Genomic DNA, 52,713 nt, shown 5'->3' with positions numbered 1-52,713 from the left:
GTCAGGTCGCCGAAGAGGTGCTCGACCTCCGTCGGCCGGTCCGCCACCAGGTCCCGGTAGAGGGACGGCACCATCGGGGAGCCGGGGGCCGACACGACGGCGAGGGTCGCCGCGCGCTCCCCCTCCGGCAGCGGGTGCCCGGCCGCCGCGGCCACCGCCGCGCCCTCGGCGAGGACCGCGGGGCCGAGTTCGGGGCCGCCGGGCGCGTCGTACACCTCGCCGACGGTGCCGCGCACCAGGCTCGTCACCGCGCCGATCGTGGTGATGAAGACCCACTTGTGCCACATCGCGGTGACGATCGACGCGGGTACGGGCGCGTCGATGCCGGCGTCCTCCAGGACCGTACGGATCTCCTTGACGCGCGGCGAGACCGCGCCGTCGCGCTCGCCGAGGGCGAGGTGCGCCAGCGGCGCGAGCCGCCGGATGGTCCCCGAGTCGTCGAGCGTCGTGACCACCTTCGCGACGCCGCCGAGGACCGCGCCGGCGCCGAAGCGGGCGTCCAGCGCGTCGAGGTGGGCCATGCCGTTGAGCAGCGGCAGCACCGCCGTGCCCGGGGAGACGAAGGGGGCCAGGTCCGTCAGGGCCGCGTCGAGGGCGGTCGACTTCACGCCGAGCAGGACGAGGTCGTACGGACCTCCCGCCGGCGTCTCGCCGGCCGTGACGAGCCGGGGCGAGTCCAGGACCCACTCCTCGTCCCGTCCCGCCACCCGCAGCCCGCCCGCCCGGAGCGCCGCCGCGCGGCCGGGCCTGACCAGGAAGGTGACGTCCTGCCCGGAGCGGGCCAGCATCGTGCCGAAGTAACCACCGGTGGCACCGGCGCCGACGACCAGGATCTTCATGGGGTTCCTCTCGTGGGGAGCAGCGGGGTGGGGAGCAGGGGGGTGGGGAGCGACGGAGTGAGCAGCGGGGTGAGCAGGCGGTGCGGGCGGGCCAGGGCCGCGGTGACCGGGTCGGCGTCGTCGCCGGGCGGGGCGAGCCCGGGGCCGGGGGCGACCAGGAGGTCCCCGGGCGGGACGGTGGCCCCGCAGCCGGAGCAGCGGCCGTCGGGGCCGGTCGGCGCCCCGTCGGCGTGGTGCAGGAAGACCCGGCGGGGCCCGTCGCCGTGTGCCGGGTAGTGGGCCTCGCCCCAGTCGGTGAGGGCACGGACGGCCGGCCAGAGCCCGAGGCCCTTCTCCGTGAGGACGTACACCTCGCGCCGGCCGCCGCCCGGCTCCCGGCGGCGGTCGAGGACGCCGGCCTCGGTCAGCCCGGCGAGCCGCTCGGTGAGCACCGACCGGGGTACGGCGAGGTGTGCGGCGAACTCGCCGAACCTGCGCACCCCGTAGAAGGCGTCCCGCAGGATCAGCAGCGTCCAGCGCTCGCCGACGATCTCCATCGCGCGGGCGAGGGAGCAGCTCTGGCCGCGGTAGTGGCGGGGAAGGCTCATGGGCGGCAGCGTAGCCCCAAAACAGTTCGGTCACCGAACTGTTTTGGGGGGAGCGGTGTGCGCCGGATCGCCGTCCGGGGCATTTCTGTTCGAGTGAAAGGGGCGACTAGGCTCTCGCTCACCATGAACCAGCCCACGGAACCCAAGGCCGACAAGTCGGGCGTGCGCCGGCACAACCTGAGCCTCGTCCTCAGGACCGTCCACGACGCCGGCGAGACCACGCGGGCCGCCGTCGCCGCCCGCGTCGGGCTCACCCGGCCCGCCGTCTCCTCGCTCGTGGAGCAGCTGCTCGACCTCGGGTTCCTGGTCGAGTCGGGGAAGACCTTCAGCGGCCAGGCGGGCCGGCCCGGCACCGTCCTCAAGCCGGCCGGGACCGGGCCGGCGGGGCTCGGCGTCGAGATCAACGTCGCGTACGTCTCCGTCTGCCTCGTGGACCTCACCGGCACCGACCGGATCCGCCGCACCGTGCGGCTCGACAACCGCGCCGACGCGCCCGCCGTCCTCGCCCGCGCCGCCGGCGTCGCCGCCGAGGCGCTCGCCGAGGCCGACGCCCTCGGCCTCGCCCCGGCGGGCGCCGCGCTCGCCCTGCCCGGCCTGGTCTCCGACGGCACCGTCCGCCAGGCCCCCAACCTCGGCTGGCACGACACCCCCGCCGAGCGGCTCTTCGGCGAGGCGCTCGCCGCGCTGCGGCCCGCCGCCGGCCGGCTCGCCGTCGCCTCCGACAACGAGGCCAACATGGCGGCGCTCGCCGAGCTCCGCTTCGGCACCGCCGGCGCGCCCCGCACCTTCCTCCACCTCACCGGCGAGACGGGCGTCGGCGGCGCGGTCGTCGTGCACGGCGAACTCCTGCGCGGAGCCCACGGCTTCGCCGGCGAGATCGGTCACCTCGTCGTGGACGCCGAGGGCCCCCGCTGCCGCTGCGGCTCGCGCGGCTGCCTGGAGCAGTACGCCGGTCAGGCCGCGCTGCTGCGCGCCGCGGGCGCCCCTGACGTCGACGAGCTCGCCGCCCGCGCCGAGCGCGGAGACCCGCGCGCGCTCGCGGCCCTCGCCGAGGCCGGCCGGATGCTCGGCCGGGCCCTCTCGGGCGCGGTCAACCTCCTCGACCCCGAGGCCGTCGTCCTCGGCGGCATCTACCCGCGCCTGATGCCCTGGCTGGCCCCCGCCGTCACCGCCGAACTCGCCGAGCGGGTCGTCTCCGGCCTCTGGCCCGCCGACGCGGGCCGCCTGCGGGCCGCCTCCCCGGCCACCGACGCGGCGCGCGGCGCCGCGGCCCTCGTCCTCCACGACATCCTCGCCGACCCCCTCGCCCACACCCCCTGAGCCCACCCCCGAGCGGCCCACACCGCCTGAGCCCACCCCTGATCGGCCCACATCCCCTGAGCCCACCCCCGAGCGGCCCACGCCGCTCGGCCCACGCGCGCGTGCCCCGCTCGGCCCACGCGCGCGTGCCGGCGGAAATGGCCGGGCGGGTCCGGGCGGGGCACGGCTAGGGTGCGGGGATGTCGCAGATCGTCATCCCGCCCAAGCCGCGTCCCGGGGACCGGATCGCCGTGCTGTCGCCCGCCGCCGGGCTGCCCGAAGTGCTGCCGCTCCCCTTCGACCTCGGCGTGCGGCGGCTGTCCGAGGAGTACGGGCTCGTGCCCGTCGAGTACCCGACCACGCGCAAGCTCGGCGCGTCACCCCAGGACCGGGCCGCGGATCTGCACGCGGCCTTCGCCGACCCGGCGGTCGCGGCGATCGTCGCCAGCATCGGCGGCGACGACCAGATCACCGTCCTGCCGTACCTCGACGACGAGTTGATCCGCGCGCACCCCAAGCCGTTCTTCGGCTTCAGCGACAACACCAACCTCCTGATGCGGCTGTGGAACCTCGGGGTGGTCGGCTACCACGGGGCTTCGGTGATGACCCAGTTCGGCCGGCCCGGCGCCGTCCACCCCGTCACCGACGCCTCCGTCCGGGCCGCGCTCTTCGGCTCCGGACCGTACGAACTCCCCGCCCCGACCGACACCAACGACGTCGAACGGCCCTGGGAGGATCCGGGTACCTTCGACTCCGCGCCCGTCATGGAGCCGGCCGGCCCCTGGCACTGGCACCGCGCCCAGCGGGTCGTCGAGGGCCGCTCCTGGGGCGGCTGCCTGGAGATCGTCTCGCAGCTCCTCATGGCCGGCGGGGAGATCGCGGAGCCGGCGGCGTACGAGGGCGGGGTGCTGTTCCTGGAGACCTCCGAGCAGCTGCCCTCCGCCGACGAGGTCTTCCGGATCCTGCGGGCCATGGGGGAGCGCGGCCTGCTCGCCCGCTTCTCCGCCCTCCTCATGGGCCGGGCCCGCGCCTGGTCCTTCGAGTCGCCGAACGACGCCGCCGCCCGGGCCGCCTACCGGGAGGCCCAGCGCGCCGCCGTGCTGCGCGCGCTCGACGCGTACGCCCCCGACACCATGGCCGTCCTCGACGTGGACCTCGGGCACACCGACCCGCAGGTGGTGATCCCGTACGGCGGCACGGTCCGCGTCGACGGCCCCGCCCGGCGGATCACCGTCACCTACTGACCACGCCACCCGCCACCCGCCGCCGCCCCCGCCTATCCACCGGCCGCCTGTCCGCCCCCCTGCCTATCCGTCACCCGCCTATCCGCCGGCCGCCTGTCCGCCGGGCGCCCGCTCGTGCCGGATCAGATGGTCCCGGACCAGGGCCACGTGCGGGTGGGCCGGCGGGCCCGGCCGGTGCACCAGGAATCCGGTGTTGATCGGCGGGTCCTCCGGCAGGTGGAGCGGTACGAGGGCGCCCGAGGCCAGCTCCGCCGCGCACAGGTAGCGGGGCAGCACGCTCACCCCGGCGCCGCCCGCCACCGCCGCCCGCACCGCCCGCAGGTCCGGGACGGTGACCGCGGGCACGGCGGTCAGGCGCCGGCCGAAGACGTGGCGCCAGTAGCGGCGCAGGATCGGCAGGTCCTCGGCGTACGCGACGAGCGGGACGCCGTGCAGCGCGGCGGGCCCCTCCGCGGCGATCCGGTCGCCGAGCCGCTCCGCCCACACCGGCGCGCCGACGAGGACGAACTCCTCGTCGGAGAGCGGCAGCCAGGCGAGGCTGCGGCCCCGGGGCCGTACCGTCGCCACCACCAGGTCGTGCCGTCCGGCCCGCAGCTCGTCGAGCAGCCCGTCGGTGAGGCCGAAGGAGACGCGCAGCCGCACCCCGCGCTCCACCAGCGGCGCGAGCGTCGGCAGCACGCTCTGCGCGAGGAACTCCGCGGGGCCCGCCAGGTGGACCGGCTCGGCCGGCCCCTCCTCGCCGGGCGAGCCGAGCGCCGCGCCGGCGGCGGCGCCCAGCGCGTCCAGCGGGCCCGTGATCCGGGCCGCGAGGTCGTCCGCGAACGGCGTCGCCGTCACCCCGCGCGGCCCCCGCTCGAACAGCTCCCGCCCGAGCCGCCCCTCCAGCGCCCTGATCTGCGTGGTCACCGTCGGCTGCGACAGCCCCAGGACCCGCGCCCCCGCGGTGAAGGCCCCCGCCCGGTACACGGCGAGGAAGGTCCGCAGCTGATGCAGATCGGGCAACCCGCCGCTCCCCGCGCCGGGCCCCGCGCCACTCCCTGCGCCGGGCCCCATCCAGGGCCCCGTCCCGGGCCCGGGTCCGCCGTCCGGCCCCGGGGCGCCCGCCGACGCTCCCCGCGAGCCATCGGAATTCCTATCGTCCACATGTCCGAGCCTATTGGATTCCCATGGGTCGTGGCGCCTACGGTCGAACCATCGCCGGCCCGGCGGCCCCCGGAAGGGCACGGGCCGGTCCGCTCCCACGATCGAGAGGCCCGCAGACCCATGTCGAAGATCCTTTTCGTGCTGACCGGTGCCGACCACTGGACCCTCGCCGACGGTACGAAGCACCCGACCGGCTTCTGGGCCGAGGAGGCCGCCGCGCCGTACGAGGCGTTCACCGCGGCCGGGCACGAGGTCGTCGTCGCCACCCCCGGCGGCGTCGTCCCCACCGTCGACCGGGGCAGCCTCGCCCCCGAGGCCAACGGCGGCCCCGAGGGCGCCGACCGCGTCGCCGCGGCCCTCGACGCCTTCGCGGCGCTGCGGAAGCCGCTCCGCCTGGAGGACGTCGACCTCGCCGAGTACGACGCCGTCCTCTACCCCGGCGGCCACGGCCCCATGGAGGACCTCGCCGTGGACGCCGACTCCGGCCGGCTGCTGATCGACGTCCTCGACTCCGGCAAGCCGCTCGCCGTCGTCTGCCACGGCGCGGCCGCGCTCCTCGCCGCCGTGGGCGAGGACGGCGCCAACGCCTTCGCCGGCCGCCGCGTCGCCGCGTTCACCGACGCCGAGGAGATCCAGGCCGGTCTCGCCGAGCGGGCGGAGTGGCTCCTGGAGACCCGGCTGCGCGAGGCCGGCGTCGACGTCGACGCCGGTGAGCCGTGGGCCCCGCACGTCGTCGTCGACGGCAACCTCGTCACCGGTCAGAACCCCGCCTCCTCCACCGCCCTCGCGGCCGAGGTCCTGAAGAAGCTGGCCTGACGCCCGCCCGTCCGCTCAGGCCTCCGCCGCCGCCCCTCCGCTCAGGCCTCCGCCGCCTCCCGGGCGATCCGGTCGAACTGCGCGCCCATCGCGGCGGCGAGGGCCTGGGCGGCGGAGAGCGGGCGGACCATGACGGTGAAGTCGTCGATCAGCCCGTCCTCGTCGAAGTGCAGGAAGTCGCAGCCCTGGATCCGCTTGCCGTCGACGGTCGCGGTGAAGACGAAGGCGTGGTCGCGCCCGTCCGGATTCGCGATCTCGCGGACATAGGCGAAGTCCTCGAAGACGCGCAGGACCCCGCGGAGGATCGCCGCGGTGATCGCCTTCCCGGCGTACGGCTTGAAGGCGACCGGGCTGGTGAAGACGACGTCCTCGGCGAGCAGCGCCTCGACGGCGGCCTCGTCGCGGTTCTCGACGGCGGTACGGAAGGGGTGCACGGGGCCTCCACGGCATCCACGAATACTCAACGAATTGAATAGGTGTACTGGAGGGTAAGTTTCGGGGCGGGGCTTGTCCAGAGGTCTCATCCCGCTCTCACGCGGGCCTTATCCCGGCCTCACGCGGCGCTCCTACCTTCGCGCCCATGTTCTTCACCTACCTCCGGCGCGAACTGCGCCGCCGCAGAAAGGCGGCGCTCGTCGTCGCCTCCGGGCTCGCGCTCGGCATCGCGCTGGTGATCGTCGTCACCTCGGTCTCCGCCGGCATGAAGCAGGCCCAGGGCAAGGTCCTCGAATCCCTCTACGGGCTCGGCACGGACCTGACGGTGACGAAGGCTCAGGAGCGGCCCGCCGAGGGTGCGCAGCCCGCCCGGCCCCGGTTCGAGTTCCAGGGCGGCGAGGACGGCGAGGAGCAGAGCAGCGACCGGCTCATGGTCCAGGGCTTCCAGACCCTCGCCGACTCCACCGTCGCCACCGTCGCGAAGCAGGCGGGAGTCGACCGCGCGGTCGGCGGCCTCAGCCTCGTCAACCTGAAGATCGACGGCGAGTTCCGGCGCGGCCGGATCCAGCGCGGCGAGGGGCAGGGCCAGGGCCAGGGGCAGGGGCAGCCCCAGGGCCAGGGCGGGACCGGCGGCGGTCCCGGCGACACCGTCACCGGTGGCGGCGCCGCCTTCGACGTCGACTCCTTCACCCTCTACGGCACCGACGTCACCACCCCCGACCTCGGCCCCCTCACCACCTCCACCGTCACCGAGGGCCGCACGTTCGAGACCACCGAGACCGACGCCGCCGTCGTCGTGGTCGACAGCGCCTACGCCCAGCAGCAGGACCTCGCCGTCGGCGGCGAACTCACCGTCAAGGGCGTGAAGTTCGCGATCATCGGCATCGCCACCGCCGACAGCGGCCAGTCCGCCGCCCAGGTCTACCTCCCGCTCAAGCGGGCGCAGACCCTCTCCGGTTCGGCCGGCAAGGTCACCACGGTCTACGTCAAGGCCACCGACTCGACGAAGATCGACGCCGTCAAGGCCGCGATCCAGAAGAACGTCTCCGGCACCACGGTCACCACCTCCGCCGACCTCGCCCAGACCGTGTCCGGCTCCCTCGACACCGCCGCCGGTCTCGCCTCCGACGTCGGCCGGTGGCTCTCGTACGCCGTCCTCCTCGCCGCCGTCCTCGTCGCGGGCCTCCTCACCTCCTCCGCCGTCAGCCGCCGCGTCCGCGAGTTCGGCACGCTCAAGGCGCTCGGCTGGAAGAGCGGCCGGGTCACCCGCCAGGTGGTCGGCGAGGCCCTCGTCCACGGCGTCATCGGCGGCGCCCTCGGCATCGCCGTCGGTCTCGCCGGCGCGTACGCGGTCACCGCCGTCAGCCCCACGCTCACCGCCGAACTCGGCGCGAGCGCGGGCGGGTTCGCCGGTCGCGGCGGTGGCGGTGGCATGGTCTTCGGAGGCGGCGGCGCCGGCGGCCCCGGCATGACCCGCACCGCCGCGGGCCGCAGCGTCGACATCGCGCTCACCGCCCCCGTCAGCCTCACCACCGTCGGCCTCGCCGTGCTCCTCGCCCTCGTCGGCGGCCTCGTCGCCGGAGCCTTCGGCGCCTGGCGCGCCTCCCGGCTGCGCCCCGCCGACGCGCTGCGCCGCGTCGAGTAGCCACCCCGACCGTTTCCGAACCCCAGGAGTCCCCTCCATGTACGAACTCACCGGCGTCACCAAGCAGTACCGGCGCGGCCAGACGAGAGTCGACGCCCTCGCCGGCGTCGACCTGACCATCGCCCAGGGAGACCGCCTGGTCGTCCAGGGCCCCACCGGCGGCGGCAAGTCCACCCTCCTCCAGATGCTCGGCGGACTCGACCGCCCCACCGCCGGCAGCGTCCTCCTCGACGGCACCGATCTCGGCAAGCTCTCCGAGAGCCGGCTCACGGCCGTGCGCAGCCGGTACATCGGCTTCGTCTTCCAGAGCTTCAACCTCATCCCCACGCTCACCGCCCAGGAGAACGTGGAGACCGCCCTGGTCCCGCTCGGGGTCAAGACCGCCGAGCGCCGCCGCCGGGCCGCCGAGGCGCTGGAGTCGGTCGGCCTCTGCGAGCGCCTCGCCCATCTGCCGTCCGAACTGTCCGGCGGCCAGCAGCAGCGCGTCGCCATCGCCCGCGCGCTGGTCAAGCGGCCCCGGGTGCTGCTCGCCGACGAACCCACCGGCAATCTCGACGAGTCCACCCGCGACGAGATCGCCGATCTCCTCGAAGGGCTCTGGGAGGAACACGGGCTGACGTTCGTCATGGTCACCCACGACAGCACCCTCGCCCGCCGCGCCCCTCGCCTCGCGACCCTCCGCAAGGGCCGCGTCACGGTCACGGAGAACCCCAGGTCGGCGGCCCCGGCGCGGGCTTGAGGCGCGCGGGCCTCAGATCCGGACGCCGTGCCCGCGCAGGTACGCCAGCGGGTTCACGTCCGAGCCGAAGGAGGGGCCGGTCCGCACCTCGAAGTGCAGGTGCGGACCGGTCACCCGGCCCGTCGCCCCCGAGCGCGCGATCCGCTGCCCGCCCGACACGCTCTGCCCGGCGGAGACGTCGGCACGGGAGAGGTGGGCGTACTGCGTGTAGCGGCCGTCCGGGTGACGGATCACCACCTCGTAGCCGTACGCGCCCGCGTACCCGGCCCGCACCACCCGCCCCGGCCCGACCGCCCGCACCGGCGTCCCGCCCGGCACCGCGAAGTCCTGGCCCGTGTGGTAGCCGCGCGACCAGGTGCCGCGCTCCCCGTAGACGCCGGTGAAGACGTACGACTCCACCGGCGTCGTCCAGCCGCGCGCCGCCGTCCCGCCGCCCGGCGCGGGTCGCGAGGGCGGGGCGGGCGGCGCCGGGCGCGCGGGGACCCGGCCGGTGCGCTGCTCGTACTTCCAGCGGTGGGAGGTCCAGTACCAGTGCCCGTCCGAGCGGAACCAGTACACCCGGTCCCGGGCGTCCCAGCCCTGCCGGCCCCGGAAGACCGGCTCCCGCGCCGGGCGGGCGGCGGCGGGGGCGGCGGCCGCGCCCGCGCGCTGCCGGTAGACCTCCTGGTGGCTCGTCCAGCGCCACTCGCCGGCCGCGTTGCGGAACCAGTAGCGCGAGCCGTCCCAGCCGGCGTGCGCCGGCGCCGGTTCGGCGGCTGCCGTGGCCGTGCCGGAGGCCGTCAGCGCGACCAGCCCGGCCGCCGTCACCACGGCGCGGCGCACCCCGTGCAGGGACGTCACGGAGTGCGCCGCCCTCGCGGCCCCGAGCCGGGCCGCGAGCTCCCCCGCCGCGCAGCCGGCGCAGGCGCAGTCCTCGGGCGTCTCCTCGGCGAACGAGGGCGCCCGCAGGGCGTCGGGGACACCCACGGCGTCGGGGACACCCACGGCGTCGGGGGTGCGTTCCGTCTTCATGCCCTCACTCCTCGTGCTGCTGCCGGGGCAGGTCTCCGCGCCGGGTGTAGAAGGCGACGGTCAGGTCCTTGACCAGCGCCTGGCGTTCGAAGTCGTCGAGTTCGACCAGGCCGCGCGAGGTCAGCCGGGTCACCGTGTCGTCGACGGCGTCGATCACGCCCGTCAGCACGGACTCCCGGTGGCGGGCGTCCAGGACCGCCAGTCGCCGGCGGTGCATCGCGGCGGCCACCTCGGGGGCGTACTCGATCCGGGTCGGCTGCGCCGAGAAGACGGTGACGCCGACCGCGCGGCACTCGGCGGCGAGCAGCCGGGTCAGCGCGTCGCCGACCGCCTCCGCGTTCCGCAGCGTCGGCGCCCCGCCCTGGAAGGCGTCGGCGGGCAGCTGGGAGAGCACGCGCGCGGTGGCCGCCTCCACCTGCTCCCGCAGATAGCCGAGGTGGTCGTCGACGGCGTACAGCGCCCGAGCCGTGTCCCGCACCGACCACACCACGAGCACCACCACCCGCAGCGCCGAACCCTCCGCGTCCACGGCCGCGATGGGCTCGCTGCGCCAGTGCCGCAGCCGCACGTCGACCCGGCGGCGCAGCACGAAGGGGCTGATCCAGGTGAGTCCGGTGCGGCGCACGCTGCCCCGGTAGCGGCCGAACAGGGAGAGGACCCAGGCGGATCCGGTGCGGCCGCGGGCGAGGCCGCCGAAGCAGACGACGGCGAGGCCGCCGAGCCCGGCCAGCGCCGCCCACTGCCAGGGGAGCGGGTGCGCGGGGGGCAGCGGCCGGGCGCGCCACAGCAGGGCGGCGGCGCTGCCCAGGGCGGCCGTCCCGGTGAGGACGGCGAGCCAGCCGGGGGCGGCGGGGCCGGGGCGTTCGACCAGGCCGGCGTCGGCGGGCGGGTGGCGGCGCGGGAGAGCGTCGGCGTCGGCGAGGGGGTGGCCGGAGGCGGGTTCCGACCGGAAGAGGTCGTCCATGGCGATGCCGGCGATGCCGTTCGAGTGTCGCCGCACGCGGACGGGCAGGGCCCGTGGGGGTTGCTCGGTCATGAGGCCCTTCCGGCCGCACGGGAGGTGACGGCACGTCGGATGATCTTCGTCCTCCATCGTCACAGCGGCGTATGTCCGAATTGCCGCGACAAAGGTCCCGAATGCCTGGGACGAAGGTCCCTCGGCCAGAGCTTCACGGACGGACGGGGAGCCGTTGTCAGTGGCAGCCCCTACCGTTCGGATCATGACGACGACGACCTATCTGGAGCTGTCGCAGGACGGCGGCGGTGCCCACAAGTTCTACGAAGTGACCGTCGACGGCCTGGAGGTGTCGGTCCGCTACGGCCGGATCGGCGCGTCCGGCCAGACCCAGCGCTCCACCTTCGCCACCGCCGACAAGGCCCGGGCCGCCGCGGCCAAGAAGATCGGCGAGAAGGTCCGCAAGGGATACGCCCCCGCCGTCCCCGGTCAGCGCGCCGCCCGTGCCGTCACCCGCCGGGAGGTCGGCTCGGCGCCCTCCACGGCCCGCGCCGTCGCGCCCGTCCTCTGGCGCTTCCGGACCGGATCCGCCGCCTTCGGCATCCACGTCGACGAGGAGCGGATCTGGGTCGGCAATCAGGCGGGGGACGTCTTCACGCTGGACCACGGCGGTGAGGTGCTGGCCCGCTTCGGCCTGCCCGACGGCGTGAAGTGCCTGGTCGCCGACGACTTCTGGATCTACGCGGGCTGCGACGACGGCAAGGTCTACGACCTCTCCTCCAAGCTGCCCTTCGCCGCCTACGAGATCGGCGCCGACGTCGACATCTTCTGGCTCGACATCCACGAGGGCGTCCTCGACGTCGCCGACCGCTCGGGCCGGCTCACCGTCATCGACCACGAGGACGAGCACCAGTGGTCCCGCTCCGGCCGCGGCGAGTTCGCCTGGATGGTCCGGGCGGACAGCCGTGCCGTCTACTACGGCGACACCAGCGGCGTCACCGCCTACGCGGCGGACGGCACCGGTGAGCTGTGGCGGACCGCCACCGACGGCGCGGTCCTCTTCGGCTGGCAGGAGACCGGCTCCGTCTACGCGGGCACCGGCCACCGCAAGGTGCAGCGGCTCGCCAAGGCCGACGGCCGCGTCGAGGCCGTCTACGCCTGCGACGCGAGCGTGTACTCCTGCGCCACCTCGCCCGGCGGCCGGTTCGTCTTCGCCGGCGACTCGGCCTCCTCCGTCTACTGCTTCGCCGAGGACGGCACCCGGCTGTGGAAGCTCTCCACCGGCGGCGGCTCCGCGCTCTCCATGCAGTACCGCGACGAGCGGCTCTACCTGGTGACCACCGACGGCTCGCTCGTCTGCGTGGACGCGAGCGAGGCGGCGATCGCCGCCGCCCAGCAGGGCAGCGTCCCCGTCGTACGGGACGTCAAGCTGGCGGCCGCGCTGCCCACCTACACCCCGGCGACCACCGCCTCCGCCGTCGCCACCGTCGTCTCCGTGAGCGAGGCGCCGAGCGGCTCGATCGTCGTCGAGTGCGTCCGCGAGGGCGGCCGGAGCCGCGTCCGGGTGGTCAGCCACGGCTACGAGCCGTCGTGGAACGTGCAGTTCCCGCGCGCCATCCGCGAGCCCGGCGCCCGGTACGTCGTCGAGGCGCTGCATCCGGCGGCCGGCGGCTTCTACCGGGTGCGCGGCGAGATCCGGCGGCTGCTGTGAGCCCGGACCCGGGCGGGAAGGGCGCCTTCGAGGCGGCGACGGGCGACGGGCCGCCGTTCGCCGGCGACCCCGAGCAGCGCTCCCGCGAGGTCAGGTCCGCGCTCGACGGACTCCGTCAGATCCGGCGCCTGACCGCGGGCCGGGACGGCGCCGGGGGAGCCGTCCCCGCCGAGTGGGAGCGGCGGCAGCCGGTACGGGCCGTGGCGCTGGCCCTGGAGGCCGGCGGGCTCGTGCCGTCGGCGGTGGACGGCGGCGGGGCCAGGACGGCGGCCGGCTACCGGGTGAGGGCGGGGGAGCGGCCGGCCACCGCCGTCGTCGAGTGGCTGGGGCCGCCGGGCTCCGGCGCCGCGGGGCAGGAGGCCGGCGCCCTGACGGAGTGCGCCGAGGCCCTCGCCCGGCTCGGCTGGGAGGCCCTCCTCTACAAGGGCCCGCGCGGCCGCCGCTTCCTGGAGGTGGAACCGGCCGCGACGGCCCCCGGCCCGGCCCCGTCCTGAGCGGACGGGCACCGGGCCGGGAAGGGGGACGCGCTCGGGGGCGCGGCGCGTCAGGCGATCGAGGCGGAGACGATCGCGGAGACGGCGATGTTGCAGGACGCGGTCACCCAGACCGCCGGGTGCGGCTCCGGGTCCACCAGCGTGGCGCCCAGCTTGCCGGGCGTCACCAGGTCCACCACGAGGAAGGCGATCGCCATCATCACCAGGCCGAGGAGGCCGAAGGCGGCGGTGGAGACCAGGCCCTTGCCGAAGTTGTCGTAGGTGGTCCAGATGGAGGTGAAGACGATCCCGCCGATGCCGAGCAGGGCGGAGCTGAGCAGGATGGCCGCGTTGCGGTTGCGGTCCTCCCATATCTGCCGGCCCAGCTTGCCGGGGGTCAGGATGTCCACCAGGACGATGCCGAGGATCAGCAGGACCACGCCGAGGGCGCCGTAGGCGGTGGCGCGGCCGAGGCCGTTGACGATGTCGGTCATGGGAAGCCGGCTCCGGAGAGTGGTGATCGCGAGCGATCGACGGTCGAGGACCGGCAAAATCTAGCGCACGGAACACGCCGGTCCGCCGCCCGCCCGGAGATCGGGCCGGCGGCGGACCGGAAGGGCCGGCGGAGAACGGACCGGACGAGCCGGACCAGCCGGGACGGATCAGGCGCCCGGCGGCAGTCGTTTGGCCCGCGAACGGATCTGGAACGCGGTGACGATCTCCGCCGCGCCGACCGCGATCAGCCAGATCCCGCCGAGCAGGGTCAGCACCGCGACCGACTCCAGCGGCGACACGATCAGCACCACCCCGGCGACGGCGCTCACGATCCCGAGGAAGACCTGCCAGCCGCGGGCCGGCATCGCCGGGTCGGACGCCGCCGCCACCGTCTGCGTGATGCCGCGGAAGAGCCAGCCGATGCCGATCCACAGCGCGAGCAGCAGGATCGACTGCGTCGCGCCCCGGAAGCAGAACAGGCCGAGCAGGATCGACAGGGCGCCGCTGATGAAGGCCAGCACGCGCAGCGAGGTCGTGGCGTGCGTGCCGAAGGCGGCGATCAGCTGCATCACACCGCTGAAGAGCAGGTACAGGCCGAAGAGCACCCCGGCCGCCACCAGCGAGGCGCCCGGCCACACCAGCACGAGCACCCCGAGGACGAGCGCCACCACACCGGCGAGCAGCAGGGCCTGCCAGGCCGCGCCGGCGAGCATCGCCAGCGGCCCCTGCGGCAGATCGTTCCCGCTGCGGCCGCCGTGCGGCCGTTCATGCGTCTGCGTCATGGCAACCCCTTTCTCACGCGCCGGCCGAGCGCGCGAACGCCTCGGCGTAGGAGCGGAGGAAGAGCGCCTCCGCCAGCGCCATCCGCTCGATCTCCGTCGGGTCGACGCTCTCGTTCGGGGCGTGGATGAGGCAGCCCGGCTCCTCCACGCCGATCAGCGCGATCTCCGCCGACGGGAAGCGGTCCGCCAGCACGTTGCACAGCGGGATCGAACCGCCCTGCCCCGACTGCACCATGGCCTTCCCGTACGCCTCGCGCAGCGCCGTGCCGAGCGCCGTGTAGGCGGGTCCGTCGGTGCGGGCCCGGAACGGCTGTCCGGTGCCCTCCGCCTCGACCTCGACCCGCGCGCCCCAGGGCGCCGCCGCCACCAGGTGGTCCGTGAGCGCCTTGCGGGCCTCCTCGGCGTCGGCCCCCGGCGGGACCCGCAGGCTGACCCGGGCCCGCACCTTCGCCTGCACGGCGGCGGAGGAGCCGACCACCGGCGGGCAGTCGATGCCGAGGACGGTGACCGCGGGCCGTGCCCACAGCTCGTCGGCGACCGCCCCGGTGCCCACCAGCTGCACCCCGTCCAGGACCCCGGCGTCGGCGCGGAACTGCTCGGCCGGATAGGACACGCCGTCCCACAGCCCGTCGCCCGCCAGCCCGTGGATCGCCGTGTTGCCGTGCTCGTCGCGCAGGCTGTCGAGCATCCGCACGAGCGCGGCCAGCGCGTCCGGCGCGGGTCCGCCGAACATGCCCGAGTGCATCTCGCCCTTGAGCGTGGAGACCGTCACCACCACGTTGGCCAGCCCGCGCAGCGAGGTCGTCGTGGTGGGAAGCCCGAGCGCGAAGTTGCCGGTGTCGCAGATCAACAGGGCGTCCGCGTCGAAGAGTTCGGGCTGCAAAGGCACCAGCTGCTCCAGGCCGGCGGTGCCCTGCTCCTCCGAACCCTCCGCCACGAACTTGAGGTTGACCGGGAAGCCCGCGCCGTCCGGGCCGCCGAGCGCCCGCAGCGCGGTGAGGTGCATGGCGATGTTGCCCTTGCAGTCGGCGGCGCCGCGCCCGTACCAGCGGCCGTCGCGGGCCGTCAGTTCGAACGGCGGGGTCTCCCAGGCGGCCTCGTCGAGGGGCGGCTGCACGTCGTAGTGGCAGTAGAGGAGGACGGTCGGCGCGCCCTCCGGGCCCCGCCCGTGCCCCACCACCGCGTCCGTGCCGTCCGGCGTGGTGACCCGCCGCATGTCGCTCAACCCCGCCTCGGTGAAGGCCCGCACCAGGAAGTCCGCGGCCTCGGCGCACTCCTCGGGCGGGAACTGCCGGGGGTCGGCCACGGAGCGCATCGCGACCAGGGCGGTCAGATCCTCCTCGGCGCGCGGCATCAGGGCCCGCACGCGCTCCCGCAGCGCGGCGGTGTCGGTGGACTCGGCGGTCATGCGTACCCACTTCCCTCGGGCCGCTCCCGGACGGCCGGGACGGCGACGGCCACCCCAGTCAAGCAACACGGGGCAAACGCCGCAAAACATGACTCATGTGGAGTATCAGACGTCGTTCCGGGCGGCGGTGGACGGGGGGCGCGCCGACAGTGGAGGCGTACGCGACCCCTCCCGCACCTGGAGAACCCCATGAACCGACGCGACCTCGGGCTGCTCGTGCTGAGGGTCGGCACCGGCGCCGTGCTCGCCGCGCACGGCACCCAGAAGCTCTTCGGCTGGTTCGGCGGCGGGGGGATCGAGGGCACCGCCCAGGGGATGGCCGCCATGGGCTTCCATCCGGCCCGCGAGTCCGCCATCGCCGCCGGTCTCGGCGAGGCCGGCGGCGGCGCCCTGCTCGCCCTCGGCCTGGCCACCCCCGCCGCCGGGGCGGCCGCCGCCGGGGCGATGGCGGGCGCCGTCGCCGTGCACGCCCCGGCCGGCTTCTTCGCCCAGGCGGGCGGCTACGAGTACCCCGCCTTCCTCGGCTTCACCGCCGCCGCCATCGGCATCACCGGCGCCGGCCGCTACTCCCTGGACCACGCCACCTGCCACGTCCTCGACCGCCCCTGGGTGGTGGCCACCGCGTTCCTCGGCTCCGCGGTCGCCGCCGCGGCCGTCGTCGGCCGCCGCGCCCAGGCCAGGGCGGCCGCCGAAGCCGCCGAAGCCGGCGGCGGCGAGGGGCCGGGCGACGACCACTGAACCCCGCGCGGGGCGTTAGGCTCGCCGCAGAGGAAGGGACGGACCCCGGGCAATGAAGATCGATCTCACGGACACCAACTCCAGCGCGATCAACAAGGCGATCCTGGAAGGCCGGAGAGCCGTCGGCACCCCGGCCGTCGGCGTCGTCCTCACCCTGGTGATCGTCACCGACGAGGAGCACGCCTACGACGCGGTGAAGGCGGCCAACGACGCGTCGAAGGAGCACCCTTCGCGCACCCTCGTCGTCATCCGCCGCCGGGCGCTCTCCCCCCGCGAGCGGAACGTGACCCGGCTCGACGCCGAGGTCCGGCTCGGCACCGACGCCGGTTCGGGCGAGACGGTGCTGCTCCGCCTCCACGGCGAACTCGGCGCCCGCGCCGACTCGGTGGTGCTGCCGCTGCTGCTGCCCGACGCGCCCGTCGTCGTCTGGTGGCCGGTCGACGCCCCGGCGGTCCCCTCCAAGGACCCGCTCGGCGCCCTCGCCCAGCGGCGGATCACCGACGCGTACGCGGTCGAGGACCCGCTGGGCGCGCTGGCTGCGCGGGCCGCCTCCTACGCCCCCGGCGACACCGACCTGGCCTGGACCCGGCTCACCCCCTGGCGCTCCATGCTGGCCGCCGCCCTCGACCAGGCCGGTACGGACGTCGTCTCGGCGGCGGTGGAGGCCGAGGAGGCCAACCCCAGCGCGGAGCTGCTGGCCCGCTGGTTCGAGGTCCGGCTCGGCGTCCCGGTCGACCGGATCGTCTCCGAGGGCCCGGTCGTCACCGCCGTCCGCATGGGCACCCCGAACGGCGAGGTCCGGATCGACCGCCCCGAGGGCCCGGTCGCCCGGCTCGCCATCCCCGGCCAGCCCAGCCGCGTCATGGCGCTCAAGGTCCGCTCGACCGCCGAGCTGATCGCCGAGGAGCTGCGCCACCTCGACCCCGACGACGCCTACGCGGCGGCCCTGGAGGGCCGTTCCTCCTGAGCCGCCGCGCCCGGCCGCGGCCCGCCGGATGCCGGAGCGCCACCCGCCCGGCGGGGGCGGGTGGCGCCGTCGTGGAGGGCGGTCGGGGTCAGACCCGCTGCCAGAGCGCCGGGACGTTCGGCGGCTCCCAGCCGGCCTGCGCCTGGTGGCCCTGGAGGCAGCGGTAGGTGGAACCGCCGTAGGTGACCGTGGCGCCGGCCGCGTACACCGTGCCCGCCTTCCACGTGCCGCCCGGCTCCGGCTCGCCGGGGCCGGGGCCCGGGTCGGTGCCGGTGGTCTTCAGGGTCAGGCCGTAGTTCGACAGGATCGGGTTCAGCGGCTGGAAGTACGTGGTGCCGCCACTGGAGCAGTTGCCGGAACCGCCCGAGGTGACGCCCTGCGCCTGGCTGCCGGAGATGTACGAGCCGCCCGAGTCGCCGGGCTCGGCGCACACCGTCGTCCGGGTCACGCCGGAGATCGTGCCCTCCGGGTACGTCACGCTCGTGTTGTGCTGCTGGATGGTGCCGCAGTGCCAGCCGGTGGTCGAGCCCGAGCGGCAGACGGAGGCGCCCACGGGCTGCAGCACGGAGCCGGTCACCTGGACGTTCGCGCCGCCCGCGCCCTTCACGTACGGGGTCGCGGTCCAGCTGCTGTTGGCCGCGACCCACGCCATGTCGTTGCCGGGGAAGACCGAGGCCTGGAAGCTGCCCTGGGCGACCTGGTTGTAGCCGCTGGTGGTCTGGCCGGCCCGGCCGCAGTGCCCGGCCGTCGCGAAGCCCTGGGTGGTGCCCCGGGTCACCGGGAAGCCGACCGAGCAGCGCCCGCCGCCGCCCATGTAGTACGCGTCGCCGCCCCGGAGGTCGTACAGCGGGCGCGGTGCCTCGGCGCTCCGCTCCACCCGCACCAGCTCCCGCGACACCCCGGTGGCCGCCGCGAGGCGCGCCCCGGCGCCGGGCCGGACCTCCTCGACGACCAGCGCGTTGGCGCGCACGTCCACGTACCGCACCGGCGCGTCGGCGTCCGCGGCCCGGTCGAGGGCGGCCTTCGCCCGCTCCAGCGACGACAGGTCGTGCCGGACGAGCCGGGCCGTCGCCCCGGCCGCCCGGATCGCGTCGAGGTCGGCGGCGCGCGTGGTGGCCACGGTCAGGGAGCCGGACTCGGCCCCCTCGACCCACGCCCCGGCGAAGGAGTCGCCGATCCGGTCGCGGAGCCGTGCGGCCGCGGCGCCCGCCTCGGCCTCGTTGACGAGCCGGCGCTCGGCCTGGGCCCGGGTCAGGCCCAGGTCGCGGCCCATCGCGGCGAGCAGCTCGGGCGGCGCCTCGGCGGCGCCGAGCGCCCGCGCGGCGCTCTGCGCGCCGGGCGCGGTCCCGGGGGAGGGCTGCGCGGCGGTGGCGGACCCGGCCTGAAGCCCGGCCAGCACCATTCCGGCGGCGGCCAGCGCGGTACACGCCGCACGGGCGTGTCGTCGGAGCATGGGGAGTCTCCTCGGTTCTCGGTGGGGGATCTGCCGAGAACCGTAGGAACCACCCCGGCGCCCCGGGCACCCTCCGCTCCGCCCCCTCCCCGGTGTTATGGCCCGGGGGACCGCAGGCGCCGGCCCGTCGGCGTCAGGTCCCCGCCGCCTCCGTGCGGCTCGCGCTGCGGGTCAGGGCCTCCGCGTGGGCCTCGCGGGTGTGGGCGAGGACGGCGGCGGCGCGGGCGGCGGCGCGGCCCTCGGGGTGCCAGCCGAGGAGGTGGCGCCAGACGAGGGGGGCGCCGGTGAGGGGGCGGGTGACGATGCCGGGGGTGGCGGGGAAGGTCGCCCGGCAGAGACCCACGGCGCGGCCCACCTGGACCAGGTGGACGCAGGAGGCGGTGTCCGTCTCGTACACCCGGGCCGGGGTGAAGCCGGCCCGCACGCACGCGGCGGCGAAGCAGTCGCCGAAGCAGCCGTCGCCGGGCACGTCCGTCCAGTCCGCGGCGGCCAGTTCGGCGAGGGCGACCTGCGGGCGGGCGGCGAAGGGATGACCGGTGGCCAGCATGACGTACACGGGGTCGCGGGCCACTTCCGTCCAGGCCAGCCGTCCCGCCTCCGGCGGGGAGCTCTCCCCGCAGACCCCGACGAGCGCGAAGTCGAGCCGCCCGGCGGCCACCGCGCGCGCGACCTCCCGCTCCGACCAGGAGGTGTACGTGGTCACCTGCGCGTCCGGCTCCGCCCGCGCGAGCCGGTCCACCAGGCCGCCGAGCAGCGGGCCGTGGGTGCCGCCGAGCCGGTGCCCGGCGGCGCCGTCGCGGGCGAACCGCACGGCCTCCTCCTGGAGTTCGCAGACGGCGGGCAGCACCACCCGCGCCCGGTCGAGGACCAGATCGCCGAGTGCGGTGGCCCGCACGCCGTCCCGGCCGCGCACGAACAGGGCGCCGCCCAGGGCCCGTTCGATCCGTTTGAGCTGGGCGCTCAGCGCGGGCTGCGCCAGTCCGAGGGCGGTCGCCGCGCGCGTGAGGCTGCCGGCCTCGGCGATCGCCCGGACCGTCTTCAGATGCCGCAACTCCAAGTCCATGCGGTCAGCTTGACGCCCCTCGCATGACAGGTCCAGACCAAGGGGGAGGGTATTCGCCTATCGGGCGCCGAGGCGCTCCGGCAGCCAGGCCAGCTGCGCCGCCTGCTGGAACGCGCCGCCGCCCTCGTGGTCGTTGAAGTCGTAGACCTCGATCGCCTTGTCCTCGTGCCCGTACGCGTTGAACGCCGCGAACACCGTCGACGGCGGGCACGTCAGGTCCTCCAGAGCGGTGGAGAACAGCGCCGGAGCCGTCGCGCGGGCCGCGAAGTGTACCCCGTCGAAGTAGGCGAGGGTCTCCCGCACCCGCTCCGTCCGACCCCGGTGCGTCTTCAGGTAGTTGCCGATCTCCCGGTACGGCGTCCGGTCCGTGACCGTCGTCGCGCGCGGGAAGTCGCACAGGAACGGCACGTCGGGCGCCACCGCCGCCAGGTCCGGCACGAGCCCCGACACGGCGACGGTGATGCCGCCGCCCTGGCTGACCCCGGTCACCGCGGTGCGCGCCGCGTCCACCAGCGGATGCGACCTGGCCGCCTCCACCGCGCGCACCGCGTCCGTGTACACCCGCCGGTAGTAGTACGTCTCCGGGTCCTCGACGCCCCGCGTCATGAACCCGGGGAAGGCGGGCGCGCTGCCCACCGGGTCCGCGGTGTCGCCCGGCGCCCACCCGCTGCCCTGGCCACGGGTGTCCATCACGAAGTGCGCGAACCCGGCCGAGGCCCACAGCAGATGGCTGTGCGCGAGCCCGCGCCCACCGCCGTACCCGATGAACTCCACGACGGCCGGCAGCGGTCCGGTCGTCCCCGCGGGGATCACGAACCAGCCCTTGACCGGCTGCCCGTCGAAGCCGGAGTACGTCACGTCGTATGTCTCCACCGTCGCGAGACCCGTCGCCACCCGCTCGAACCGGGCGTCGAGCCCGTGCTTCCGCGCCTCGCCGAGCGTCTCGGCCCAGAAGGCGTCGAAGTCCGCCGGCTCGACGGACGCGCTGCGGTACTCGCGGAGCTGATCGAGGGGCAGGTCGAAGAGGGTCATGAACACCACCTGGTCGGTCGTCACGTTCGAAATGTCGACCGGTCGGACCCGGCCCGACCCACCCTAACGTGCACATACGTCAGACCGATCCTCGATCTTCTGTCCAGACCCGAGCGAGCCTTGTTTCCCCCAGGCGCCTCCTGGAGTCAAGGTGGGGGCCGACAGCGACGAACGGAGGGGTGTGGTGATTGTCGGAGTCCTCAAGGAGGCCCGGGACGGCGAGCGGCGGGTGGCCGCGACGCCCGTCACCGTCGAGAAGATCCGCGGGTTGGGATACGAGGTCGTCGTCGACCCGGGCGCGGGCGCCGCGGCGGGATTCGCCGACGCCGCGTACGAGGAGGCCGGCGCGAGCGTCGGCAAGGCGATCGAGGCGGACATCGTCCTGGGGGTGAACGCCCCGCCGCCCGAACGGCTCGACCGGGCGCGCCCCGGGACCACCGTCATCGCCCTGTTCGCCCCCGCGGTCGACCCGACGACGGTCGAGGACCTGGCCCGGCGCCCCCTCACCGTCCTGTCCATGGACGCGGTGCCCCGCATCAGCCGGGCCCAGTCCCTGGACGTCCTGTCGTCAATGGCCAACATCGCCGGCTACCGCGCCGTCGTCGAGGCGGCCCACGAGTTCGGCCGCTTCTTCACCGGCCAGGTGACCGCCGCGGGCAAGGTGCCGCCGGCCCGGGTCCTCGTCGCCGGCGCGGGTGTCGCCGGTCTGGCCGCCATCGGCACCGCGGGCTCGCTCGGCGCGATCGTCCGCGCCACCGACCCGCGCCCCGAAGTCGCCGACCAGGTCCGCTCGATGGGCGGCGAGTACCTGTCCATCGAGTCGGCCGAGGCGGAGGTCTCGGCGACCGGCTACGCCAAGGAGATGGGCGACGACTACAAGGCCCGCGAGGCCGCCCTGTACGCCGCCCAGGCCCGCGAGGCCGACATCGTCATCACCACCGCGCTGATCCCGGGCCGCCCCGCGCCCCGGCTCATCACCGCGGAGATGGTCGCCACGATGAAGCCCGGCTCGGTCATCGTCGACATGGCCGCCTCCAACGGCGGCAACGTCGAGGGCTCCGTCGCCGGCAAGCGCGTCGTCACCGACAACGGCGTCACCATCCTCGGCTACACCGACCTCGCCGGCCGTCTGCCCGCCCAGGCCTCCCAGCTCTACGGCACCAACCTGCTCAACCTCCTGAAGCTGATGACGCCCGGCAAGGACGGCGAGCTCGTCCTCGACTGGGACGACCAGGTGCAGCGCTCCGTCACCATCGTGCGCGACGGCGAGACCACCTGGCCGCCACCGCCGGTCCAGGTCTCGGCAGCCCCCGCGGCAGCCGCCGCCGCCGCGCCGGCCCCCGTCTCGCCGGTGAAGACCCCGATGAGCCCCGGACGCCGCTTCACGGCCGTCGCCGTCTCGGCCCTCGCGCTCTTCCTCGTGGTCGGCTTCGCCCCCGCCGCTCTGCTGTCGCACGTGACCGTCTTCGTGCTGGCGATCGTGATCGGCTACTACGTGATCGGGCACGTCCACCACGCCCTGCACACCCCGCTGATGTCCGTCACGAACGCGATCTCCGGGATCATCGTCGTCGGCGCGCTGCTCCAGATCGGACACGGCGGCACCGTCGTCACCGTGCTTTCCGCCGCAGCCATCCTGCTGGCGAGCATCAACGTCTTCGGCGGCTTCGCGGTGACGCGTCGCATGCTCGGAATGTTCAACAGGAGCTGACCATGTCCGCCACACACGCCGCGCAGGCGGCCTACCTCATCGCCGCCGTCCTCTTCATCCTGGCCCTCGCCGGACTCTCCAAGCACGAGTCCGCGCGGCTCGGCAACGCCTTCGGCATGCTCGGCATGGGCGTCGCCCTCGTCGCCACCGTCGTGCTCGCCGCCGACCGGGGCATCGCCGCCGGCGCCGCCGGGCTCCTCGCCGTCGCCATGGCCGCCGGCGCGCTGATCGGCATCTGGCGCGCCCGCGGCGTCGAGATGACCGGCATGCCCGAACTCATCGCCCTGCTGCACTCCTTCGTCGGCCTCGCCGCCGTCCTCGTCGGCTGGAACGGCTACCTGGAGGTGGAGCACCACCCGGGCGGCTCCGAGGCCGCCGCCCTCGACGCGCTCGGCACCCTCGGCATCCACCACGCCGAGGTCCTCATCGGCGTCTTCATCGGTGCCGTCACCTTCACCGGCTCCGTCGTCGCCTACCTCAAGCTCGCGGCCCGCATCAACTCCAAGCCGCTCGTGCTCCCCGGCAAGAACGCACTCAACCTCGGCGCGCTCGCCGTCTTCCTCGTCCTCACCATCCTCTTCACCATCGAGCCCAACCTCTGGCTGCTCGTCGCCGCCACCGCCGTGGCCCTGGCCCTCGGCTGGCACCTCGTCGCCTCCATCGGCGGCGGCGACATGCCGGTCGTCGTCTCGATGCTCAACAGCTACTCCGGCTGGGCCGCCGCCGCCTCCGGCTTCCTGCTCGGCAACGACCTGCTGATCGTCACCGGCGCCCTCGTCGGCTCCTCCGGTGCCTACCTCAGCTACATCATGTGCAAGGCGATGAACCGGTCGTTCCTCTCCGTGATCGCCGGCGGCTTCGGCATCGAGGCCCCGTCGAGCTCGGACGTCGACTACGGCGAGCACCAGGAGATCACCGCCCAGGGCGCCGCCGAGGCCCTCGCCGCCGCCCGCTCCGTCGTCATCACCCCCGGCTACGGCATGGCCGTCGCCCAGGCCCAGTACCCGGTCGCGGAGCTCGCGTCCAAGCTGCGCGCCCGGGGCGTCGAGGTCCGCTTCGGCATCCACCCCGTCGCCGGCCGGCTCCCCGGCCACATGAACGTCCTGCTGGCCGAGGCCAAGGTCCCGTACGACGTCGTCCTGGAGATGGACGAGATCAACGACGACTTCTCCGACACCGACGTCGTCCTCGTCATCGGCGCCAACGACACGGTCAACCCGGCGGGCGCGGAGGACCCCTCCAGCCCCATCGCCGGCATGCCCGTCCTCACCGTCTGGGAGGCCGGCCAGGTCATCGTCTTCAAGCGCTCGATGGCCTCCGGCTACGCGGGCGTCCAGAACCCGCTGTTCTTCCGCGAGAACACCGCCATGCTCTTCGGCGACGCCAAGGACCGGGTGGAGGCCATCGTCAGCGCGCTCTGACCACGGCCGTACCCCCCGCCGCCGCCCGCTCGTCAGCGGGCGGCGGTATCGTCGTCGGCGGCCGAGGGGACGGCGAGGGGGAGGGCGACCGGATGGGTGGCGGAGCGGGCGACGGAACGCGCGTGCGGACGGACGTGCGGACGGTGGGCCCCGCGTGGGCCGAGGAAGGACTCGGATACGGAAGCCCCAAGTTCCCGCTGTCCGTCGAAGGACCCGTCTGGCGGCTGGTGGACCGGCTCGTGCCCGGAGTCTCCAGCGTCACCAAGTACGCCCGCTACTACACCCTCTACGCCGCCGTCGCCGCCGAGTCCGAGCGGCGCGGACTCGGCGCCGACGAGTGCCGCACCCTGCTGCGCCGCGCGGAGGCGCTCCTCGCCGCCGCCCAGATCGTTCGCACGCCCGGAGCCATCCCCGCCGGACTCTTCCCCCACGGCCACGACCGCGTCCAGCCGGCCCTCGCCGACGGCGGCCTCGACCTGGACCGGGCGGCGCGGGACTACTCGCCCCGCGCCTGGGGCTTCTGGTCCCAGTACACCGCACCGGCCCAGATCCTCGGCGTCGTCACGGCCGGCCGGGACGGGCTCCGGCCCGGGCGGCACGCCTGCCCCGCCGAGGTCCGCGCGCTCTTCGAGCCCCTGCTCGCCGTCGCCGGCGCGGGGCGGGCCGAGGCACGCCCCGCCGAACTCGCCGAGGCCGGGGCCGCCGCGCTCGGCGCACCCTGCGAGGCCGAACGGGACTGGCTCGCAGGCCTGCTGACCGCCACCGCCGGAGGGACGCACCGGCCGGACGCCTGGCGGGCCACCGACCGGACCCGGCGGGCCACGCTGCGGGTGCTCGCCCGGTCCCTCGCCCTGCACGGCGGGGACTCGTACACCGGCGCCCTGCGCGAGACCGTCGCCTTCGGCCCGCTCCTCGCCGAGGACCCCGTCCTCTCCGCGATACCCGAGGCCGCCCGCTGGCGGGGACTGCTGCTGCGCCACTACTCCGTCTCCGCCTGGCGCCGCCTCTGGGCCGACCTCGTGGCCGAAGTCGGCGCCGAGGACGAGCCGGACGGCGGACGGGACCGCTCGGCCGCCGACCTGCGCGCCTGGCTCTGCGACCACCTGCCCGACGGCACCGTCGACAGGGAACTCGCCGCCCTCGGCCCCGTCCACGACGGCTCCGGACACCCCCTCCCCGTCGAGCGGCGGCTCATGGCCGACCGGGACCGGCCGGCGCCGTGGCGGGACGTCCTCGTCCTCCTCACCGGCGGCCTCCGCGCCCACCGGGCCGAGGACGGCACGCACCCCGCCGACCCGCTCGCCGCCCACGCCCGGCGCGCCTTCCTCGGCGACCGCCAGGAGTTCCTCGACCCCCGGTGGATGGCCGGCCTGCTGCGCGAGTACGGCCACCGGCCCGTGCGCGACCTGGGCGCCCGCCTCGTCGACGACATGCTGGCCCAGTCCCGGCGGGTCGCGCTCCGCAAACTCCGCCACGACCCCCGGACCGGCCGCCACCGGGTCTTCTCCCGCCTGCACCTGCGCAACGACCGCTACGTCAGGCTCGGCGAGGAGTCGAGCGCGGAGATCGGCATCCGCGTCCACCAGCTCGCCTCGGTCGCCCGGCAGCTCGGCCTCTTCGCCGCCGACCCCGCCCGGGGCGGCGCCCCGACCCTGACGGACCACGCACGCACGAGCCTGGACGTGACGCCATGACCACAGCGGTACACACCGGATTCGCCTCGCCCGTCTCCCTCCTGTGGGACTGGGAGCAACAGGGCAAGGGGCCCCTGCGGGAGTTCCTCGTCCTCGGCTACACCACCGACCTCCCCTTCCTCGAAGCCGTCGCCGTGCCGAGGGCCCGCGCCCTCGGCGCCCGCGTCGCGGTCCTCGGCGACGCCGGACACGCCCTGCACGAGGCCGTCGACGTCCGCCTCGCCGGACGCGGCTACCTCCACGGCGTCGCCACCTGCGACGGCGCCTTCCACCCCAAACTCGCCCTGCTCCTCGGCGACGACGCCTGCCGCGTCGCCATCGGCTCCGGCAACCCCACCCAGTCCGGCTGGGGCACCAACGACGAACTGTGGACCGTCGTCAGCACCGACGACGGCGCCAGCCACCCGCTCCTCGCCGACCTCGCCGACTGGCTGCAGGAGTTGCCGGACGCGGTCGCCATGACCCCGTGGTGGGCGGACCACCTGCGCCACCTCGCCGAGCTCCTGACCGTCCTGCACTGCGAGGCCCCGCCCGCCGACACCGAAGGGCCCCAGGTAGAGCTGGCGCACAACCTCCACACGCCCCTGCTCGGCCGGCTCCCCGAAGGACCGGTGGACGAACTCCGGCTGTACGCACCCTTCGTGGACCCCTCGGGCGAGCTGCTGCGCCTCCTGCGCGAGCGGCTGACCCCCGGCGAGATCACCCTCGGCATCCAGCCCCGCTGGACCAGCTACGACTCCGCCGGCGTGCGCAAGGCCTTCGACGGGCACCCCGCCGCCCGGGTGCGCGAGCTCGCCGAGACCCGGACGCGCCACGGCAAGCTCGTCGAATGGCGCGTCGGCGACACCTGGCACGCCCTCACCGGCAGCCCCAACCTGACCCGGGCGGCCCTCGCCCGCGCGGTGGTCGTCGCCCTCGGCGATCCGGCGGAGACCCGCCCCCGCAACTGCGAACTCGCCGTCATCGCCCACGACACCGCCCCGCTGCTCCCCGACGAGGGCACCGTCCGGCCCGTCCCGGAACTCACCGGATCCACCGTGGCGCCCCGGGACGCGACCGACGCGCCCCCGGCGCTCGTCCTCCTCGGCGTCCGCGAGCACGGCCTCCTCCTGGAGGCCGTCCTCGGCCGCCGCCCCGCCGGCGTCGAGGTCACCGTCGAGATCTCCACGGACGGCGGCGCGCCCGGCTCGTGGCAGCCGGTCGGCCCGATCCCGGCCGACCGGAACACCGGCACCTTCCCGTGGACCGCCGCCCCCGGAGCGGCCGTACGGGCGAGCTGCCGACTGGCCGACGGGACGTACGCCGAATCCGCCGCGGCCTTCCTCTACGACGCCGAAGGCTGCGCACCGCGCGGCGCGGCCGACGCCGTGCCCCGCCTCTCCGGCGGCTACGCGGTCGACGACCTGTTCCAGGACCCGGCCGCCGCGCGCCGCTTCGAGCAGGACATCGCCCGGCTGCGCGAACTCGTCGTCACGGACGCGGCGACGGGCCCCGGGACACCGGGCACGCCGGGGTCCGGCACGGCCGCCCCGACGGTGGCCGAGTGCGTCCGGACGCTGGGACCGGAGCTCACCGAGGTGGCCTACGGCCCGCTCGCGGCGGACCTCCCCGAACTGCCGCGGATTCCCGCACCGCGCCGCTGGCAGCTCTCGGAGTACGTCACGACGGACGAGGACGAGGAGTTCGAGGGGGAGGGAGACGCGGGGGAGTACGGGGCCGAGGAGACCGCCCCCGAGGCCGGGCAGGGGCCGCTGCCCGACAGCGCCCGCGAGCAGGCCCGCGCCTGGATGGCCCGACTGGCCCGGCGACTCGCGTCCGAGGCGTCCGAGGCGTCCGAGGCGTCCGAGGCATCGGAGGAACCGGATCGTCCTTGGTCACCGCCGACGACCCTGCTGGTCACCGCCCTGCACCTCCAGCTGCTCGCCGCCGGCGCCTGGGACGAGGACGACTACGCCTGGCGCACCGTCACCGCGGACCTCCTCCATGCCCTGGGCGCGGCGGACGAGGACCCGCCCGGGCCGCAGCGGCAGCGGCTCGACGCGCTGATCGCCGTCTGCGTGTCCCTCCTCGGGCTGCACGGAGAGTTCGAGGGCCCGGAGGCCGAGCCGGTCGCGGCGGAGGCCTGGCGCACCGGCCGGGGCGCGGTCGCCCGCGCCGAGCCGGAGCACGCGGCGGACCTCTACCTCCCGGCGGGCCGCCGGGGCGCCCCGGTGGCGACCGGGACCGACGTGGAGGCCCTCGGCAAGCGGGCCCGCGCCGTGCCGGACCCGATGACCGAGGCGCTGCGCGAGCTCGCCGCCGCCCACCTGGGCGCGCGCCGCGAGTCCGGAGTCTGGGAGCTCACGGGCGAGTTCAGCAACCCGCAGGCGGCGTGCGCGAAGGCGGTCACGGTCCTGGCCGGCCTGCCCGGTGACCTGTGGCCGGGGCCCGTACTGGTCCGCGCGCACGGCCGGGGCACCGGCGTCCCCTGCTTCATGGCCTGGAGCCGGCCGCTCCTCGTCCGACGCCGGGGCAGGGTGTGGAGCAGTTTCCGGATCCTCGCTCCGGCGACGCCGCACGCCACCTTCCAGAACGGCGCGCCCCGCCCCACGGCGCAGGGCGCCCAGGCCGAGCGCGACCTCGGCGACCTCCTGGCGGCGGCCGGCCTGGACCCCGTCGCCGTCTTCGTCCACCTCCAGAGCTGACCGGGCGACCTCAGGACGCGCCGTCGGCGGTCCCCTCCGCTTCGTGGAGGGTGATGGCCCCGGAGGGGCAGACGCCGACGGCCATGCGGGCGGCCGCCTGGTGTGCGGTGGGCGGCTCGTCGTGCAGGAGGAGGACGAGGCCTTCCTCGGGGTCCTGGTCGAAGACCTCGGGGGCGGTCATGGCGCACATGCCGGCGCCGATGCAGCGTTCCCGGTCGGCGGTCAGCCGGGGCGCGGGCGCGGTCACTTCGCGTCCCAGGCGACCGGGAGGCTCTTCACCCCGAAGATGTCCGCGCTCTCCGGGCGCAGCACGACCTCCTCGGCCGGCACGGCGAGGCGCAGGGTGGGGAAGCGGTCGATGAGCGCGCGGAACGCCACCCGCATCTCGACGCGGGCGAGTTGCTGGCCGAGGCACTGGTGGATGCCGTGGCTGAAGGCCAGGTGTCCGGCGGCCTGCCGGCCCAGGTCGAGGGCGTGGGGGTCGGCGAAGCGCTCGGGGTCGCGGTTGGCGGTGTGGAACGACAGGACGATCGTGGTGCCGGCCTCGATGGTCTGCCCGGCCAGCTCGACGTCCTCGAGGGCCGTCCGGTGGAAGGTCTTCGCGACGCTCAGGTACCGCAGCAGCTCCTCCACGGCCCCGTCGGTGAGCGCGGGGTCGTCGCGCAGCGCCGCGAGCTGGTCCGGGTTGCGCAGCAGGGCGTAGGTGCCGAGGGACAGCATGTTCGCGGTGGTGTCGAAGCCGGCCGCCAGGAGGATCAGGCTGATGCCCTTGAGCTCCTCGTCGGTCAGGTCGCTCCCGGTGAGTTCGCTGAGGACGTCGTCGGTGGGGTGCGCGCGCTTGGCGGCCACCAGCCGGGCGAGGTACTCCTGCGTCGCGGTGTACGCGGCGATCAGCTCCTCGTCGCTCACCTCGCCGCCCATGAACGCGTCGATCTGCTCCTGGAACGACGCGCGGTCCTCGTACGGGACGCCCAGGATCTCGCAGATGACGATGGTGGGGATGGGCTTGGCGAACGCGGTCACCAGGTCCGCCGACGTGCCGCCCGCCTCCATGGCGTCCAGGCACTCGGCGGTGATCTGCTCGATCCGCTCGGTGAGCAGCCGCATCCGCCGCACGGTGAACTTGCCCACCAGGGGCTTGCGGTAGCGGCTGTGCTCGGGGTCGTCCATGAGGAGGAACTCGCCGGGCGGCGCGGGCGGGAGCTCGAAGTCGACCACGTTCATGAGGTCCTTGCGCGAGCTGAACCGGGGGTCGGCCAGGACCGAACGCGCCAGGTCGTATCCGGTGACCAGCCAGCCGGGCTTTCCGCCGGGGTGGGTGTAGCGGCTGAGGGGTCCGTGCCGGCGGGCGTCGAGCAGCTCGGCGGGCGGGTCGAAGGGGCAGCCGGTCCGGCGCTCCGAGGGCAGTGCCGTGACGGTGTGGACGGACTCGCTCATGATCACTCCGCATCTCGCGCTGGGGCACGTTTGACGATGATCGAACGCTACGTTGCGTTCATGAAATCGTCAATCATGGATGCGGATATATGCAGGTGAGAGCCTGGAAATTGATGCAATGATGCGAGTTCGAACGCAACGAAGCGTTGCAATGATGAGTAGTGGGGAAGCGGTCGGGCGCCGACGCCGGGGCCGCGAGCCCGTGAACCCGGCGTCGGCGCTCCGCTCGGGACCGCCGCGCGTCCTACACGTGCGGCAGTGCGAAGTTGTACCCCTGAGCGCTGTGCGCCCCGCCGCTCGCGCAGGCCCCGTCCGTCGGGTAGCCCCAGAAGAACATGGAGTAGCACTTCTGGCAGAAGCGCCAGTTGCGCTGCCGCGTCGGGGTCTCGGGGACGTCGTGCGGGAGGACGAAGTTGTAGCCCTGGGCGCTGTGCGCGCCGCCGCTCGGGCAGACGCCGTCGGTCGGGTAGCCCCAGAAGAACATGGAGTAGCACTTCTGGCAGAAGCGCCAGTTCGCCTGCGCGGTGGAGGTCTCGGGGACCCCGTAGGGCAGGACGAAGTTGTAGCCCTGGGCGCTGTGCGCGCCGCCGGCCGGGCAGACGCCGTCGGTCGGGTAGCCCCAGAAGAACATGGAGTAGCACTTCTGGCAGAAGCGCCAGTTGCTCTGCTCCGCCTGTGCGCCCTGGGGCGCGGCGGACGCGGCCGAGGTCCCCGCGAGCGTCGCCGCGGTGGCGACCGAGAGGATCCCGGCGCCGACTCCGGCAGCCCGGCCGAGGAAGGAGCGCCGGGAGGACGCGACGGAGTGGGACGGGGTGCCGGTGGGTGTCGAGGAGCCGTGCGGAGAACCGTTCGGAAGGCCCATGGTCATCCCTCTGTAGTGGCGGACGGTGTGCGACGGCGGCGGGAGCCCGCCCGCCGTGCGAGACGAAGCCTCGAACGCCTCCCGTTTGTTGCGCGCCCCTCGGAGGGCGACGAAACAATCCCGCCCAGGGGCGCCGATCCCCGCCGGACCGCCGCAAAACCGTCTTGTCGCCGCCGCCGCTCCGGCGGTTGGGTCGCAGCAGCGGCCCCGAGTGGTGCCGGGCCGACGTCGAGGGGCGGGGTGGGGATGGGGCGCCGGGAGAAGCGGCTGGATCCGTCTGACGGGCCTGTGGCCGCGTTCGCGTACGCGCTGCGGAGGCTGCGGCAGGAGGCGGGAGGCCCCGCCTACAGCACGATGGCCCGCCGTTCCGCCGCCTACTCGGTGACCACCTACTCCCGCGCGGCCGGCGGCGAGCAGCTCCCGACGCTGCCGGTGGTGCTCGCCTACGTCGCGGCCTGCGGCGGCGACCCGGCCGAGTGGGAGGCCCGCTGGCGGCAGGCGTCCGAGGACGTCGCGGCCGGCCGGTCGTCGGGGGCGGACGCCGAACCGTCCCCGTACCGCGGCCTGGCCCGCTTCGAGCCCGGGGACGGCGACCTCTTCTTCGGCCGCGACCGCCTGGTGGCCGACCTCCTGGGCCTCGCGGGCCGACACCGGCTCGTCTGCGTGTTCGGAGCGTCGGGAAGCGGCACGTCCTCGCTCCTGCGCGCCGGGCTGATCCCGCGCCTGCGCGACCCCGGGTACGCCGGGGAGCGCCCGGCCGCCGTGCGCATCCTCACCCCGGGGCGGAGCCCCTTCACCACGCACGCCCCGGCGCTCGTCGCGGCCGCCGCCGGCCCCGCCTCCGACGGGGACACCTGGCTCGTCGTCGACCAGTTCGAGGAGGTCTTCGGCCTCTGCGACGACGCGGCGGAACGCGCCGCGTTCATCGACGCGCTCGTCGCGGCCGCCGACCCGTCCCGCCGGCTCCGTGTCGTCCTGGGCGTCCGCGCGGACTTCCGCCCGCGCTGCCTGGAGCACCCCGGCCTCGCGGCCGCGATCCGGGACGCGAGCCTGCCCCTGGGCAGGATGACCCAGGCGGAGCTGCGCGAGGCGATCGGCAGACCGGCCGCCGCGCGACGGCTCGTCGTCGAGCGCGCCCTGACGGAGGCTCTCGTCGAGGAGGTCGCCGGCCGGGCCGGCGGGCTGCCGATGCTGTCGCACGCCCTTCGGGAGACCTGGCGCCGCCGCACCGGGCGCACGCTCACGCTGGAGGCGTACGAGCGGATGGGCGGCATGCGCGGCGTCCTCGCGCGGAGCGCCGAGGCCGCGTACGCCCGCCTGGACCCCGACCGGGCCGAGACCGCCCGGCAGATCATGCTCCGTCTGGTCGCCCCGGGCGCGGGCGCCGTGGACGCCCGGCGGCCCGCCACCCGCGCGGAGGTCGCCTCGATCGGCGCCGTCCCAGGCGCCGAGCGAGGCGGCGGCGACCGCGGCGGTGCGGCGCACGAGGTCCTCGAAGCACTCGTCCGGGCCCGGCTGGTCACCGTCGACGGGGACCGGGTCGAGCTCGCCCACGAAGGCCTCGTCACGGCGTGGCCCCGCCTGCGGGGCTGGATCGAACAGGACCGGGAGGCGCTCCGCGTGCACCGCTGGCTGACCGAGGCCGCCGACGCGTGGGAGGCCGTCGGCCGGGACCGGGGCGTGCGGATCTCTCCCGTACGCCTCGCCCAGCTCGGCGACCTCGCGACGGAGGCGGGCCGGGCCCGGCTCACCGCGCTGGAGGCGGACTTCATCGCCGCCGGCCTCGCCACCCACCACCGGACGATCCGCAACCGCCAGATCGTCGGCGTGGTGATCCCCCTGCTCTCCTCGCTGGCCCTGGTCTCCGGCGCCGCCGCCTGGCGCCAGCGCCGCCGGCACCACCTCCCCGCCCGGCGGTCACACGGGAGCTGACGCGGCACTACCCCAGGAACTCCCGCACGCCACGGAGCCGCGTCCGCAGCCGCCGCCGCGAGGCCGACCCGTCGAGGCGCACGTCGAGCGCACCGGGCAGGCCGCTGTCGGTGCGGAGGCCGGCGGGCAGCAGGGCGGGATCGAGCCCGTCCCGGCGCGCGACGAGCACGCCGAGCGCGTAACGGCTGACGCGGTCGGGCCCGGCCAGGTGGAAGACGCCGGAGACGTCGGAGACGGCGAGCTCCCAGAGGGCCGCCGCCAGATCCGTGACGTGGACGGGGCAGCGGACGTCGTCCGTGAACAGCGCCCCATCGCGCGTCCCGGCGGCGAGCTCATGGACGACGCGCTCGTGCGCGGAGTCGCCGTCGCCGATGATCAGTGAGGTCCGGGCGACGACGGAGTCGGGATGCAGGAGCCGTACGGCGCTCTCCGCGGCCGCCTTCGCGGCTCCGTACGGGGTGATCGGATCGGGCAGCGCCGTCTCGTCGTAGTGCACGGCTGCCCCGGAGAAGACGGCGTCGCTGGACACGTGCACCAGCCGGACACCCCGTCGCGCCGTCGCCACGGCGAGCCGGAGGGCCCCGTCGGCGGTCACGGCCCAATCGGCGCCCCCGCCGCCGGCGTTGACGACCACACGCGGAGTCACACGGTCGAGCACCGCGTCGATGCGACGGGCGTCACGCAGGTCCAGCCGATGCCACCCGCCCCCGGGATCCTCGGGCGTGCGCGAGTGGTACGTCGCGACCGCGGCGCGCCCCGAGGAGCCCGCCTGCCGCACCAGCTCGGATCCGAGGAAACCGCTGCCGCCGATGACCAACGCCGTCATGGGGCCACGGTACGGCCCCCGGGGGCCGACGCATGCATGCGGAAAGGCCGGGAAGTCGCCCGGTGGACGACCGGCACCGCGCCGCAGCGGCCCGGGCCGGAGTCCGAGGAGGTGTCGTCATGATCCCGATTCTGCTCGTACTGCTTCTGATCCTCGTGCTCTTCGGAGCCGGATTCGCCGTCGAAGTCCTGTGGTACATCGCCCTGGCCGTCCTGGTGCTCTGGGTGATCGGCTTCTTCGTGCGCGGCCCGCAGGGGCGCTGGTACCGCTGGTGACGAAGGCCGCCGTCAGCCCTCCACTCCGGTCGCGGAGTGGGCGGATCCGACCGGCTTCGACTCCGGCGAGCCGCGCCGGCGGAGGTGGACCGACAGGATCGCCATCGCGGAGACGGCGAGGAGTTCCGACTGCCGGTTCTGCAGCGAGCGGCTCCAGAAGCCGGAGGACGCGAGGTACGTGCCCCAGTCGAGCGGCGCCTGGAGCCCGCGCAGGCGCTGCCCGTCGTACGCCGCGACGCCGGCGACGGACTGGGCGAACCACGACAGGAGGAAGAACGTCGCCATGGCCAGCCCCAGGGAGCGGGAGTAGACGCCTTGACGCCAGTCCTTGGTGCCGGCCCAGCGAGGCGAGTCGGGGCGGGCGTGGTCGCCCATGTGCTGTTCGCGGTCGCTCTCGGTGCCCGTCCGTTCCAGGGGCTTCGGCTCCGATGAGCCGCGCTGGACGAGGTGGACGGTGCCGAAGACGTACAGGAAGAACTGCAGGAACTCGGACTGCCAGTTCTCGGTGACGTCGACGGCGAAGTCCGAGGACGTCAGGTAGGCGCCGAACCCTCCTGGGCCGCGGCGTCGCCCGCACCGAACCCCGCCGTGACGCGGAGCAGTCCTCCGGGGTCGGGGAGCGGGAGCAGGTCGGCGGCCTGGAAGACGTTGGTCAGGGCGGTCGCCAGAGCGGTGCGCAGACCGGGGATCCCGGCCGCGGCGCCCACGTCGGGATCGCCGGCGTGGGCGGTGATGATGGGCCGGATGAGCCCGTCGGCGTGCCAGGAGACGACGACGGCCTGGCCGTCGCGGGTGGTGGACAGACCGCTGTCCGGCCCGAACCCGGCCTCGGCGAGCAGGGTCTGGACCTGGTGGAGGAGGTCACGGGGCATGGTCGTCTCCGCTGGGAGCGACCTCGGAGGTGGTGAACCCGAGGATGTCGCCGGTGCGCGTGTGGGCGAGCAGACGGGCGACCTGGGCGCTCGCCGCGACGACCGACAGGCGGCGCTTCCCGGCTGCGGCCAGCAGGCGGGCGTGCAGCAGGGTGTTGAGCCCGGTGGAGTCGCAGAAGGAGACGTCGGACAGGTCGAGCGTGAGCGGGGCGCCGGGCCCTCCGAGGGACAGGGCGGCGGTGAGTACGGTCTCCAGCTCGTCGGCGTTGTCGAGGTCGATCTCGCCGCCCAGCCGCAAGGTCGTCCCGGATCCCGTCGGCTCCGTCCGGTGCCGCAGCCGTCCGTCGGGGCCGCCCCCGGGGGACGGGGGAGGTGGTGGGGCGGGAGAACGGTTCATGCCTCCTCCTGGGAGGGAGGGTCCGTCCTCCGAGTCTGCGCCTATGCCACATACCGGTCAATAGTTACATGAAAAGTTCTTCGCATGATCAGTCGGTGAGGGGGGAAGGATCCCGTTATGGAGGGCAATGGCGCACGCCCGGGGTGGACGTTCCTCACCAGCCACGCGCGGGTGCTGCTGGCGATCGCCCGGGACCCCGGGACCCGGCTCCGGGACGTCGCGGCGCACTGCGGGATCACCGAACGCACCGTGCAGAGCATCGTCGCCGACCTCGAAGCGGGCGGGTACCTCACCCGGAGCCGGGCCGCCGACGGCCGCCGCAACGTCTACCACATCGACCCCGCCGCGCCGTTCCGGCACCCGGCCGAGGCCGGCCACGAGATCGCCGGGCTGCTCGAACTCCTCGCTCCCCGGCCGGATGACGCGGCGCGCGACGACGAGGAGGACGCACACGCCCCGTGGGGCGGGTGACGAGCGGCGGGCGTCAGACGAGGCCGACGCCGGCGGCGGCGCGGTCGGGCACGAGGGCGAGGACCCCGTCGGTGCCGGTCAGCTCGAAGAGCCGCCGGATCTGGCCGGTGAAGGGTCCCGCGAGCACGAGCCGTCCCGGCCGGCCGTGCGCCTCCAGGAGCTCGTTGAGGAAGGACGAGTCGCCGAACGTCACACCGGACAGGTCGAGGACGATCCGCTCCGCGTCCGCCCCGTACGCGTCGTCGAGCGCCGCGCGCAGACACGGCAGGGTGTCCCGGTCGAACTCCCCGCGGACGACCAGCAGCCAGGTGTCCGGGGGAGCGGAGGGATCACGGGCGACCGTCGCGACGCCCCGGGACTTGTACGCGTGCGGGCCCGACGCCACGAATCCCTGCGGGACGCCGTCCTCGGCAAACTCTGGGCTCTTCGTCACGAGGATCGCCTGGTTCCCGCAGAGGCCGTGTCGGTACACGCTGCTCCTCCAGTATGCGCCCCGCGACCGGCGCCCCCGGCCGGCCGGCTCGGCGCGGGCCGAGGCGGAACCGTCCTCAGCCGGGCGGGCACTCGGTGTCGACGTGGGCCAGGACGGCGGCGCCCGAGGAGGGCGTGCGGCGCCGGACGGTGACGTCCCGGGCGAGAAGCGTCACCAGATCCCACCAGTACACGTACGGCCCGCGCCCGGTCGTGTCCGGCAGCGGCGCCCGGGTGCCCGTGACCAGGATGTCGAGACCGTCCGGCGCGAGCCGCAGCTCCAGCACGCACGCGCCGTCGGCGTGGGCGACGAGCTCACTGGCGATCAGCGCGGCGTCGTCCTCCGACGCCTGACTGACGACATGGCCGACGAACAGGGCCTGGTCGGCCAGCCGGTGCACCTCACGCCGGGCCCGCGCCGCGGCCCCGGGCCCGCCCGCGGCCCGGCACCGCCGCCGCAACCAGACCTCCACCCCGAGCACCTCCTCGACCGGCGTTCCCTCCTGCGCTTCCGCCCTGCCCCTGCCCCGCCCGGCGCCGCCGACGCGTCCCGTCCCGGGGAATTCCGCCGCGAGCGGTCATCTCACGCCCCGGGATCCGAGGAAGGCCGCCGCGCGTGCGCCCGCCCCGCCCGGCCGCGCAGGTCCCGGACGTACCGGTCGAAGCGCGCGGCCGCGGTGTCGCCGGGCGGTCGGCCGCGGGGAACGAACCCCGCGCGCCGCGCGACCGCGGCGGACGCGGGATTCCCCGGATCGACCTGGATCACCGCCTCCCGCGCGCCCTCGGCGGCCGCGTACCGGGACGCCAGGAGGACCGCGCGGGTGGCCAGGCCACGGCCCCTCCACGAGGGATAGAGGCCGTACGCGACGTTCACCTGGCCCGGGGCCAGGCCCTCGCCGGCGAACCGCAGGTCGACGGTGCCCGCGAGCACCCCGCCGGCGCCCGCCCGGATGCCGAAAGCCCGGAGCGGCCCGGCGGCGTCCCACTGCTCCTCGCAGTGCCGGAGGTACGCCTCCACCCCCTCCCGCGTGCCCGGACCGCCGTTGAGCCAGCGCACCAGCAGCTCGTCCTCCCCGGCGAGGTGCGCCTCCACGTCGTCCCTCCGCAACGGCGTCAGCGTGACGACCCCGTCGGACAGTTCCCCTCCACGCATCCGTCGATTCTCGGCCGTGACGATGCCCCGCGCCATCGGATTCCACGGCCGGGCCACGCGCCCCTACAGGCCGCGCAGGGCGGGCAGCAGGGTCGTCCGCGCCCAGCGGAGGAAGGGGAGTTGGTGGTCGCCGCCGATCTGGACGAGCGCCAGGTCGGTGAAGCCGGCCTCGGCGAACGGGCGGGCCGCCGCGAGGACGGCGTCCACGTCGTCTCCGCAGGGGACGCTCTCCGCCACGTCCTCCGGCCGGACGTGCGCGGTGGCCTGGGCGAAGCCGGCCGGCAGCGGAAGTTCGGCGTTGAGCCGCCAGCCGCCGAGCGCCCAGCGGAACTGTTCGTGCGCGCGTGCCCGGGCGGCGTCCGGGGCGGGGTCGTAGCAGACGGGGAGCTGGCCCACCCGGGGCTTGCCCGCGCCGCCGGCGGCGTCGAAGGCGTCGAGCAGTTCCCGCTTCGGCTCCGTGGCGATCACCAGATCGGCCCGGTGTCCGGCGAGTGCGCAGGACAGCGGGCCGGAGACGGCGATCCCGATCGGCGGCGGGGGATCGGGTACGTCCCAGAGCCTGGCGTCGTCGACCTGGAAGTGGCGGCCGTGCAGGGTCACGTACGCGCCCGAGAACAGGGCGCCGATGATCTCCGCGGCCTCGCCCAGCATGTCGAGCCGCACCCGTGCCGAGGGCCAGCCCCGGCCGACGACGTGTTCGTTGAGGTTCTCGCCCGAGCCGAGGCCGAGCCGGAACCGGCCCCCGGAGAGGAGCTGGAGCGTCGCGGCCTTCTGGGCGACCACCACGGGGTGGTAGCGGAACGTCGGGCAGGTCACGTACGTCATGAGCGGGATGCGGGAGGTGGCCTGCGCGGCCGCGCCCAGCACGCTCCACGCGTAGGGGGCGTGCCCCTGGGAGGGCAGCCACGGGAAGGAGTGGTCCGAGATCACGGAGAAGTCGAACCCGGCCCGTTCCGCCTCGACCACGTGCCCGACGAGCTCACGGGGGCCTGCCTGCTCGGTCATCATCGTGTAGCCGATGTGCATCATGTCCGGCGACTTGCCGGGCACCGGGGGTCCGAAACGGGCGCCATGGACAACTTGGACAAACGGGCGTCATGGACAGCCGGGCCGCCGGGCCCGTGCGGGCGGGAGCGGGCCCCCGGCGGAAGGGGATCGCCAGGGGCCCTGTCGTGGCCGCGGAGGGCCGTGGCCGCCGCGACGGCCGGGACCCCGTCGCGTCACGGGCTTCGCGTTCCGTCAGCCGTCGCTCCCGTCGCCTTCGAGCGCGCTGACGAGCGCCGCCGAGAAGGCGTCGAGGTCGCGGGGTCTGCGGGAGGTGATCAGGGGGTGTGGACCCGAGGTGTCGACGACGACCGCCCGGTCCGTCCACGTGCCCCCGGCGTTCTCCAGATCGGGGCGGAGCGAGGGGTACGAGGTCAGTTCCCGGCCCTCGGCGAGCCCGCTGTCGACGAGCAGCCACGGCCCGTGACAGATGGCGGCCACCGGTTTCCCGGCGTCGGCGAAGGCCGAGACCAGACGGCGTGCGTCCGGGTCCGTCCGCAGCCGGTCGGCGTTCAGCGTGCCGCCCGGCACCACGACGGCGTCGTAACCCTCCGCGGTCTCCCGCGCGAGGGTGGTGTCCGGTCGGACGTCGGCGCCCGGACGGCGGTCGGCGACCAGGGTCCGCACGGGTGCGTCCTTCTGCGCGGCGACCAGGACGCGGGCCCCGTTCTCCCGTAGGACGGACACCGGTCTCGTCAACTCATCCTGTTCGGTTCCGTAGTTGGTCGTGAGGACCAGTACGCTCCGTCCAACGATCGACACGGTTCGTCTCCTCTCCGGTGCGTCTCCCCGCTCCGCGCCTCACCGCCGGGGCGGGGCCTCAAACGTGCCGTCGCCACCCGGCCCCGCGCCGCCGGTGGCGTCGAGGACCGCGCGGATCACCACCAGCACCTCCGTGGAGGACAGCGGCGGGACCAGCCCCCGCTCCCTCAGCCACCCCGCCCGCGCCGTCGTCACCGGCCCGAACGGCAGGCTCCGGCGCGCCGCCACCCATGCCCGCAGGCCCCTGGGTTCCAGAGCCGCGAGGCTGGCCGCCACGCCGCTCATCGACGACTGGACGAGCAGCAGCACGCCGTGTTCCGCGAGGAGGGCGGGGGCGGCGCGGCAGATCCGGTCGAGGAGGAGCCGTCCGTCGGGGCCCGCGTCCCAGGCCAGGCCCGGACCCCGGGGCCGCCCGGGCGAGGGGCGGGCCGGTACGTACGGCGGGTTCACGGTCACGAGGTCGAAGCGTTCGCCGGTCACCGGCGCCGCGAGGTCCCCGCGCAGCACCCGGATCCGGCAGCGGTGGAGCGTGGCGTTGAGCCGTGCCGTCGCCGCCGAGGCGGCCGAGACGTCGATCGCCGTCGCGTCCGCGCCCCTGCGGGCCGCGGCGATGGCGAGGACGCCCGTCCCGGTGCACAGATCCAGCGTGCGCGCGCTCGGCCGCAGCTCCTCACGGGCGAGGCTCTCCATCAGCAGGGCCGTGTCGCCCTGCGGGGCGTACACACCCGGTGGCGTGACCACACGCATGCCGACCGTCCCTCCGTTCAGACCGTGACGGTCGTCTCCGCGAGGGAGTCGACCACGTCGGTGAGGCTCCGGTGCCGGCGGTAGACGGCCCGCTGCCGTGCCGCTCCCGCGCCCCGGGCACGGAGGCGCCGCCACTGACGCAGGGCGCGTTCGGTGTCGCCGACGGCGTCGAGCCCCGGCCGCGCCCGGTCCACCAGCCGGTCGCCGAGCGTGCCGGCGGGCGTCTCCCGCCCCGTGCAGGGGTCGAGGCCGAAGCCGGACAGGCCGTAGCGGGCGGCCAGCTCGTGCGCGAGCAGCAGCCGGCGGAGGGGCACCCGGGGCGCCGGACGGCCTTCGAGGACCTCCGGCAGCAGCGCCATGGCCAGCCCCCGTACCAGACAGGCCAGCAGGACGACGGTGTCGACGTCGGCGTTCGCGTCGGCGACCCGGATCTCCAGGGTCGGGACGTGCTCGGAGGGACGGGCGTACCAGTAGACCATCCGCCGGTCGAGCAGGGTTCCGGTCCGCACCAGCTCGTCCACGCGGGAGAGGTAGTGCGGTTCGTCGAGGTCAGGGGCCGGGCCGACGGTCGGCCACCGGGCGAACTCGACCGAGCGCCAGCTGTCGAAGCCGGTGTCGCGGCTGTGCGAGTACGGCGAGTTGGCGGTGATCGCCTGGAGCACCGGCAGCCAGGGGGCCATGCCCCGGGAGAGCCCGAGCGCCACGTCCCGGCCCAGGGTCCCCACGTGGATGTGACAGCCGCAGACCGGACCGTCGACCACGCCGAAGCGGGAGGCGTACCGGCGCGCCATGCGCCGGTACCGCTCCGTGTCGGTGACGGTCGGCGGGCGGGCGGGCGGCAGGACCGGAGTGCCGGTGGCGACCGGCCGGCACCGCGCCGCGCGGCCCGCCTCGCCCAGGACCGCGCGCATCCGGGCGAGTTCGTCGCGCAGGTCGCGGCACGATGCCGTGGGCCGGGTGGCGGTTTCCACCTGGGCGTTGAAGAACTCCCGCTGGACCTGATCCCCGAGCACATGCCGCGCGGAGGCGAGCACCTCGGGAGCCCGGTCCACGGGGGTCCGGCTGACGCGGTCGACGAGGACGAACTCCTCCTCGACCCCGATCGTCAGGATCTTCATGGTCGGCTCCTCGCGTCGGCAGGCCCCTACCCGACGCGCGCCCCGACACTCCCTCCGACGCCCGTCCGGTCGCGGCCCGCCCCGCGTCGGCGGAAGGTGGGCGAGAGACGGGGCGCGTGTCGGGGAGGGCGCGGGGCGGCCGCCGGCCGACGGCCGCCGGCCGACGTGACGGGAGAGGAGGCGTCGTGGCGGGGTTCCCGGGCTTCACCGAGGCGCTCGACGGGCCGATGTACGTGGTCACCGCCGCGTCCGGAGCCCGGCGGGCCGGCTGCCTCGTGGGCTTCGCGTCGCAGTGCTCCATCGACCCGCCCCGGTTCGTCGTGTGGCTGTCCACCGCCAACCGCACCTACCGCGTCGCCCGTACGGCCGACCACCTCACCGTGCACCTGCTCCGTCGCAGCGACCGGGCGACCGCCGAGCTCTTTGGCGGGGAGACGGGGGACGACGTGGACAAGTTCGCCGAGGCCGGCTGGCATACGGGAGAAGCCGGCAGCCCCGTCCTGGACGGGCTCCCCACATGGTTCACCGGCCGGATCGAAGCCCGGATCGAGGGCGGCGACCACGTCGGCTTCCTCCTGGCCCCCGTGGCGGAGGCCCCGCCGCCGACGGGCCCGCCACCCCCGCTCCTCCGCTACCAGGACCTGCGGGACCTCGACCCCGGGCACCCGGCCTGAGGCCGGCGGCGCCGGAGGCGGTTCGAGCCCGGCGGGGCGGGCAGTCGCGGCGTGACGACGCTGTCGACGCGACGGAGGGCGTGTGATGTCGGCTTCCCCGAACGACAAGGGTCCGCCGGTGCCGTGCCGGGAGGACGGCGGAGCGGTACGCCACGCTTCCGGACGGGCCCGCCCGGATCCGCCCCGCCTCCGGCTGCTCCCGGAAGGACCGCTGCTCGTCGAGGGACCCGCCGAGATCGTCATGCCGGACGGGACGATGATCCGCTGCGACCGGCCCGTGATGGCCCTCTGCACCTGCCGCCGGAGCCTGCGGGCCCCGTTCTGCGACACCAGCCACCGGCGCCGCGCCCGGCGTCCGGCCCGAGGCTCGGCGGAGAAGGCGAAGAAGGCGGAGAAGGCGGGGAAGACCGAGAAGGCGGAGAAGACCGAGAAGACGAAGAAGACGAAGAGGACGGAGAAGGCGGGGACGTCATGACCACGCTTCCGGCGAGTTCCGCCACCGCGGCCCAAGCCACGCGGGCCCCTGAACTTCCCGAGGCACGCGGCGAGGTGTCGCGCGCGATACGGAGCCGCCTGCTCGGCGGCGGCAGCGCGGAGCTGCCCGCGCCGGCGGCGATCGCACGCTGCTCCCCGTACGGCGAGGATCTCCACCTCGCCCTCCACCTCTGCTACGAGCTCCACTACCGGGGCTTCGCCGGCGTCCCCGACACGCTGGAATGGGACCCCGGCCTGCTGGAGGCGCGGGCCCTCCTGGAGCACCGCTTCGAGAGCGCGCTGCGGCACGACTGCAGCCCCCTCCCGGACGTCGGCGAGGCCCTGGACGCGCTGCTCGTCGAACCGGCCGACGGCACCGGCGTCCCGGACTTCCTGATGTCCCGCGGCGAGTCGTGGCACCTGCGCGAGTACGCCGCCCTGCGCTCCGTGCACCAGCTGCGCGAGGCCGATCCGCACCTGTGGGTCGTGCCCCGGCTCCTCGGGCGCGCGAAAGCGGCGATGGTGGCCGTCGAGTACGACGAGTACGGCTGCGGGCGGGCGGAGCGGATGCACTCCCGGCTCTACGCCGACCTGATGGCCGCGCTGGAACTCGACCCCTCGTACGGGCGGTACACCGACGCCGCCGGCGCCGAACTCCTCGCGGCCTCGAACCTGATGTCGCTCCTCGGCCTGCACAGGAGACTGCGCGGGGCGCTCGTGGGCCACTTCGCCGTCCTGGAGACGACCTCGCCGCCCGCCGCCTCCCGCATCGCCGCGGCGACGCGCAGGACCGGGGCGGGAGCGGCCGCCGGGCGGTACTTCGACGAGCACGTGGAGGCCGACGCCGTGCACGAGCAGCTGGTGCGCCGGGAGGTCGTGGGCGGCCTCCTGGACGACGAGCCCGCGCTCGCCCCCGAGGTCGCCTTCGGCATCGCCGCGACCTGCTTCCTGGAGGGCCGGCTGGGCAGCCGTGTCGTCGACGCCTGGGCGCGCGGCGAGAGCGCCCTGCGGACGCCGCTCGGGGAGAGCGGTCGGTGACGGGGCACGGGCGGGACCGGTGACGTCTCCGGTCCCGCCCGCGGAGGGCTGCGGCGGCGGATGCCGCACGTGGAGGCGGCCCGTGACAGTGGCGCACCCGCACCCGCACCCGCACCCGCGGGACCTCGGCCCAGGGCACCCGGCCTGACAGCGCGGGCGCCGGAGTTCGGCCGGGGCCGCGGTGGGCGCCCGGCGGGGCGGGAGACCGGGGTGGTCCTTCCCTTGCGCCGGTACGGGCCGGGCCGGGGGCGTCCCGCCGCCCACGCCGACCGGGATCGCCCGGCATGCCCGGTTTGCCTTCCCGGGTGAGGGGCACGCGGACCTCCATGGGTTCCGGCCCCGAAGGGTCGGGACGGAAGAGCGCGACTCCGAGAGAGAACGCGAAAGGGTGAGAGCCGATGTCGATCGGAATCGTCCTGGTCGTCGTCGCGGCTGTCGTCGTGGTCGGGTTCGCCGCCGGTGCGGCGGCGGACCGCCGGCGGCGATCGCGACTGCGCGACCGCTTCGGGCCCGAGTACGAACGGGCCGTCGAGGCGACCGGCAGCAGACGGGCCGCCGAGCGGGACCTGGACGCCCGCGAACGCCGCTTCGCCGGCCTGGAGCTCAAGCCGGTGCCCGGTGAGGCGCGCGAGGAGTACGCCCGGCGGTGGACGCGTGTCCAGGAGGGCTTCGTGGACCGGCCCGGAGCCGCCGCCCACGAGGCCGACGAACTGGTGGCGGCCCTGATGCGCGACCGGGGCTACCCCGACGAGGGCCACGAGCAGCGTCTGCGTGACCTGTCGGTGCGGCACGGACGGGCCCTGGACCACTATCGGGCGGCCCTGGAGGTCCGCGCGCTGAGCACCCACGACGCCGCCACCACCGAACAGCTGAGGGGCGCGATGACGGACTACCGCACCCTCTTCGACGACCTGCTCGCCGACGGCGAGCCGACCGGCACCCGCCGGTCCTGACGCGGAGGCAGGAGAGATGCGACACCACGAGACGTCCGAGCGCACACCCCGGGCGGCGGGGCGACGACACCGGGCGGACCCGACGGGGGAGCACCCCGAGCGGGCGGAGGGCCCTCGGCCGGCGGAGCGCCCCGACCCGCGGCCCGGCCCGGACCGGTCCGGGCCCGGGGCCACCGGTGGCGACGCGGCGCGCCCGCCGGAGCACAGCCCGACGGTCGCCCCGACCCCGTCGCGGCGTCCCGGCGGGGAGGAGGCGGACGGACGCAGGCAGACGGGCCCCCGGGCGCCGTCCTCCGCCCCGCCCGCGCCGCCGGGCCCCACGACCGGTCCGGCGGACCCGGGCAGCCCGACGGTCGCGCCGACCCCGCCCCAGGCCGAACGGCCGCGGCCGGGAGGGCCACGGCACGAGAAGCCGCCGCAGCCGCCTTCGCGGCCGGAGCCGCAGCAGCCGCCGCAGTCCGGCCGGGCCGGGCGGGACCCGTCCCGTTCCGGTGGGCCCGGTGGCCCCCTGCCCCCGCACGCGGCGCACCCGCGGGTACCGGCTCAGCGGACGCCCGCCCCGTACCCGCCGGCCATGCCGAAGTCCCCGCCCCGGCCGCCGGGTGCCGCCGGACCGGACGCGGAGGGGATCCCCGATCTGCTCGGTCCGGCCGAGGAAGGGGAGTTCCGCCGCCGCTGGCACGAGGTCCAGGGCCGGTTCGTCGACGATCCCCGCCAGGCGGTCCACGCGGCCGACGTCCTCGTCGGGGACGTGATGAGGACCCTGGCGGACACCGTCGGCCGGCACCGGCACGCCCTGGAGGGACAGTGGAGCCAGGGGCTTGAGGCCGACACCGAGAGTCTGCGCCTCGCGCTCTGTCGGTACCGGGCCCTGTTCCGGCGCCTGGTGTCCACCTGACGCCCGGGGGCTCCCCCTGCCGTGCCCGGCGGTGCGTTCGGCCTCACGGCCCCGCTCCGCCGGGCCGGCGGCATGTCGGGCGGTCCCGGCGGTCCCGGCCCTACGCACGCCGCCGCCCCGCGCGGTACCTCGCGCGGGGCGGCGGCGTGCGGGCCGACCGAGGGGCAGGCGTCAGCGCCGGCGCAGCTTGCCGATCAGGCGGCGAGCCCGGGCGCGTACGCGCGGGTCGGTGGCGGCGTGGCGCAGGGACGCCGCCGCGTCACGGCCCTGGGGGCCGGCAGCGAATCGCTTGATGCGGTTCAGCAGTGCGGTCATGGGATTCTCCTCCGAGAACGCGATGCGAGTTCCGGAACTTCGTCTTGCCCCGCGCGGCCGAGCTATTCCTGAAGAATTTCGAGGCCGCGTCACATTCCACTGTGTGAGGGGTCGTTCGCCTTGCGGACGAGTCCGAGCGTGACGAGGGTCGCCGCCATGGCCCGCCCCGCGGAGGAGCGGCGCGGCAACCGGTGCGAAGGCCGGGGCGACGCCTGGCGGGAGCCGGGTGCGGCGGAGGGCGTGGAGACGTGTCCCGCGGTGCGCGGGTCGGCGAGGATCCGGGCGCAGGCGGCGGCGTCCGGGCGGGCCTCGGGGGAGCGGTCGGTCATCGCCGTGAGCAGGCGCGCGAGTCCCGCCGGGAGGCCGGCCGGCAGCACCGGAGGCCGGTGCAGGTGTGCCGGCGCCGCCTCCAGCGGCGTTCCGCCGTACTCCGCCTCGCCCTTGACGCTCTCCAGCAGCACCAGGCCGAGGCCGTACACGTCGGCCGCGGGCCCCGTCGCCCGGCCCAGTGCCTGCTCGGGTGTCATGGAGGAGGCGGTGCCGACGAGGGCGTCCCCGTCCTCCGGGGCGTCGTCGACGGCCTCGACACGGCGGGAGATGCCGAAGTCGGCGAGGTGCGGGGTCTCGGCCCTGTCCAGCAGGACGTTCGACGGTGTGACGTCGCGGTGGACGACGCCGTGGCCGTGCACATGGGCGAGCGCCGAGGCCAGGGCGGCGCCCGTCCGGCAGGTCGCGGCGGTCGTGAGGGCCCCACGGGCGATCCGCCGCCGCAGCGTCGTCCCCCGGACGAGCTGCATCACCAGGAACGGCCGGCTTCCGTCGCGGCCCGTGTCGTAGAGGGTCACGAGGCCCGGATGGTGCATCCGGGCCAGCAGGCGGGCCTCCTCGCCGCACTGCGCGTCGGTGCGGCGGACGCCCGCGGGCCGGAACACCTTCACGGCCACCGGACGCCGCAGCCGCAGGTCCAGCGCCTCGTACACGTCCGCCGCGCCGCCCCGGCCCAGGAGGCGGTGGAGCCGGTAGCGCCCGGCGACGGTGCGGGCCTTCTCGGTGGCGTCGTCCGGACGTACGGGCGTTGCTCGGGGCTGCATCGGGGGCTCCCTGGGGGTGTGGCCGGCCCGCTGCCGACGGGCCGGGAGTCGGGTGCGTCGCCCGCCGGTGCGTGCGCGGGCCCGCCGCTGAACGCGTGCCCCGCGCGCCCGTGAACATCCCCCGAACATCCCCTGGAAGAAGGCGGATCGACGGCATCCGGCCCGATCGCGAGGCGCGGAGCGGGCCCGAGCGAACGATTCCGGTAACGGCGGAATGTTCCCCGGAGACCCGGGTACGCGGACGCTGTCCAACCCGCAGGGGAGGAGTAACCAACCATGGGTCTGGGACTGTTCATCATCATGATCGCCGTCGGCGCCATTCTCACCTTCGCGTCCGACTGGGAGCTCGAAGCGGTCGACCTCGACCTGGTCGGCCTGATCCTGATGGGCGTCGGCCTGCTCGGGACCGCCGTCTACACCAGCGTTCTGCGCCGTCGCCGGATGGTGGTTCCGCCGGTGGCTCCCACGGTCACCGACGACGACCGTCGTGACCTGCTCTGAGGCGGCCCGCGCGCCCGGCGCCGCGCCCTGCACGCACACAGCGACAAGTGACAGAGGAGTGACAGCGATGACCGACCATCTGTGGTCCTACAGCACCGAGTCCGGCCACCTGGCGGGTACCGACCTCACCGGGTGGCGCGTCGAGGCCTCCGACGGGCACATCGGCAAGGTGGACAAGCACTCCGACGAGGTGGACGACTCCTACCTGGTCGTCGACACGGGCGTCTGGATCTTCGGCAAGGAGGTGCTCGTCCCGGCGCGGGCGGTGACCCGCGTCGACCTGGAGGAGCAGACCCTCCACCTCGCCCTGTCGAAGGAACAGGTGAAGAACTCGCCCGAGTTCGTCTCCGACAAGCACCTCGCGGACCGCCAGTACCGCGAGGAGATCGGACAGTACTACCGCGCGTCCTGGCCCTTCCCGGGAGGCATGGGCGGCCTCTGACGGGCCCCGTGCCGCGGCAGGAGTGAGCATGTGTGAGCAGGGGTGACAGGAGTCGAACCTGCGGCATCCGGTTTTGGAGACCGGCGCTCTGGCCAGCTGAGCTACACCCCTTCGGCGTGAGGGAAGCGTGCCACACCGACGGGACGCGCTGCCAGCGGATATCGCGTCGGGAACGTGGGCATGACCGCCCGAAGGGCGGGTAGGCGGGCCACGGCACCGCCTGCCCGGGACCCCCGCCGAACTGACCGCCGGCGCGGAGCTGTCCACGGTCAGCCACGCGGGCCACGGCGGCGCCCCCGCGAACGGCCGGTACGCCGCGGGCCTGACTCCGTACCGTGCCGTGCCGGACGGAAGCCCCCGCGCTCGACGGGGGCTTCCGCCGTGCCGGGCCCGCTCAGGCGCGCCCGCGCCGACCGTCACCGGTCACGAGCGGAGCGCCCCCGTGCCCGGCGGTGCGGGTCCGCTCCCGCCCCGTGCCGTAGAAGGAGGACCGGCGGCGACGTACGGCCCCTCCCGGCGCGAGCCGACCGGGAGGACGGCCCGGTGACGGCCGCCGGCGGAGGAGGAGCGCGGAGAGGGGCGGCCCGCCGGATGGCGGGCCGCCCCTCTCCGCGCCGGACGAGGTCCGTCGGCTCAGTGCTTGAAGACGTCCTTGGCCTTCTCCTTCGCGTCACGGGCGTGGCCCTTGGCCCGCTCGGCCCGGCCTTCCGCCTCGAGGCGCTCGTCGTCGGTCATCCGGCCGGCCACTTCCTTGGCCTTGCCCTTGGCCTGTTCGCCCTTGGCCTTCATCTTTTCCTTACCCGACATGAGTGATCGCTCCTTCTCCGTGGTGACGGACAGGTCTGCCGATAGAGCGCCTCACCGGAATCGGCGACGACAAACACCCGGAAATCCGACACTTCCCGGCGGGTGTGCCGATCCGGCGCGGCAGGGTGCGCCCGCCGCCGGCCAGGTTTAGCGCGCGGGAGTCCGGCGAGACGGTGCCCATGAGCGCTTCGGAGAACAGCGAACAGAACCAGTTCCCCTGGACCGGCCCCTACGCCGTCCCGGACTACCCCGACCTGACGCGGGTGGACGACCCCGACGTCGACGAGGGGTACGAGCCGGCGGCTCTCGGGGAGCCGCGCGTCCTGCCCGCGCCGTTCGCGGAGCAGGCCCGCGCGGCCGCGATCGTGGCCCGGGGTGCCGGGAGGGACCTGTGGGCCGCCGTGCGTGAGCACCGGGCCGTGACGGCCGGCGCCGCCGTCGGTACGGCGGCCGCGCTGGCCCTCTCGTACCGGTGGGGGCGCCGCTCAGGGCGCCTGGCCGCGCGGCGCGACCTGGGCCCGCTGGCCCTGTTCCTCGAACGCCGGGGCTGAGCGGGCGGCGGCGCCCGCCCGGCCGCACCGGGCCGGCGCGCGTACCCCGCCCGGTCGCCCCCTCGCACGTCACCCTTTCCGTCACCGTCCTGTTGGAGGTCGATCCGCGTGGTTCCCCTGCTTCTCGTGCTGCTGCTGGCCCTGCTCCTCTTCGGTGCGGGCTTCGCCGTCAAGGCGCTCTGGTGGATAGCCGTGATCGTGCTCGTCCTGTGGCTGCTGGGCTTCGTGGCCCGGCCGAAGGGCGGCACGGGCCGCTGGTACCGCTGGTAGGCGGCCCCGGCGGGCCGCCACCGCGTGACCGAGCCCGGCACCCCGTCAGGGGGTGCCGGGCTCGGCCGTGTGCGTCGGGCCCTGCCCGGCACCTCCGTCGGGGGCGCCGGGCAGGGCGTGCGGTCAGGCGGTCAGCACCGAGTCGTCCTCGGGGCGCGCGCCCGGCAGGCGATGGCGGGCCGCGATCAGCGCCGCGTCCACGTCACGCGTACCGGTGGAGACGCACAGCGTGTACGCGAGGTCGTCCATGCGGCGCCGTACCTCCGCGCCGCCGTTCTGTGCCCGGAGCGCCGCGAGCGCCTCGTACTGCTCGATGAGACCGCGCAGGACCGCGGGGTGGGCCATCAGCACGTACTGCTCCCCTCGTCGTGGGGGCGGGGACCGCCCGTTCCGACGCGCGTGTACCCCGGCCGCGGCGTGGTACGCCCCCGGATCCGGCGGGGCCCGAGGGGCGGGTTCCGGCCGGATGGTCCGGCACCGGACTCCTCGTGTCGATCACGGAGGGGTAGTGTCGTCATGATTGCCGTACGGCAACGATCGCGGTGGCCGGAGCCGTCCCGGGGAAGCGGACGTCCGGTGCGCGGCGTGGGCCGCACGGTCCGTGCGCGAGCTTGGTGGGGAACGAGGATGGGGCATGTCCGAGACGACGACCGGGAGCTCCTCCGGCCGGGAGCACCCCGGACCGGCCGCGGTGGCCGGGCCCGGGCTCCGTCAGCTGCCGGCCGGGCTCACGGCCGTACGCGCCGGCGACTTCGGCACCCGCCTGCCCGACGAGGAGGACGGGCTGATGGGGGAGATCTCCCGGGTGTCCGACGGGATGGTCGACCTGCCCTCCCTGATCACCTCCGAGGTGACCCGGGTCGCCCGCGAGGCCGGCACCGCGGGCGGCCTCGGTGGCCGGGCCACCGTCCGGGGCGCCTCGGGCACCTGGAAGGACCTGACCGACCACGTCAACGTGATGGCCTCCCAGCGCACCGGGCAGGTGCGTTCGATCGCCCGGCTCGCCACCGCCATGGCCCGCGGCGAGTCGGACACGGACGACGACACGTGCGTGGTCGGCGTCCGGGTCTCCTGACCCCGTCCGTCCGAGCCGCGACCGGCACCCACCCCCCATGGAAAGCAGGGATCATGTCCGAGCGAGAAGCGAACCTGGAAGTCGACGTCGAGATCCTCGACGACCGCACGGCCGTGCTGACCGTGGGGGGTGAGCTGGACATGGACACGGCCGCACGGCTGGAGGACCGGCTGTGGCAGCAGCTCTCCCTGGGGCGGGCCCGTCTCGTGCTGGAGCTGTCGGCGCTGGACTTCATGGACTCCTCGGGGCTGAACGTCCTGATCAGGGCGGTCAACAGGGCCCGGGCGAACGGTGGCGACCTGTATCTCGCCGCGCCCACCCCGGCCGTGCGCCGCATCCTGGAGATCACCGGCGTGACGACCATGATCCCGCCGCACGACGGCATGGCGGAGGCGCTGGCCGCGGCCGGCGGCTCCCGGTAGCGGACGGGTGGCGCGGCCGCCCCGCCCGGGACCGGGCCGAGGACGAGGAAGGGGAAGAGGAGGACCGTGCACGAGATCGCCGAGATCGAGCAGGCGCTCCGCCGGGCGGCTCCGCACCGGCTCGTGGGCGTCGTCGAGGACGCCCTGGGGAAGCACTGCGGGGTGGTGCGGGTGGAACTCCGCCTGGCCGACTACGGCTTGCGGACGCTCCAGCTCGTCGGGCACGTCTCCGGAGCGGATCCGTCGGTGCCGATCCACGACAGCCCCCAGGGGCGCGCCTTCGGCGCCCAGGAGCCGCACGTGGTCCGGGAGCCCGGGGCGCTCCGGCTCCACCTGCCCGTCACCGTCCGCGGCGACCGGCTGGGGGTGCTGACGGCCGAGCTGCCCCCGGAGGCCGACCTCAGGCCGCTGCTGCCGGGGCTCGCGCAGGTCTGCGAGGCGCTCGGCCACGAGATCCTGGTGGCGGAGCGCGACACGGACCTGTACGTCCTGGCGCGGCGTGCGACGCGGCTCACGCTCGCGGCGGAGATGCAGTGGCAGCTGCTGCCCGGCCGTTCCTGTGCCCGTCCCGAGTTCGCGCTGGCCGCCCATCTGGAGCCCGCCTACGCCATCTTCGGCGACAACTACGACTGGTCGGTCTCGGACGGCCGGCTGACCCTGACGGTCACCAACGGCATGGGGGAGGGCATCGAGGCCGCCCTGCTGACGAACCTGGCGATCAACGCGCTCCGCAACGCCCGGCGGGCCGGCCTGCCGCCGGCGGACCAGGCGGCGCTGGCGGATCAGGCCGTGTACGCGCAGTACCGGGGCGAGGCCTTCGTGTCGGTGCTGCTGCTCCGCTTCGACCTGGCCACGGGCGAGGTGGAGGCGGTCGACGCCGGATCGCCCCGGCTGTGGCGGCAGCGGGGGCAGACGGTGGAGTCCGTCGGCTTCGAGGCGCAGCTGCCGCTGGGCATGTTCGAGGACACCGTGTACGTGCCCGAGCGGTTCACGGTGCGGCCCGGCGACCGGCTCCTGTTCGGCAGCGACGGCGTGTACGCGGCCGTCTCGCCCGCGGGGGAGAGCTACGGGGACCGGGCGCTGGCCCGCGCGCTGCGGGGGACGCGGCTGCTGCCGCCCACCCAGGTGCCGCAGGCGGTGCTCCGGGAGCTCGCCGTCCATCACGGCGGCAGTCCGCTGGAGGACGACGCCCTGGTCGTCTGCCTCGACTGGCACGGCACCGTGTGATCAATTGCCGTGCGGCAACTGTATCCTTGGGGCAACATCGGAGCGGTGCCCGGAAGGACGCCGTCAAGGATGACCAGAGGTGGACGTTGAGGACAAGGGGTGGGCGCGCGGCCGCAGTCGGCGCCGTACGGGGGTCAGGCCGAACTGACGTCCTTCAGCGGCCTGGGGACGGGTGACGAGGCGGCCGCTCCGCCCCGCCCCACGGCCTCGTGGAACCCGCTGAGCCCCCGCAGCAGCGCCTTGCGGCTCGTCGGTGACATGTCCGCGATGACCGCGAGCAGGGCCTCCTCGCGCTGGGCCCTGAGGTCCCGCAGGTACGCCTTGCCGTGCACGGTCAGGTGCAGCTCCAGCTGTCGGCGGCTCACGGGGCTGGGCAGCCGCTGCACGAAGCCCAGTGCCTCCAGCCGGTCGCACATGCGGCTCACCGAGGGCGGCGCCGAGCCGAGCAGCTCGCCCAGGGTGCGCAGGCTGATGCCCTCCTCGCGGTCCAGGCTGTACAGCACGCGGAGCTGACTCGCCGAGACGGGTGTCGACGACACCATGTCCCGGCCGCGCTCCCACAGCACCTCCAGCAGCTCGATCAGCTCCCGGGCGGACTCGGCGGTCCGCTGCGGTTCCCGCGGCGGCGGGGCGGGGTTGCCGTTCATGCCTGCCGACCCTCCTCGGACGCCCGGGGCCGCGGGCAGCGGCCTCGCGACGGACCGGTCATTTCCACATCTCTCCAGAAGGCGGTACGGATCCGGTGGACCGACACGTGACAGTGGAGGGCGCACTGCGCGGGGCGGCACCACACCTCCTGCTGGACTCCCTCCGTGCCAGTCTCGCGGACCTGTACGCCGCGACCTGCGCCGACCTGCTGCTCGTCGACTACGGATTCACGACCCTGCGCCCCGTGGAGCCCGTCCGGACACCTGCCGGGATGCCGCACACGCCCGTGGACGCGGGCCCCGCCGGCCGCGTCTTCCGCACCCAGCAACCATATCTTTTCCGTGATGTCGGGCCCACGGCGACCGTTTACCTGCCCGTCACGGTCCGCGGCGACCGGTTCGGCGTCCTGGTCGTCGAGGTCCCCGCGGACCGGGTCACCCCCCGGACCACCGCCAGCCTCGCCCTGGTCGCCGAGACCCTCGGGCACGCGCTGCGCGTCGCCGACCGCCACACCGACCTCTACCGCCGCACCCGCAGGACCCGGGCCCTCAGCGTCGCGGGGGAGATGCAGTGGGACACCCTGCCCGGCCGGGCCTGCGCCGGACCGGCCTTCGA

58 protein-coding genes, 1 tRNA gene and 2 pseudogenes (2 of these 61 running past the window's edge) are annotated in these 52,713 nt (G+C 75.1%); 29 read left to right on the top strand and 32 right to left on the bottom strand.

Annotation, left to right across the window (positions count from 1 at the left end):
* Nucleotides 1-839, bottom strand: the 5' portion of a protein-coding gene (locus AB0E19_RS04195) for a ketopantoate reductase family protein (RefSeq protein ID WP_362172928.1). The gene continues 106 nt to the left of window position 1, outside the view; the window shows 839 of its 945 coding nt (coding positions 1-839); it begins with the start codon at nt 837-839; its stop codon lies beyond the left edge, outside the window.
* Nucleotides 836-1,426: a helix-turn-helix domain-containing protein gene (locus AB0E19_RS04190; protein WP_362172925.1), complete on the bottom strand. Its 591-nt coding sequence runs from the start codon at nt 1,424-1,426 to the stop codon at nt 836-838. The genes AB0E19_RS04195 and AB0E19_RS04190 overlap by 4 nt, the downstream gene beginning before the upstream one ends.
* A gap of 123 nt (nt 1,427-1,549) precedes the next feature.
* On the opposite strand from AB0E19_RS04190, the gene AB0E19_RS04185 reads away from it, so the two are divergent.
* Nucleotides 1,550-2,746 carry an ROK family transcriptional regulator gene (locus tag AB0E19_RS04185; RefSeq protein ID WP_362172922.1) on the top strand — a complete coding sequence of 399 codons (1,197 nt, stop codon included), beginning with the start codon at nt 1,550-1,552 and terminating at the stop codon, nt 2,744-2,746.
* Nucleotides 2,747-2,925: 179 nt separating this feature from the next.
* Nucleotides 2,926-3,969, top strand: a complete 1,044-nt coding sequence (locus AB0E19_RS04180) for a S66 peptidase family protein (RefSeq protein ID WP_362172919.1) — start codon at nt 2,926-2,928, stop codon at nt 3,967-3,969.
* Between the two features lie 78 nt (nt 3,970-4,047).
* On the opposite strand, the gene AB0E19_RS04175 is transcribed toward AB0E19_RS04180, so the two are convergent.
* Nucleotides 4,048-5,022 (bottom strand): LysR family transcriptional regulator, encoded by a 975-nt coding sequence (locus tag AB0E19_RS04175; RefSeq protein ID WP_362172916.1) that lies wholly within the window; start codon nt 5,020-5,022, stop codon nt 4,048-4,050.
* Nucleotides 5,023-5,232: 210 nt separating this feature from the next.
* Between AB0E19_RS04175 and AB0E19_RS04170 the strand changes: the two genes are divergently transcribed.
* Complete coding sequence (locus tag AB0E19_RS04170) at nt 5,233-5,928, top strand: type 1 glutamine amidotransferase domain-containing protein (protein WP_362172913.1); 696 nt, start codon at nt 5,233-5,235, stop codon at nt 5,926-5,928.
* Nucleotides 5,929-5,969: 41 nt separating this feature from the next.
* Here the strand turns inward: AB0E19_RS04170 and AB0E19_RS04165 are convergent, their stop codons facing one another.
* Complete coding sequence (locus tag AB0E19_RS04165; protein ID WP_360607095.1) at nt 5,970-6,362, bottom strand: nuclear transport factor 2 family protein; 393 nt, start codon at nt 6,360-6,362, stop codon at nt 5,970-5,972.
* Nucleotides 6,363-6,508: 146 nt separating this feature from the next.
* Between AB0E19_RS04165 and AB0E19_RS04160 the strand changes: the two genes are divergently transcribed.
* Nucleotides 6,509-8,008 (top strand): ABC transporter permease, encoded by a 1,500-nt coding sequence (locus AB0E19_RS04160; protein WP_362172909.1) that lies wholly within the window; start codon nt 6,509-6,511, stop codon nt 8,006-8,008.
* A gap of 37 nt (nt 8,009-8,045) precedes the next feature.
* Nucleotides 8,046-8,747, top strand: coding sequence for an ABC transporter ATP-binding protein (locus tag AB0E19_RS04155; RefSeq protein ID WP_362172905.1), 702 nt, complete (start codon nt 8,046-8,048; stop codon nt 8,745-8,747).
* A gap of 12 nt (nt 8,748-8,759) precedes the next feature.
* On the opposite strand, the gene AB0E19_RS04150 is transcribed toward AB0E19_RS04155, so the two are convergent.
* Complete coding sequence (locus AB0E19_RS04150; RefSeq protein ID WP_362172903.1) at nt 8,760-9,758, bottom strand: M23 family metallopeptidase; 999 nt, start codon at nt 9,756-9,758, stop codon at nt 8,760-8,762.
* A gap of 4 nt (nt 9,759-9,762) precedes the next feature.
* Entirely contained in the window at nt 9,763-10,794 is a 1,032-nt protein-coding gene (locus tag AB0E19_RS04145; protein WP_362172901.1) for an SPFH domain-containing protein, read from the bottom strand.
* A 184-nt stretch (nt 10,795-10,978) separates the two neighbouring features.
* Between AB0E19_RS04145 and AB0E19_RS04140 the strand changes: the two genes are divergently transcribed.
* A complete protein-coding gene (locus AB0E19_RS04140) occupies nt 10,979-12,424 on the top strand; it encodes a WGR domain-containing protein (protein ID WP_362172898.1) in 1,446 nt (481 codons plus the stop codon).
* Nucleotides 12,421-12,918, top strand: a complete 498-nt coding sequence (locus AB0E19_RS04135; protein WP_362172895.1) for a hypothetical protein — start codon at nt 12,421-12,423, stop codon at nt 12,916-12,918. The genes AB0E19_RS04140 and AB0E19_RS04135 overlap by 4 nt, the downstream gene beginning before the upstream one ends.
* Before the next feature lie 50 nt (nt 12,919-12,968).
* Here the strand turns inward: AB0E19_RS04135 and AB0E19_RS04130 are convergent, their stop codons facing one another.
* The 3 genes from AB0E19_RS04130 to AB0E19_RS04120 all read right to left on the bottom strand — a co-directional run bounded on the left by AB0E19_RS04130 (nt 12,969) and on the right by AB0E19_RS04120 (nt 15,582).
* Nucleotides 12,969-13,391 (bottom strand): DUF350 domain-containing protein, encoded by a 423-nt coding sequence (locus tag AB0E19_RS04130; protein WP_362172892.1) that lies wholly within the window; start codon nt 13,389-13,391, stop codon nt 12,969-12,971.
* Between the two features lie 168 nt (nt 13,392-13,559).
* Nucleotides 13,560-14,174: an HdeD family acid-resistance protein gene (locus AB0E19_RS04125; RefSeq protein ID WP_362172889.1), complete on the bottom strand. Its 615-nt coding sequence runs from the start codon at nt 14,172-14,174 to the stop codon at nt 13,560-13,562.
* Nucleotides 14,175-14,187: 13 nt separating this feature from the next.
* The gene (locus AB0E19_RS04120; RefSeq protein WP_362172886.1) at nt 14,188-15,582 is read right to left on the bottom strand and encodes a dipeptidase; all 1,395 of its coding nucleotides are present in this window, start codon (nt 15,580-15,582) and stop codon (nt 14,188-14,190) included.
* A 189-nt stretch (nt 15,583-15,771) separates the two neighbouring features.
* On the opposite strand from AB0E19_RS04120, the gene AB0E19_RS04115 reads away from it, so the two are divergent.
* Nucleotides 15,772-16,320 carry a DoxX family protein gene (locus AB0E19_RS04115; RefSeq protein ID WP_362172883.1) on the top strand — a complete coding sequence of 183 codons (549 nt, stop codon included), beginning with the start codon at nt 15,772-15,774 and terminating at the stop codon, nt 16,318-16,320.
* A gap of 52 nt (nt 16,321-16,372) precedes the next feature.
* Nucleotides 16,373-17,287: a glucose-6-phosphate dehydrogenase assembly protein OpcA gene (gene opcA / locus AB0E19_RS04110; protein WP_360607072.1), complete on the top strand. Its 915-nt coding sequence runs from the start codon at nt 16,373-16,375 to the stop codon at nt 17,285-17,287.
* An 88-nt stretch (nt 17,288-17,375) separates the two neighbouring features.
* Here the strand turns inward: opcA and AB0E19_RS04105 are convergent, their stop codons facing one another.
* From AB0E19_RS04105 to AB0E19_RS04095, 3 genes are all read right to left on the bottom strand, one after another.
* Nucleotides 17,376-18,740 carry a carbohydrate-binding protein gene (locus tag AB0E19_RS04105; protein WP_362172879.1) on the bottom strand — a complete coding sequence of 455 codons (1,365 nt, stop codon included), beginning with the start codon at nt 18,738-18,740 and terminating at the stop codon, nt 17,376-17,378.
* 133 nt (nt 18,741-18,873) lie between these two features.
* Nucleotides 18,874-19,803, bottom strand: coding sequence for a LysR family transcriptional regulator (locus AB0E19_RS04100; RefSeq protein ID WP_362172876.1), 930 nt, complete (start codon nt 19,801-19,803; stop codon nt 18,874-18,876).
* A 57-nt stretch (nt 19,804-19,860) separates the two neighbouring features.
* Nucleotides 19,861-20,835 carry an acetylxylan esterase gene (locus AB0E19_RS04095; protein ID WP_362173775.1) on the bottom strand — a complete coding sequence of 325 codons (975 nt, stop codon included), beginning with the start codon at nt 20,833-20,835 and terminating at the stop codon, nt 19,861-19,863.
* 184 nt (nt 20,836-21,019) lie between these two features.
* On the opposite strand from AB0E19_RS04095, the gene AB0E19_RS04090 reads away from it, so the two are divergent.
* The 4 genes from AB0E19_RS04090 to AB0E19_RS04075 all read left to right on the top strand — a co-directional run bounded on the left by AB0E19_RS04090 (nt 21,020) and on the right by AB0E19_RS04075 (nt 28,345).
* Nucleotides 21,020-22,546 carry a Re/Si-specific NAD(P)(+) transhydrogenase subunit alpha gene (locus AB0E19_RS04090; RefSeq protein WP_362173772.1) on the top strand — a complete coding sequence of 509 codons (1,527 nt, stop codon included), beginning with the start codon at nt 21,020-21,022 and terminating at the stop codon, nt 22,544-22,546.
* 2 nt (nt 22,547-22,548) lie between these two features.
* Nucleotides 22,549-23,967, top strand: coding sequence for a Re/Si-specific NAD(P)(+) transhydrogenase subunit beta (gene pntB, locus AB0E19_RS04085; RefSeq protein ID WP_362172873.1), 1,419 nt, complete (start codon nt 22,549-22,551; stop codon nt 23,965-23,967).
* 122 nt (nt 23,968-24,089) lie between these two features.
* Complete coding sequence (locus AB0E19_RS04080) at nt 24,090-25,661, top strand: hypothetical protein (protein WP_362172870.1); 1,572 nt, start codon at nt 24,090-24,092, stop codon at nt 25,659-25,661.
* Nucleotides 25,658-28,345, top strand: a complete 2,688-nt coding sequence (locus AB0E19_RS04075; protein WP_362172867.1) for a hypothetical protein — start codon at nt 25,658-25,660, stop codon at nt 28,343-28,345. The genes AB0E19_RS04080 and AB0E19_RS04075 overlap by 4 nt, the downstream gene beginning before the upstream one ends.
* Before the next feature lie 10 nt (nt 28,346-28,355).
* Here the strand turns inward: AB0E19_RS04075 and AB0E19_RS04070 are convergent, their stop codons facing one another.
* The 3 genes from AB0E19_RS04070 to AB0E19_RS04060 all read right to left on the bottom strand — a co-directional run bounded on the left by AB0E19_RS04070 (nt 28,356) and on the right by AB0E19_RS04060 (nt 30,644).
* The gene (locus AB0E19_RS04070) at nt 28,356-28,592 is read right to left on the bottom strand and encodes a ferredoxin (protein ID WP_362172864.1); all 237 of its coding nucleotides are present in this window, start codon (nt 28,590-28,592) and stop codon (nt 28,356-28,358) included.
* Nucleotides 28,589-29,782 (bottom strand): cytochrome P450, encoded by a 1,194-nt coding sequence (locus tag AB0E19_RS04065; RefSeq protein WP_362172861.1) that lies wholly within the window; start codon nt 29,780-29,782, stop codon nt 28,589-28,591. The genes AB0E19_RS04070 and AB0E19_RS04065 overlap by 4 nt, the downstream gene beginning before the upstream one ends.
* A 244-nt stretch (nt 29,783-30,026) precedes the next feature.
* Nucleotides 30,027-30,644: a hypothetical protein gene (locus AB0E19_RS04060; protein ID WP_362172858.1), complete on the bottom strand. Its 618-nt coding sequence runs from the start codon at nt 30,642-30,644 to the stop codon at nt 30,027-30,029.
* Nucleotides 30,645-30,932: 288 nt separating this feature from the next.
* Here AB0E19_RS04060 and AB0E19_RS04055 point away from each other — a divergent pair, with 288 nt between their 5' ends.
* Nucleotides 30,933-32,576 carry a hypothetical protein gene (locus tag AB0E19_RS04055; protein ID WP_362172855.1) on the top strand — a complete coding sequence of 548 codons (1,644 nt, stop codon included), beginning with the start codon at nt 30,933-30,935 and terminating at the stop codon, nt 32,574-32,576.
* Between the two features lie 7 nt (nt 32,577-32,583).
* Here AB0E19_RS04055 and AB0E19_RS04050 read toward each other — a convergent pair whose 3' ends face one another.
* Nucleotides 32,584-33,402 carry a sugar nucleotide-binding protein gene (locus AB0E19_RS04050; RefSeq protein WP_362172852.1) on the bottom strand — a complete coding sequence of 273 codons (819 nt, stop codon included), beginning with the start codon at nt 33,400-33,402 and terminating at the stop codon, nt 32,584-32,586.
* A 119-nt stretch (nt 33,403-33,521) separates the two neighbouring features.
* Between AB0E19_RS04050 and AB0E19_RS04045 the strand changes: the two genes are divergently transcribed.
* Nucleotides 33,522-33,677, top strand: coding sequence for a hydrophobic protein (locus tag AB0E19_RS04045; protein ID WP_360607051.1), 156 nt, complete (start codon nt 33,522-33,524; stop codon nt 33,675-33,677).
* Between the two features lie 12 nt (nt 33,678-33,689).
* Here the strand turns inward: AB0E19_RS04045 and AB0E19_RS04040 are convergent.
* The 3 genes and pseudogenes from AB0E19_RS04040 to AB0E19_RS04030 all read right to left on the bottom strand — a co-directional run.
* Nucleotides 33,690-34,226 (bottom strand): annotated as a pseudogene (locus AB0E19_RS04040) (DUF6766 family protein); the annotation flags it as partial.
* The gene (locus AB0E19_RS04035) at nt 34,211-34,549 is read right to left on the bottom strand and encodes a hypothetical protein (RefSeq protein WP_362172848.1); all 339 of its coding nucleotides are present in this window, start codon (nt 34,547-34,549) and stop codon (nt 34,211-34,213) included. The pseudogene AB0E19_RS04040 and the gene AB0E19_RS04035, both read right to left, overlap by 16 nt.
* The gene (locus AB0E19_RS04030; RefSeq protein ID WP_362172845.1) at nt 34,539-34,946 is read right to left on the bottom strand and encodes an STAS domain-containing protein; all 408 of its coding nucleotides are present in this window, start codon (nt 34,944-34,946) and stop codon (nt 34,539-34,541) included. The genes AB0E19_RS04035 and AB0E19_RS04030 overlap by 11 nt, the downstream gene beginning before the upstream one ends.
* Nucleotides 34,947-35,063: 117 nt before the next feature.
* Here AB0E19_RS04030 and AB0E19_RS04025 point away from each other — a divergent pair, with 117 nt between their 5' ends.
* Nucleotides 35,064-35,417: a helix-turn-helix domain-containing protein gene (locus AB0E19_RS04025; RefSeq protein WP_362172842.1), complete on the top strand. Its 354-nt coding sequence runs from the start codon at nt 35,064-35,066 to the stop codon at nt 35,415-35,417.
* Nucleotides 35,418-35,430: 13 nt separating this feature from the next.
* Here the strand turns inward: AB0E19_RS04025 and AB0E19_RS04020 are convergent, their stop codons facing one another.
* The 7 genes from AB0E19_RS04020 to AB0E19_RS03990 all read right to left on the bottom strand — a co-directional run bounded on the left by AB0E19_RS04020 (nt 35,431) and on the right by AB0E19_RS03990 (nt 40,712).
* Complete coding sequence (locus AB0E19_RS04020; protein WP_362172839.1) at nt 35,431-35,850, bottom strand: STAS domain-containing protein; 420 nt, start codon at nt 35,848-35,850, stop codon at nt 35,431-35,433.
* Nucleotides 35,851-35,965: 115 nt separating this feature from the next.
* Nucleotides 35,966-36,361 carry a hypothetical protein gene (locus AB0E19_RS04015; protein ID WP_362172836.1) on the bottom strand — a complete coding sequence of 132 codons (396 nt, stop codon included), beginning with the start codon at nt 36,359-36,361 and terminating at the stop codon, nt 35,966-35,968.
* A 110-nt stretch (nt 36,362-36,471) separates the two neighbouring features.
* A complete protein-coding gene (locus AB0E19_RS04010) occupies nt 36,472-37,041 on the bottom strand; it encodes a GNAT family N-acetyltransferase (protein WP_362172833.1) in 570 nt (189 codons plus the stop codon).
* A gap of 63 nt (nt 37,042-37,104) precedes the next feature.
* Entirely contained in the window at nt 37,105-38,070 is a 966-nt protein-coding gene (locus AB0E19_RS04005) for a TIGR03557 family F420-dependent LLM class oxidoreductase (RefSeq protein ID WP_362173769.1), read from the bottom strand.
* Nucleotides 38,071-38,280: 210 nt separating this feature from the next.
* Entirely contained in the window at nt 38,281-38,847 is a 567-nt protein-coding gene (locus AB0E19_RS04000; protein ID WP_362172830.1) for a type 1 glutamine amidotransferase domain-containing protein, read from the bottom strand.
* Nucleotides 38,848-38,886: 39 nt separating this feature from the next.
* On the bottom strand, nt 38,887-39,594 hold the full coding sequence (locus AB0E19_RS03995; RefSeq protein ID WP_362172827.1) for a HemK2/MTQ2 family protein methyltransferase: 708 nt from the start codon (nt 39,592-39,594) through the stop codon (nt 38,887-38,889).
* A 17-nt stretch (nt 39,595-39,611) separates the two neighbouring features.
* On the bottom strand, nt 39,612-40,712 hold the full coding sequence (locus tag AB0E19_RS03990) for a glutamate--cysteine ligase (protein WP_362172824.1): 1,101 nt from the start codon (nt 40,710-40,712) through the stop codon (nt 39,612-39,614).
* A gap of 227 nt (nt 40,713-40,939) precedes the next feature.
* Here AB0E19_RS03990 and AB0E19_RS03985 point away from each other — a divergent pair, with 227 nt between their 5' ends.
* The 5 genes from AB0E19_RS03985 to AB0E19_RS03965 all read left to right on the top strand — a co-directional run bounded on the left by AB0E19_RS03985 (nt 40,940) and on the right by AB0E19_RS03965 (nt 44,749).
* Nucleotides 40,940-41,386 (top strand): flavin reductase family protein, encoded by a 447-nt coding sequence (locus AB0E19_RS03985; RefSeq protein ID WP_362173766.1) that lies wholly within the window; start codon nt 40,940-40,942, stop codon nt 41,384-41,386.
* 85 nt (nt 41,387-41,471) lie between these two features.
* Complete coding sequence (locus tag AB0E19_RS03980) at nt 41,472-41,861, top strand: CDGSH iron-sulfur domain-containing protein (protein WP_362172821.1); 390 nt, start codon at nt 41,472-41,474, stop codon at nt 41,859-41,861.
* Complete coding sequence (locus AB0E19_RS03975; protein WP_362172818.1) at nt 41,858-42,898, top strand: iron-containing redox enzyme family protein; 1,041 nt, start codon at nt 41,858-41,860, stop codon at nt 42,896-42,898. The genes AB0E19_RS03980 and AB0E19_RS03975 overlap by 4 nt, the downstream gene beginning before the upstream one ends.
* A 398-nt stretch (nt 42,899-43,296) precedes the next feature.
* Nucleotides 43,297-43,851 (top strand): hypothetical protein, encoded by a 555-nt coding sequence (locus AB0E19_RS03970; protein ID WP_362172815.1) that lies wholly within the window; start codon nt 43,297-43,299, stop codon nt 43,849-43,851.
* Between the two features lie 574 nt (nt 43,852-44,425).
* Nucleotides 44,426-44,749: a hypothetical protein gene (locus tag AB0E19_RS03965; RefSeq protein ID WP_362172812.1), complete on the top strand. Its 324-nt coding sequence runs from the start codon at nt 44,426-44,428 to the stop codon at nt 44,747-44,749.
* Nucleotides 44,750-44,920: 171 nt separating this feature from the next.
* Here AB0E19_RS03965 and AB0E19_RS03960 read toward each other — a convergent pair whose 3' ends face one another.
* Together AB0E19_RS03960 and AB0E19_RS03955 are read right to left on the bottom strand one after the other, a co-directional pair.
* Entirely contained in the window at nt 44,921-45,064 is a 144-nt protein-coding gene (locus AB0E19_RS03960) for a hypothetical protein (protein WP_360609938.1), read from the bottom strand.
* Nucleotides 45,065-45,153: 89 nt separating this feature from the next.
* A complete protein-coding gene (locus tag AB0E19_RS03955) occupies nt 45,154-46,155 on the bottom strand; it encodes a serine/threonine-protein kinase (protein WP_362172808.1) in 1,002 nt (333 codons plus the stop codon).
* Nucleotides 46,156-46,431: 276 nt separating this feature from the next.
* On the opposite strand from AB0E19_RS03955, the gene AB0E19_RS03950 reads away from it, so the two are divergent.
* Together AB0E19_RS03950 and AB0E19_RS03945 are read left to right on the top strand one after the other, a co-directional pair.
* On the top strand, nt 46,432-46,656 hold the full coding sequence (locus AB0E19_RS03950; protein WP_360609940.1) for a DUF6458 family protein: 225 nt from the start codon (nt 46,432-46,434) through the stop codon (nt 46,654-46,656).
* Between the two features lie 67 nt (nt 46,657-46,723).
* Nucleotides 46,724-47,098: a PRC-barrel domain-containing protein gene (locus AB0E19_RS03945; protein WP_360609941.1), complete on the top strand. Its 375-nt coding sequence runs from the start codon at nt 46,724-46,726 to the stop codon at nt 47,096-47,098.
* 37 nt (nt 47,099-47,135) lie between these two features.
* Here AB0E19_RS03945 and AB0E19_RS03940 read toward each other — a convergent pair.
* Together AB0E19_RS03940 and AB0E19_RS03935 are read right to left on the bottom strand one after the other, a co-directional pair.
* Nucleotides 47,136-47,209: transfer RNA gene (locus tag AB0E19_RS03940), tRNA-Trp, on the bottom strand.
* 522 nt (nt 47,210-47,731) lie between these two features.
* Nucleotides 47,732-47,905: a CsbD family protein gene (locus AB0E19_RS03935; protein ID WP_362172803.1), complete on the bottom strand. Its 174-nt coding sequence runs from the start codon at nt 47,903-47,905 to the stop codon at nt 47,732-47,734.
* Nucleotides 47,906-48,084: 179 nt separating this feature from the next.
* On the opposite strand from AB0E19_RS03935, the gene AB0E19_RS03930 reads away from it, so the two are divergent.
* Nucleotides 48,085-48,456, top strand: coding sequence for a hypothetical protein (locus tag AB0E19_RS03930; RefSeq protein ID WP_362172800.1), 372 nt, complete (start codon nt 48,085-48,087; stop codon nt 48,454-48,456).
* 108 nt (nt 48,457-48,564) lie between these two features.
* Complete coding sequence (locus tag AB0E19_RS03925) at nt 48,565-48,726, top strand: DUF5670 family protein (RefSeq protein ID WP_030215177.1); 162 nt, start codon at nt 48,565-48,567, stop codon at nt 48,724-48,726.
* Nucleotides 48,727-48,849: 123 nt separating this feature from the next.
* Here the strand turns inward: AB0E19_RS03925 and AB0E19_RS03920 are convergent, their stop codons facing one another.
* Nucleotides 48,850-49,077, bottom strand: coding sequence for a DUF5133 domain-containing protein (locus AB0E19_RS03920; RefSeq protein ID WP_362172796.1), 228 nt, complete (start codon nt 49,075-49,077; stop codon nt 48,850-48,852).
* A gap of 283 nt (nt 49,078-49,360) precedes the next feature.
* Here AB0E19_RS03920 and AB0E19_RS03915 point away from each other — a divergent pair.
* The 3 genes and pseudogenes from AB0E19_RS03915 to AB0E19_RS03905 form a co-directional block, all read left to right on the top strand.
* Nucleotides 49,361-49,753 (top strand): annotated as a pseudogene (locus tag AB0E19_RS03915) (hypothetical protein); the annotation flags it as partial.
* A 101-nt stretch (nt 49,754-49,854) separates the two neighbouring features.
* Nucleotides 49,855-50,223 (top strand): STAS domain-containing protein, encoded by a 369-nt coding sequence (locus AB0E19_RS03910; RefSeq protein ID WP_362172793.1) that lies wholly within the window; start codon nt 49,855-49,857, stop codon nt 50,221-50,223.
* A gap of 66 nt (nt 50,224-50,289) precedes the next feature.
* Nucleotides 50,290-51,450, top strand: a complete 1,161-nt coding sequence (locus AB0E19_RS03905) for a PP2C family protein-serine/threonine phosphatase (RefSeq protein ID WP_362172790.1) — start codon at nt 50,290-50,292, stop codon at nt 51,448-51,450.
* Between the two features lie 134 nt (nt 51,451-51,584).
* Here AB0E19_RS03905 and AB0E19_RS03900 read toward each other — a convergent pair whose 3' ends face one another.
* The gene (locus tag AB0E19_RS03900; protein ID WP_362172787.1) at nt 51,585-52,097 is read right to left on the bottom strand and encodes a MarR family transcriptional regulator; all 513 of its coding nucleotides are present in this window, start codon (nt 52,095-52,097) and stop codon (nt 51,585-51,587) included.
* Nucleotides 52,098-52,204: 107 nt separating this feature from the next.
* Between AB0E19_RS03900 and AB0E19_RS03895 the strand changes: the two genes are divergently transcribed.
* Nucleotides 52,205-52,713, top strand: the 5' end (the start) of a protein-coding gene (locus AB0E19_RS03895; protein WP_362172784.1) for a SpoIIE family protein phosphatase. The gene runs 703 nt beyond the window's last position; the window shows 509 of its 1,212 coding nt (coding positions 1-509); its start codon is at nt 52,205-52,207; its stop codon lies beyond the right edge, outside the window.

The organism is Streptomyces sp. NPDC047974 (genome assembly GCF_040653375.1).
In the GTDB taxonomy this organism is placed as follows: Bacteria; Actinomycetota; Actinomycetes; order Streptomycetales; family Streptomycetaceae; genus Streptomyces.
This window is presented reverse-complemented; position numbering and strand designations above follow the sequence as displayed.

What these genes read in the sequence shown, in the direction of transcription:
- AB0E19_RS04190 (WP_362172925.1), bottom strand. Translation starts at nt 1,426, where the DNA reads ATGAGCCTTCCCCGCCACTACCGCGGCCAGAGCTGCTCCCTCGCCCGC.
- AB0E19_RS04185 (WP_362172922.1), top strand. Translation starts at nt 1,550, where the DNA reads ATGAACCAGCCCACGGAACCCAAGGCCGACAAGTCGGGCGTGCGCCGG.
- AB0E19_RS04180 (WP_362172919.1), top strand. Translation starts at nt 2,926, where the DNA reads ATGTCGCAGATCGTCATCCCGCCCAAGCCGCGTCCCGGGGACCGGATC.
- AB0E19_RS04175 (WP_362172916.1), bottom strand. Translation starts at nt 5,022, where the DNA reads ATGGGGCCCGGCGCAGGGAGTGGCGCGGGGCCCGGCGCGGGGAGCGGC.
- AB0E19_RS04170 (WP_362172913.1), top strand. Translation starts at nt 5,233, where the DNA reads ATGTCGAAGATCCTTTTCGTGCTGACCGGTGCCGACCACTGGACCCTC.
- AB0E19_RS04160 (WP_362172909.1), top strand. Translation starts at nt 6,509, where the DNA reads ATGTTCTTCACCTACCTCCGGCGCGAACTGCGCCGCCGCAGAAAGGCG.
- AB0E19_RS04155 (WP_362172905.1), top strand. Translation starts at nt 8,046, where the DNA reads ATGTACGAACTCACCGGCGTCACCAAGCAGTACCGGCGCGGCCAGACG.
- AB0E19_RS04150 (WP_362172903.1), bottom strand. Translation starts at nt 9,758, where the DNA reads ATGAAGACGGAACGCACCCCCGACGCCGTGGGTGTCCCCGACGCCGTG.
- AB0E19_RS04145 (WP_362172901.1), bottom strand. Translation starts at nt 10,794, where the DNA reads ATGACCGAGCAACCCCCACGGGCCCTGCCCGTCCGCGTGCGGCGACAC.
- AB0E19_RS04140 (WP_362172898.1), top strand. Translation starts at nt 10,979, where the DNA reads ATGACGACGACGACCTATCTGGAGCTGTCGCAGGACGGCGGCGGTGCC.
- AB0E19_RS04130 (WP_362172892.1), bottom strand. Translation starts at nt 13,391, where the DNA reads ATGACCGACATCGTCAACGGCCTCGGCCGCGCCACCGCCTACGGCGCC.
- AB0E19_RS04125 (WP_362172889.1), bottom strand. Translation starts at nt 14,174, where the DNA reads ATGACGCAGACGCATGAACGGCCGCACGGCGGCCGCAGCGGGAACGAT.
- AB0E19_RS04120 (WP_362172886.1), bottom strand. Translation starts at nt 15,582, where the DNA reads ATGACCGCCGAGTCCACCGACACCGCCGCGCTGCGGGAGCGCGTGCGG.
- AB0E19_RS04115 (WP_362172883.1), top strand. Translation starts at nt 15,772, where the DNA reads ATGAACCGACGCGACCTCGGGCTGCTCGTGCTGAGGGTCGGCACCGGC.
- opcA (WP_360607072.1), top strand. Translation starts at nt 16,373, where the DNA reads ATGAAGATCGATCTCACGGACACCAACTCCAGCGCGATCAACAAGGCG.
- AB0E19_RS04105 (WP_362172879.1), bottom strand. Translation starts at nt 18,740, where the DNA reads ATGCTCCGACGACACGCCCGTGCGGCGTGTACCGCGCTGGCCGCCGCC.
- AB0E19_RS04100 (WP_362172876.1), bottom strand. Translation starts at nt 19,803, where the DNA reads ATGGACTTGGAGTTGCGGCATCTGAAGACGGTCCGGGCGATCGCCGAG.
- AB0E19_RS04095 (WP_362173775.1), bottom strand. Translation starts at nt 20,835, where the DNA reads ATGACCCTCTTCGACCTGCCCCTCGATCAGCTCCGCGAGTACCGCAGC.
- pntB (WP_362172873.1), top strand. Translation starts at nt 22,549, where the DNA reads ATGTCCGCCACACACGCCGCGCAGGCGGCCTACCTCATCGCCGCCGTC.
- AB0E19_RS04075 (WP_362172867.1), top strand. Translation starts at nt 25,658, where the DNA reads ATGACCACAGCGGTACACACCGGATTCGCCTCGCCCGTCTCCCTCCTG.
- AB0E19_RS04065 (WP_362172861.1), bottom strand. Translation starts at nt 29,782, where the DNA reads ATGAGCGAGTCCGTCCACACCGTCACGGCACTGCCCTCGGAGCGCCGG.
- AB0E19_RS04060 (WP_362172858.1), bottom strand. Translation starts at nt 30,644, where the DNA reads ATGGGCCTTCCGAACGGTTCTCCGCACGGCTCCTCGACACCCACCGGC.
- AB0E19_RS04050 (WP_362172852.1), bottom strand. Translation starts at nt 33,402, where the DNA reads ATGACGGCGTTGGTCATCGGCGGCAGCGGTTTCCTCGGATCCGAGCTG.
- AB0E19_RS04045 (WP_360607051.1), top strand. Translation starts at nt 33,522, where the DNA reads ATGATCCCGATTCTGCTCGTACTGCTTCTGATCCTCGTGCTCTTCGGA.
- AB0E19_RS04035 (WP_362172848.1), bottom strand. Translation starts at nt 34,549, where the DNA reads ATGCCCCGTGACCTCCTCCACCAGGTCCAGACCCTGCTCGCCGAGGCC.
- AB0E19_RS04030 (WP_362172845.1), bottom strand. Translation starts at nt 34,946, where the DNA reads ATGAACCGTTCTCCCGCCCCACCACCTCCCCCGTCCCCCGGGGGCGGC.
- AB0E19_RS04025 (WP_362172842.1), top strand. Translation starts at nt 35,064, where the DNA reads ATGGAGGGCAATGGCGCACGCCCGGGGTGGACGTTCCTCACCAGCCAC.
- AB0E19_RS04010 (WP_362172833.1), bottom strand. Translation starts at nt 37,041, where the DNA reads ATGCGTGGAGGGGAACTGTCCGACGGGGTCGTCACGCTGACGCCGTTG.
- AB0E19_RS04005 (WP_362173769.1), bottom strand. Translation starts at nt 38,070, where the DNA reads ATGATGCACATCGGCTACACGATGATGACCGAGCAGGCAGGCCCCCGT.
- AB0E19_RS03995 (WP_362172827.1), bottom strand. Translation starts at nt 39,594, where the DNA reads ATGCGTGTGGTCACGCCACCGGGTGTGTACGCCCCGCAGGGCGACACG.
- AB0E19_RS03990 (WP_362172824.1), bottom strand. Translation starts at nt 40,712, where the DNA reads ATGAAGATCCTGACGATCGGGGTCGAGGAGGAGTTCGTCCTCGTCGAC.
- AB0E19_RS03985 (WP_362173766.1), top strand. Translation starts at nt 40,940, where the DNA reads ATGTACGTGGTCACCGCCGCGTCCGGAGCCCGGCGGGCCGGCTGCCTC.
- AB0E19_RS03980 (WP_362172821.1), top strand. Translation starts at nt 41,472, where the DNA reads ATGTCGGCTTCCCCGAACGACAAGGGTCCGCCGGTGCCGTGCCGGGAG.
- AB0E19_RS03975 (WP_362172818.1), top strand. Translation starts at nt 41,858, where the DNA reads ATGACCACGCTTCCGGCGAGTTCCGCCACCGCGGCCCAAGCCACGCGG.
- AB0E19_RS03970 (WP_362172815.1), top strand. Translation starts at nt 43,297, where the DNA reads ATGTCGATCGGAATCGTCCTGGTCGTCGTCGCGGCTGTCGTCGTGGTC.
- AB0E19_RS03965 (WP_362172812.1), top strand. Translation starts at nt 44,426, where the DNA reads ATGCCGAAGTCCCCGCCCCGGCCGCCGGGTGCCGCCGGACCGGACGCG.
- AB0E19_RS03960 (WP_360609938.1), bottom strand. Translation starts at nt 45,064, where the DNA reads ATGACCGCACTGCTGAACCGCATCAAGCGATTCGCTGCCGGCCCCCAG.
- AB0E19_RS03955 (WP_362172808.1), bottom strand. Translation starts at nt 46,155, where the DNA reads ATGCAGCCCCGAGCAACGCCCGTACGTCCGGACGACGCCACCGAGAAG.
- AB0E19_RS03950 (WP_360609940.1), top strand. Translation starts at nt 46,432, where the DNA reads ATGGGTCTGGGACTGTTCATCATCATGATCGCCGTCGGCGCCATTCTC.
- AB0E19_RS03945 (WP_360609941.1), top strand. Translation starts at nt 46,724, where the DNA reads ATGACCGACCATCTGTGGTCCTACAGCACCGAGTCCGGCCACCTGGCG.
- AB0E19_RS03935 (WP_362172803.1), bottom strand. Translation starts at nt 47,905, where the DNA reads ATGTCGGGTAAGGAAAAGATGAAGGCCAAGGGCGAACAGGCCAAGGGC.
- AB0E19_RS03930 (WP_362172800.1), top strand. Translation starts at nt 48,085, where the DNA reads ATGAGCGCTTCGGAGAACAGCGAACAGAACCAGTTCCCCTGGACCGGC.
- AB0E19_RS03910 (WP_362172793.1), top strand. Translation starts at nt 49,855, where the DNA reads ATGTCCGAGCGAGAAGCGAACCTGGAAGTCGACGTCGAGATCCTCGAC.
- AB0E19_RS03900 (WP_362172787.1), bottom strand. Translation starts at nt 52,097, where the DNA reads ATGAACGGCAACCCCGCCCCGCCGCCGCGGGAACCGCAGCGGACCGCC.